Consider the following 55,042-nt stretch of genomic DNA (forward strand, 5'->3'; position numbering starts at 1 on the left):
AACGCCCCGGACTCCTTGAGTCCGGGGCGTTTTTCTTTGGCCGACGATAAATCCCGCTGCGGGCTGCGGGCTTTCGTCGTCCTGGTATCGATCCTGTTGATAGCGACTTTCGAACGCTTCGATTAGCAAGCTAATGTTTCAGACCTCACAATGTCATCAACGGTTGAGCCAAGAGGCCAACCATTCAAATGGATGATCATTGGAGGTACACCATGAAAACTCGCATTCTTGCTGCTATTGCCCTAGCTGTCGCTCTGCCCGCTGCCGCTCAGGCCAACAGCGTTACGGCCGAACAGATTTTCGCCCAGCAGCGTGAAGCGCTCAACACGCAGCCGACTTCCGAGTATCAAGTGCTGCCGACCCCATATCGTTTCAACACGGTCATTGGCGGTCATAGCGACGCGGCCGATCAGTCTCTGGCCTATGTCGCCGCCCACACGCAACGGGCTACCAACATCGCTGCCGGCAATAGCGACCTGATCGGGCAAGGGCAGAGCGTTGCCGCCGCTCGTGCACTGCAGCATGCCGGTGGAGTCAGCGATACCGGCCATGGCAACGTCGAAGTGGACTTCGCCAGCATCGACTGAAGCAGGCGATCGATCTAAAGTCCATTGAAATACGCGCGCCCGGGAAACCGGGTGCTTAAAACTTGGCAGGGACTGCCTCAGTCACCTCCAACTTCCCCGGCCATGCCCCCTTGGCCGGGGTTTTTTATGCCATCGGAACTCGGTTGTCCGCAGTGAGCCCGGGGTCACCACAAGGTGAGGCGTCAGGAACGGGCAGGAAGTCCATCGCGGGACCAAGACATCAGACGATTGCCTGCAGCGCCTGGATCAGGCTTTGCATCTCGTCATCGGTGCCGATCGAGATACGCAGAAAATCGCTGAGTCCATCTTTGTTGAAATGGCGCACCAGAATGCCGCACTCGCGCAGGCCGGTGAACAAAGCGGCGCCACTATGCAGCGGATGACGCACGAACAGGAAGTTGGTCTGCGACGGCAGAACTTCGAAAGCCAGCGCTTGAAGTTCCCGCCGCGTCCATTCCCGGGTCGCGATCACACGTTCGCAGCAGGCACGGAAGTGAACGTCGTCAGTGAGCGCGGCGATCGCCACCGTGCTGGCAAGCATGTCGATCGGATAGGAGTTGAACGAGTTCTTGACTCGCTCGAGCCCATCGATGAGTTCACGCGAGCCGATGGCATAGCCCAGGCGCAGGCCGGCGAGGCTGCGTGATTTCGAGAGCGTGCCGGTGACCAGCAGATTCGGATAGCGTTCGACCAGTGGCACGGCGCTCTCGCCACCGAAGTCGACATAGGCTTCGTCCACCAGCACCACGCTCTCGCTGATCCGCTCCAGCAGCCCGGCTATCGCGGCGCGGGAATGCCCATGACCGGTAGGGGCGTTGGGGTTGGCGAAGACCACGCCACCGTTGTCGCTATCGAAGGCGTTCAGGGCAATCTGCCAGCGATCGTCGAGTGCCACGGTGCGGTAGGCGATGTCATAGAGTTTGCAGTAGACCGGATAGAAGCTGTAGCTGATCGCCGGCATCAGTAGCGGCTTCGGCTGACAGAAAAATGCCTGAAAGGCCAGTGCCAGCACCTCGTCGGAGCCGTTGCCGACGAAGACCTGTTCGGGTTCGACGCCATGGGCTTTTGCCAGCGCTTGGCGCAACGCCAACGATTCGGGATCGGGATAGCGGCGCAGATGTTCGACCTCGAACTGCTGCAGGGCCCGCTCGACCATGGATGAGGGCGGATAGGGGTTCTCGTTGGTGTTGAGCTTGATCAACTTCTCGCGCGGCTGCTCACCTGGGACATAGGGAGTCAGGGCGCGAACGGCGGGGCTCCAGAATTGACTCATGATCTCTCGCGGGCGCGTACAGGGACTAAATAATGAGGTGCAAGGAGTCGCCATAGTGACTCGTGCGCGGCGGTGGTGCAAGCGCTTGACTTGGCCGCCGGCGAGGTCGGCTGGTCTTCTCACGGTCGCCTCTCGATCGCTACAATCCGCTATCGATAAGGGTTCCCATGGCCTACGCCAAGCTATCGTTACCGCTCAACGAGCCTGATCCGGGCACTCGCGACGGTGGTGCGCCGTGCTATCCACAATGATTGCGTGTGGTGAATGGGGTGCCACGCGGGGCACTAACCGCTATCCTGTATTCACGTGGCCGCCCAGGCGGCCTGTATGGCCCAGAAGTGTAAGGAGAAACAATATGCAAATCAGGACGTTGCTGGCCAGCGCCGCCACGGTAGCCGTATTGGCCGGTTGTGCCAGCGGTGGCTCTCAAACGCAGTCCGGCACGACCGACACCGCTGCCGGGGCCGAGAGCACGACGACCTACGAGGGCACCTTGCCATGTCGCAGCTGCGACGGCATCGACCTGACCGTCAACCTCAACGGTACCGAGTCCTCGCCGGCCGCCGAGCGTACTTTCACTCTCGAAGCCGATTATCGCAACCACCCGCAGAACCCCGATCCCGAGCAGTACGAAGGGCAATGGGAAGCGATGACCGGCACCGCCGTCGATCCGCAGGCCACGGTCTACGAATTGACGCCGGATAGCGAAGGCCAGATTTACTACTTCCAGAAGATCGACGATCGCACGCTCGAACTGATCGACCCGCAGCGCCGTCGTTTCGAGAACGGCGAAATGTTGCGCTTGACTCGTCAATAAGCGGCCCGGCGCATGCTGAAGGGCGGCCGCCGGCCGTCCTTCGTCGTTGATGGAACGCCAATGATGGCAACATAAACGACCCACAATCTTCCCGGCATGACGGAGATCCCTACGCGTGGCAAAAGCGAAGAGCGCCTTTGTCTGCACCGAGTGCGGTGCGGAATACAGCAAATGGCAGGGGCAGTGCAGCAATTGTCGGGAGTGGAACACGCTTACCGAGATCCGGCTCGGTAGCTCTCGACCTGGTGCCACCGCTGCGGGCAGTGCCAGCGCGCGCAATGGATACGCGGGGGCCCTGTCGCGGGAAGTGGTGGATCTCTCCGGTGTCGATCTGACCGAGGTCCCTCGCTTCAGCTCCACCTTCGAGGAGTTCGACCGCGTGCTCGGTGGCGGCTTGGTGCCCGGTTCCGCCGTGCTGCTGGGGGGGCATCCCGGCGCCGGCAAGTCGACCCTGCTGCTGCAGACCGCTTGTCGTCTTGCCCAGAGCAAGCGCGTGCTCTACGTTACCGGCGAGGAGTCGCTATCCCAGGTGGCGATGCGCGCTCACCGCCTGCAACTGCCGACGCAAGGACTCAAGATGCTGGCCGAGACCAGCATCGAGACCCTGCTCGCCGTGGCCGAGCGCGAGCGTCCCGAGGTGCTGATCATCGACTCGATTCAGACCATGCATCTCGAAGACATCGGCTCGGCCCCCGGCGGTGTCGCCCAGGTGCGCGAATCGGCGGCGGCGCTGACGCGCTTCGCCAAGCAGTCGAACACCGTGCTGCTGCTGGTGGGGCACGTGACCAAGGATGGCAGCCTGGCCGGCCCCAAGGTGCTCGAGCACATGATCGACGCCTCGCTCTTGCTCGAAGGCGGCAGCGACTCCCGCTTTCGCACCCTGCGTGGGCAGAAGAACCGCTTCGGCGCGGTCAACGAGCTGGGCGTGTTCGCGATGCTCGAACTCGGCCTCAAGGAGGTCAAGAACCCCAGCGCGATATTCCTCTCGCGCAGCGAGGAGCAGGCCGCCGGTAGCCTGGTGATGGTGGTATGGGAGGGCACCCGGCCGATCCTGGTCGAGGTGCAGGCGCTGCTCGACGAGTCGGCGCTGGGCAATCCGCGTCGCGTGGCGGTGGGGCTCGACCATAACCGACTGGCGATGCTGCTGGCCGTGTTGCACAAGCACGGCGGCCTGTTTACCGGCGATCAGGATGTCTTCCTCAACGTGGTCGGCGGGGTCAAGGTACTCGAGACGAGTGCCGATTTGGCGGTGCTGTTGGCGGTGGTGTCCAGCCTGCAGAATCGGCCGCTGCCGCGGGAGCTGGTGGTATTTGGCGAGGTGGGATTGTCCGGCGAGATTCGCCCCGTTCCCAGCGGCCAGGAACGCATCGTCGAGGCGGCCAAGCACGGCTTCACCCGCGCCATTGTCCCACGTGGCAACGCACCGAAGCAGGCGCCGGAAGGGATGCAGGTGGTGGCGGTCGACAAGCTGGCCGAGGCGCTGGAAGCGTTGTGAGCGTCGCACGCTGAGTCTCGGGGTATCGTCGGTTACACTGCCAGTGACAAGCACCATATCGCCAAGCACGCGTGACGAGGAGCCTGACCATGAGCGCCATTCGCCTGACACAGTATAGCCACGGGGCCGGTTGCGGCTGCAAGATCGCCCCCGACGTGCTCGACCGTATCCTCGCCAAGGCCGGACCGGGCGCCAAGAGCAAGCGCCTGATCGTGGGCAATCAGGGGCGCGAGGACGCGGCCGTCTATGACCTGGGAGACGGTCGAGGTTTGATCTCGACCACCGATTTCTTCATGCCGATCGTCGACGATCCGTTCGACTTCGGGCGCATCGCAGCGACCAATGCGATCAGCGACGTCTACGCCATGGGTGGCGAGCCGATCATGGCGCTGGGCATCCTCGGCTGGCCGCTCGACAAGCTTTCCGGCGAGGTTGCCGGCGACGTCGTCTCCGGGGCCCAGACCGTATGCCGGGAACTCGGCCTGGCATTGGCCGGCGGTCACTCCATCGATGCCCCGGAGCCGATCTTCGGCCTCGCGGTCAATGGCCTGGTCGATCTCGAACACCTCAAGCTCAATAGTGGTGCCAAGCCGGGCGATCTGCTCTATCTGACCAAGCCGCTCGGTATCGGCATGCTGACCACGGCGGAAAAGCAGGGGCGGCTGCAGGCCGGCCACCAGGGGCTGGCGCGGGAAACCATGCTGATCGCCAACGACATCGGGCAGGCGCTGGCCCGGATCGAAGGCGTTCACGCCATGACCGATGTCACCGGATTCGGTCTCGCCGGCCATCTGAGCGAAGTCTGCGCGGCCAGTGGCGTCGCAGCGCGGATCGATTTCGCCAAGCTGCCGCGGCTGGCCGAGGCCGAAGCCTACCGCCGTCAGGGCGCGGTGCCCGGCGGTACCGGGCGCAACCGTGAAGCGATCGGCGCGGCCTTGCCGGAGATGGACGCCGCGCACTGGCAGTGGCTGTGCGATCCGCAGACATCCGGTGGTCTGCTGGTCGCGGCCGATCCCGCCTGGGCCGACGACGTCGAGCGCGTCGGGCGTCAGTATCAGCTCGAGCTGGAAGCCTTCGGCGAGTGCGTCACTCCCCGCGGCGGCGATGCGCTGATCGAGGTGCGAGGTTGAAAGCGAGTGAGTTCATCGACGCGGATCTGTCGCTGCTCGAACGCCCGCTGATCGACGTGCGCGCACCGATCGAATTCGCCGCCGGCGCGCTACCCGGGGCGATCAATCTGCCACTGATGGACGACGCCGAGCGCCGCGAGGTGGGGATTCGCTACAAGCAGGCGGGACAGGCCGCGGCCGTCGAGCTGGGCCATCGTCTGGTCTCCGGAGAACGCCGCGAGCAGTGCATCTCCGCCTGGGAGGCGGCGATCGCGGCGGCACCCGAGAGCGTGCTCTATTGCTTCCGAGGCGGCATGCGCTCGCAGATCGCGCAACAGTGGCTGGCCGAACGTGGCCATCCGCTGCCGCGTATCCGTGGTGGCTGGAAGGCGATGCGTAACCTGCTGATCGCCATGCTCGAGGCCCGCCGCGAAGCGCCACTGCTGGTGGTGGCCGGGTTGACCGGGTGCGCCAAGACGGCACTGGTGCAGGCGCTCGACAGCGGGGTCGATCTCGAGGGACATGCCCGCCACAAGGGGTCCGCTTTCGGCCAGCACCCGCTGGCCGGACCTTCGCAGATCGATTTCGAGCATGGCCTGGCGCTGGATCTCGATCGCCTGCCGCTGGCGCGGGTGGTGGAGGACGAATCACAGCGCATCGGTCGCCTGGCGATTCCGGCAGTCTTCTGGCAGACGATGAAAGCCGCTCCCTGCATCCGAGTGGAGATGCCACTCGACTGGCGACTCGAACAGATCCGCAAGGACTATATCGAGGATCTGAGTGGCATCTATCATCGCGACTACGGGCCCGAACTGGGCGAGGTGCTATTTCGCAAGCAACTCTCCGGAGCATTGAAGCGGCTCGGCAAACGCCTGGGCGGCGAGCGCCTGGGGCGGCTTCTTGCCGCTCAGCAGCAGGCTTTCCAGGCTCAGCGTCACGGCAGAATCGAGGCACATGACGACTGGCTGGCACCGCTGCTCCAGGAGTACTACGACCCGATGTACCGCTACCAGATCGACAGCCAGCCGCGTACGACGCTGCACGTCGGTGACTGGGACAGTTGCCTCGCGGTGGCGCAGGAGTGGGAGCGTGAACGGCTGCATTAATCCCTGTCGAGCCATTGGGTCATCACCCGATCCAGCAACGCCGCCTGGCGGTCGAAGCGCTTCGGATCGGCGAAGATCTCGTCGCGGGACTGCGCCTGACGCTCCTGGGCGACGGCCAGATCGTGGTCGTACATCGCCTGGGCGCTCTGGGCAGTCACTTCGAGATGGCACTGCATGGCGAGCACGCGGCCGCGGTCCCAGGCGAAGCCCTGAATCGGGCTGGCCGGCGTATGGCCCAGCGGCAGACAGTCGTCCGGCAAACCGAAGATATCGCGATGCCAGAGCAGGGCCTCGAAGGTTTCCGGCAAATCGAATGGGCTCGCATCGTCCAGGGTGACGGTCTGCCAACCGAGCTCCGGCTGCACCGATGGCGAGACGATGGCACCGAGCGCTTCGGCGATCAGACCCGCGCCGTAGCCGATACCGAGTAGCGGCTTGTTGCTTTTGAGCGCACGATCGATGAGTTTGCGCTCACGCTTGAGCAGAGCAGTCTTGGGCGGCGCGAACGCGTCGAGCAGGACCAGCGCATCGCAGTTGTCCAGCGGTGGCGGCAGTTCGCCCTCATCGAGTCGGCAACGGTTGTAGCTATGGCCCATGCCCGTCAGCCAATCCGCGATGCGGGCCGGCCCCAATAACGGACTGTGCTGGATAAAATAGATATGCATGATAGGTCAACATGGGGGCGCCGGGGCGCCTCCACAAGCTCACGAGCCGTGCCCTCGGCCAAACGTTGTTGAAAAGGCGCTGAGCGCGAGATCGTGAGCGGACTCCAAGACCGGCGGCGGGTGGCGATGCGAACGGAAATCCTAGAGCAGATCTACACCATTGTGGCCCAGGTTCCGACGGGGCGCGTGACCACCTATGGCCGCATCGCCAATATGACCGAAGGCGCGACCGCGCGCATGGTCGGCAGCGCGATGCGCCAATTGCCCGAAGGGCACGATCTGCCGTGGCATCGCGTCATCAATGCCAGCCGACGCGTGGCCGAGCATGGTGGCGCCCGCCGTCAGCACGAGAAACTGCGTGGGGAAGGTGTCGTCTTCGATGCCCACGGCCGCGTGCCCACGCACCTGATATGGCCAGATTGACCGGAGAATCCATGGCTCAACCCACGGGTAGCTTCAACGCAAGACTACGCCGGCTCGATGCGCGCCAGCAGACCGCCTTCATGGCGGCATTGAGCGAGCGCCTGATACCCAACTACGCGCTCTACGCCAGCATGAGCGGCAGCGGCGACCCCAGCGTGCTCCATAACGTGCTCGATCTGGTGTGGGAGCGGCTCAGGGTCAAGTCGGCACGTATCGATTTCGACAAGCAGGCCGACAAGCTGGCGGCGGTCGAGCCACCGGAAGCCGACGATAGTTTCGGCGCGCGCCGCGCGACCGAGGCGGTAATGGCTTTGACGACACTGCTGGATACGCTACGCGGCGAGGCTCCCGAAGCGGTGCTGGATGTCAGTCAGCTATCGCGCAACGGGGTGCGTGCCTACATCGAAATGACCGAGGGTAGCGAGGATGCCGAACGTCTCGATGCGTTGTTCCGCGAGCACGAACTGATGCAGGATGAACGCGCCTTCCAGCAGGCAGTGCTCGAAGCGGTGGAGGATGATCCGAATCTCGAAAGCCTCTCGGATCTGCGACTGCTGGGACGCAACCAGGGAGTGAGCAACCTGGGGCTGAGTCTCGACTGAGAACCCGTTTACGATCTGCTGTGCGTCGGCCAAACGTCGTTGAGCCGGAGCGTAGCGGAGACAACAGCCGAAGGCTGGCCCGTAGGGTGAGCGAAGCGAGTCAAACGCTTTCGGAATGCTCATTTAGCCCCATGTAAACTCGTACGCGAGCCCGGTCCTTTCCTTAAGCGTTTTCGCCTAGTTTTGGTTCTAGCTCGCGAGATCGTAAACAGATTCTGAGACCGGTCCGAACCGGGTGTGGATAAAACGGCTACGCTGAAAGCCTATGGATAAAAAGGCGACAACGTTCAAGGAGGAACATCATGTATCACCGTTTGGCGATCGGCGGCATCGTGCTGGCGACATTGGCGCTTACGGGTTGCCAGAGTTTTCCGGGCTGGGATGGCGACGCGCTGCGTACCGAGCCGGTGGTCAAGACGGTGCACGAGCCCGGCTGCGAGGGTGATGATTGCGCCACTGTCACGGCCGACTATCTGCGCTTCCCCGCATCGCCCGCCCTCTCCGATCTGTTGCAGAAACGCTTGTTCTCGCTGGCCAGCGGTCTCAGCGACGAGCCCGACGGCGGCGAGTTGGGCCGGGCCGAGTCTTTCGATGAATTCGCCGACCAAGTGTTCGCAGCCGCACGGGAGGCGCGCCAGGAAGTGCCCGAGTTGCCCGGCTACCAGGCCGACCTCAAGGCTGAAGTGGTCTCCGATCACGATGATCTGCTGATACTCGAACTGGACGGCTACCTGTTCAGCGGTGGCGCCCATGGTCTGCCGCTGACCCAGTACCTGGTGATCGATCGCGACACCCGGCAGCCCGTCGGTTTGGACGAGATGCTGGTGCCCGGCCAGCGACCGACCTATGAAGCTGCGCTGAAGCGGGCACATCGACGTTGGCTCTCGAGCGATCAGGCCAGCGGTCTCTCGGTATCCCAGTGGCCGTTCGTGGTTTCCGACAATGCCGCGCCGCTCGAAGATGGCCTGTCGGTCAAGTATCAGGTCTACGATCTGGGGCCGTACGCCATCGGTCAGCCGACGCTAACGATTCCCTATGCCGAACTCGACGGGGTGTTGAAGCCGCGCTACCTGCCTTGAACCGGGCGGCTTCACAGCCGCATTTCGATGCCGTGTTCGGCCATGTAGCGCTTGGCATCGGGAATGGTGTATTCGCCGAAGTGGAAGATGCTGGCGGCAAGCACCGCATCGGCGCCGCCGTCCTTGACGCCGGCGACCAGGTGATCGAGATTGCCGACGCCGCCGGAGGCGATCACCGGCACTTCGACTGCGTCGCTGATCGCCCGGGTCACGCCGAGGTCGAAGCCAGCCTTGGTACCGTCGCGGTCCATGCTGGTCAACAGCAGCTCGCCGGCGCCGTAATCGACCATCTTGCGCGCCCACTCCACGGCGTCCAGGCCGGTGGGGCGACGCCCGCCGTGGGTGAAGATCTCCCAGCGCGGCAACTCGCCGTCAGCGCTGACCCGCTTGGCGTCGATCGCCACCACGATGCACTGGCTGCCGAAGCGCTCGGCCGCCTCGCGCACGAAATCCGGGTTGGTGACCGCGGCGGTGTTGATCGAGATCTTGTCCGCGCCGGCGTTGAGCATGGTGCGGATATCGTCGCAGCGGCGAATGCCGCCGCCCACGGTCAGCGGGATGAAGACCTCGCCGGCGATGCGCTCGACCATTTCCACCGTGGTGTCGCGGTCCTCATGACTGGCGGTGATGTCGAGGAAGGTGATCTCGTCGGCACCCTGCTGGTTGTAGCGCTTGGCGATCTCGACCGGGTCGCCGGCATCGCGGATACCGACGAAATTGACACCCTTGACCACGCGGCCGGCGTCGACATCGAGGCAGGGAATGATGCGTTTGGCCAGGCTCATGCGGACTCTCCCTTGGCGGCGTGAATCTTGTCGCTGAGCGCTTGCGCCTCGGCGAGATCGAGCGAGCCTTCGTAGATGGCGCGGCCGGTGATGGCGCCGATGATACCGCTATCGGCGACCCCGGCCAGCGCGCGGATGTCTTCGAGATCGGTTACGCCACCGGAGGCGATCACTGGCAGGCCGCCGTCGCGGGCGAGCGCGGCGGTCGCTTCGACATTGACGCCCTGCATCATGCCGTCGCGGGCGATGTCGGTGTAGACGATCGAGGAGACGCCGTCATCCAGGAAGCGCTTGGCCAGATCCACCGCCTTGAGCGTCGAGACCTCGGCCCAACCGTCGGTGGCGACGAAGCCGTCGCGGGCATCCAGGCCGACGATCACGTGCCCCGGAAACCGACGGCATGCCTCGCCGACGAAATCCGGCTGCTTGACCGCCTTGGTGCCGATGATCACGTAGCCGACCCCGGCTTCGAGATAGTGCTCGATGGTATCGAGGCTGCGGATACCGCCGCCGATCTGGATCGGCAGGTCGGGATAGGCACGGGCGATCGCGGTGACCGCCGTGCCATTGACCGGCTTGCCTTCGAAGGCGCCGTTGAGATCGACCAGGTGCAGCCGCCGCGCACCGGCCTCGACCCAGCGCGCGGCCATTGCCACCGGATCGTCGCCGTAGGCGGTGGCATCGTCCATGCGGCCCTGTTTCAGACGCACGCACTGGCCGTCCTTGAGATCGATGGCGGGAATTACCAGCATGTCGTCGAATCCTTTGCGGTCGTGTTGATACCGGAGCCTGTCAAGGCGCCCAGTTGACGAAGTTTTCCAGCAACTGCAGGCCGTCCCTGGCGCTCTTCTCGGGGTGGAACTGCACCGCGAACACGGTACCGCGCCCGGTGACCACATGGGCGTTGACCCCGGCGTAATCGGTGGTGCCGAAAATATCGGCATCCGCCGCGGCCTCGACATAATAGCTATGGACGAAATAGAAACGCGCGCCGTCCTCGATACCGTTCCACAGCGGGTGTTCGTGGTGCTGCACGACCCGGTTCCAGCCCATGTGCGGTACCTTGAGGCGTTCGCCATCGGGGCCGGTGAGGTGATGGCCGAAATGACGCACGCGGCCGGGCAGAAACCCGAGGCAGTCGATGCCGCCGTTCTCTTCGCTACGCTCGAACAGCATCTGCTGGCCGACGCAGATGCCGAGAAGCGGCTTGCCCTGCTCCTCGAGCAGATCCTTGACCAGGCCTTCGAGCTCGGTGCGCTGCAATTCGCCCATGCAGTCGCGGATCGCGCCCTGGCCGGGCAGGACCAGGCGCGAGGCGCCACGGATCGAGCGCGGATCGCGGGTCACCAACACGTTTTCGTGGGTCACGTGCTCGAGCGCTTTGGCCACGGAGTGCAGATTGCCCATCCCATAATCGATCACGGCGATCGTCATAGCACGTTCCTCGCTGGGTCGGTGGTGGCGGCGGACGGCCTCACAGGCTGCCCTTGGTCGACGGCATCTGGCCCGTCATGCGCGGATCTTCCTCGACGGCGGCGCGCAGGGCACGGCCGAAGGCCTTGAAGATGGTCTCCGCCTGGTGGTGGGCATTGAAACCCTTGAGATTGTCGATATGCAGGGTTACCTGGGCATGGTTGACGAACCCCTGGAAGAACTCCCGGAACAGTTGGGTATCCAGACGGCCGATGGTGGCGCGGGTGAACTCGACATCCATGAACAGCCCGGAACGGCCGGAGAAATCGATCACCACCCGGGACAGCGCTTCGTCCAGCGGAACATAGGCGTGGCCATAGCGGCGGATGCCGCGCTTGTCGCCGATCGCCTTGGCGAACGCCTGGCCGAGAGTGATGCCGAGATCCTCGACGGTGTGGTGCTCGTCGATTTCCAGGTCGCCCTTGGCGTCGATGGCGAGATCGAGCATGCCGTGGCGAGCCACCTGATCGAGCATGTGGTCGAGGAAGGGGACGCCGGTCTGGCACTCGAGACGGCCGCTGCCGTCCAGATTCACCGTCACCGTGATCTGCGTCTCGTTGGTTTGGCGTGACACCGTAGCGATGCGCTCGGACATGCGTTGGGAGTCTCCCGATACGATTGGCGAGGATCGGTCATTATAGAGAATCGCCCCCCGCATCCGCTACAATGCCGATGATTCCAGAGCGGCCTTGGCCGGGCCGCTCCGCCGACAAGGAGAAGCAGGGGGCATGCCGGAAGCCACGCAGACCATCGAACCGTTCGACTCATCCACGCCCGCCGTCCGGCGAGATCGAAAAACGCGCCCGACCGGCTTCGGCGAACGGGGAGACAGCGCATGAAGGGGTTGGTCAGAGCGCTGCTGGCGGCAATCGGTGTCCTGGGTATCCTGGTGGTAATCGCGGTCGTCTATATCACGACCTTTTTCGATCCCAACGATCTCAAGCCTCGCCTGATCGAAGCGGTCCGCGACCAGAGCGGGCTGGAGTTGCGCCTCGATGGGCCGCTGTCGTGGACCTTCTACCCGCGCATCGGCGTCAGCGTCGAGGATGCGGAGGCCTGGCTGGCCAAGCAGTCTCGTGACGATGAGCCTTTCGTCGCCTTCGACCGTGCCGAGGTCAGCGTGGCGTTCGCACCGCTGTTGAGCGGCGACGTGTCGGTCGACGGCCTGATTCTCGATGGCATGCGCCTCAACCTGGCCCGCGACGAGCAGGGTCAGGGTAACTGGCAGGTGCTGCTGGATCGCCTTGCCGAACGCGACGATCAGCGCCAGCAGGATGATGTCCAGGCGCCCGCCCCGGCGACTGCGGGACCAGGCCTCGACCCGGGCGAGAACCAGCCGGTGGCATTCGATATCGCCAATATCCAGGTCTCCAACAGTCAGGTGCGCTACGTCGATCGCCGTCAACCGCTCGATGTCACTCTGACCAATCTCGGATTCCAGAGCAGCAACGTCAGCCCGCAATCGGCGTTCCCGATCCAGCTCACGTTCGATGTCGACGGTGCCGAACCCAGACTCGACGGCAACGTGCAGTTGAAGAGCCAGATGCGCATGGATCTCGGCGCCGGGCGCTACACCTTCGAGAAGATGACGCTCAACGGCAAGGCCCAGGTTCCCGACCTGGCGGAGCAGGCGCAGAGCGCCAACCTCAAGATCGCCACGCTGGTGGCCGACACCCAGGCCAAGCAGTATCGCGCCGATGGTATCCAGCTCGACGCCTCGCTCTATCATCCGATCATGCAGGAGACCCCGCTGTCGCTGGCTCTGGAGCTCAACGCCGTGGCCGATCTGCAGGCGCAGACCGCCACGCTCAGCGATGTGGTATTGACGGGTGACGACGATCTCAACCTGACCGGCAACGCCGACATCACCCAACTCGACCGGACGCCCCGGTATCAGGGGCGCCTGGAACTGGCACCGCTACCGGTACGTGACTGGCTTGCGCGCTTCGGCAGCGAGCCCGATACCGCCGACGAGAGTGCGTTGACGGCGCTGTCGATGAGCGGGCCGTTCCAAGGCAATGCGCAGCGCATCGATTTCGACGACCTGCAACTGACTCTGGATCAGACCCACCTGCACGGATCGCTCGGCGCGGCCTTCGACGGCCAGGCGCTCGATTTCGACCTCGCCGGCGACCAGCTCGATCTGGACGCCTATCTGCCGCCGGCACAGGAGAGCGCCGAGGGTGCGGCCCAGGATGGCGACGATACGGCCTGGTTGCAGACCTTGGGTGTCGCGCCGGCGATGGCGGCCAGCGAGGCAGCCGAACTGCTGCCGGTGGCTTGGTTGAGCGGACTCGAGCAGGAAGGGCATCTGACTCTCGACGCGCTCAAGGCCAAGGGCGCCAACCTGAGCGATGTGGAACTGACCACCAGCGGCGGCAACGGACGTCAGCGCATCGACTCGCTCCGTGCCGCGCTCTACGGCGGTTCGCTGCAGGCCTCGAGCGCACTGGATCTACGTCAGACACCGATCCAGCTCGCATTCACCGAGCGCATGCAGGGTGTCGATATCGCGCCTCTCTACCAGGACGTCGGTGGCAAGCCGTCGCCCCTGCGCGGCACCCTGAATCTGCAGGGCGACTTCGACTCGCGCACCAATACGCTCGATGGGCTCAAGCAGAACCTCAACGGCCAGGCGGCGCTGCGGGTCGACGACGGCGCCATGCTCGACGTCAACGTCTCGCGCCAGCTGTGCACTGCGGTGGCGACGCTTGAAGGGCGTGAGTCGACTCGGGAGTGGAGCGACGACACTCCGTTCGACCGGCTGCAGGCCAGTGTCCTGGTCAACGACGGGGTCGCTCACAACGACGATCTCAACATCGCCATTCCCGGCATCGAAGTGACCGGAAAGGGTGAGGTCAATCTGGTCACCAACCGTCTCGACTACCGCGCCGCGGCGCGCTTCACGGATACCGCCGACAAGGCGGCCTGCGGCGTCAACCCGCGCCTGGCCCAGGTCGATTTCCCGATCCGCTGCCAGGGCAGCCTGAGCGATGCACCGGGGCAGTGGTGCGGCTTCGATCGCGATGCCTTCCAGAGTGCCCTGGGCGAGTTGGCCAAGGACGAAGCCAAACGCAAGGCCGGCGAGCGCGTCGACGAAGCGCTCGATGAACGGCTCGACAACGAAACCCGACAGAAGATCGACGAAAAACTGGGCGAAGGCGCTTCCGAGGAACTTCGCAACAAGATTCGAGGTCTATTTCAGTGAACCAAGCCAATAGCCAGTCTCTGCGCCGACGTTCTGTCGGCGCCTTTTTCGCGCTTTCCGCCGCGTCTTTCTTTATCGCTTCACGTTAAGAGGTGCCGCTTGGCTGAGATTTCCCTGTCGGCCGACGCCTTTCGGCAGCGCGTCTTTGACTGGTTCGACGCTCATGGCCGCAAGGCGCTGCCGTGGCAGTACGACAAGACGCCGTATCGGGTCTGGGTATCGGAAATCATGCTCCAGCAGACCCAAGTCACGACCGTGATCCCCTATTTCGAGCGGTTCATGGCGCGCTTTCCCGACGTCCGCTCGCTGGCGGCCGCGCCACAGGATGACGTTCTGCATCTATGGACGGGGCTGGGCTATTACGCGCGTGCGCGCAACCTGCACAAGGCCGCCAAGGTCATCGTCGATGAGCATGGTGGTGAACTCCCGACTCACGATCTCGAGGCGATGACCGCCTTGCCGGGGATCGGTCGCTCGACCGCCGGCGCGATCGTCAGCATCAGCACCGGACGGCGGGCGGCGGTTCTCGACGGTAACGTCAAACGGGTGCTGGCCCGGTTGCACGCTATCGACGGCTGGCCGGGCAGGAACGAGGTGCTGGCCCAACTGTGGACGCTGGCGGAACGCTACACGCCATCTCGCAGATTGCCGGAATACACCCAGGCGATGATGGATCTCGGCGCCATGATCTGCACCCGCGGCAAGCCGAGCTGCCTGCTGTGTCCGTTCGAGGATGTCTGCGTGGCGCATGCCCGCGGCGAGGAGCGCCGCCACCCTGGTGCCAAGCCCAAGCGCGAATTGCCGACGCGGCAGACACAGATGTTACTGTTGCAGGATGACGCGGGCCGGGTGTTGCTCGAACAGCGTCCACCCAGCGGTCTCTGGGGCGGATTGTGGGGCTTCCCCCAGTTCGAGGACGACGAGGCGCTCCAGGCATGGCTCGAACGCCACTGCCGAGGCGTACACCTTGCGCGGGCATGGCAGCCGTTCACGCACACCTTCACTCACTTCCGGCTGGAGATCACCCCGCGTCCGGCACAGCTGCCGGCCGACATGGCGGCCACCAGCGTCGCCGAAGCCAAGCACCAATGGGTCGATCCCGCCGAACCGCTCGGCGTCGGACTGGCGGCACCGGTCAAGACACTACTCGCCAAACTGGCACAGACGCACACGCTCACCGACTGAAGGAGGTTTTCCATGGCGCAGACGGTTTTCTGCCGCAAGTATCAGCAAGAGCTCGAGGCGCTGCCTTTTCCGCCGCTGCCCGGGGCCAAGGGCCGGGAGATCCAGCAGAGCGTCTCCAAGCGCGCCTGGGAAGAGTGGCAAGCGCTGCAGACCCGGCTGATCAACGAGAAGCATCTCAACATGCTGGACCCCCAGGCACGCGAATACCTGATGGCCCAGATGGAGAAGTTCTTCGACAACCGGGAGACCGACCAGGCCGAGGGATACGTACCACCCAGCCAGTGATCTCCATTGCCATCATGCGGGACTCATCTTTTTGAAATAAAAAGGCTTGACCCCAAAACGGCATGCTGGTTTAATGCGTCCCCGTTGACGAGGGCCAGATAGCTCAGTCGGTAGAGCAGGGGATTGAAAATCCCCGTGTCGGCGGTTCGATTCCGTCTCTGGCCACCATCATCTGCTGGGGTATCGCCAAGTGGTAAGGCACCGGTTTTTGGTATCGGCATTCCCAGGTTCGAATCCTGGTACCCCAGCCATCGTCAACTCTCCTCTAGGTGTCGACTTCGCCGGCATAGCTCAGTTGGTAGAGCAACTGACTTGTAATCAGTCACGACACCAAGACAAGTATCTCGATAGTACGCTGGTATAGCTCAGACGGTAGAGCAGCTGACTTGTAATCAGCAGGTCCCGGGTTCGACTCCTGGTGCCAGCACCACCTAGAAGTTTCTCTTCTAGGTCTGACCGTCCCCGCACTCTCCTTCATCATGTTCTTATGCCTCTTTTGCACTCGCTCCATTCACAGGCTGGACGAGGTGCGGGTAAATGCGTGTTCTTGCTACGGTTTGTTCCAAAGGCGGCGTCGGTAAGACCACCGTCACTGCCAATCTAGGCGGCCTGTTGGCCGATGCCGGGTTCCGGGTACTGCTCATAGACCTGGACTCCCAACCAACCCTCTCTTCCTACTACGACATCACGGATACGGCACCGGGTGGGGCCTACGAGCTGCTTGCCACCGACCTGGTGGATCTCGATCAGATCATCTCGCATACCGCGATTCCCAACCTCGACATCATTGTATCGAACGACCACCAGAGTCAGTTGCAACAATTGCTGCTCAATGCCCCCAATGGTCGCTTCCGTCTCATAGGGCTCCTGGAGCGGTTCGCCGAGCGCTATGACACCATCCTGATCGATACCCAGGGAGCGCGTTCCGTTGTCCTCGAGATGGCTGTCATGGCCGCCCACCAAATCGTTTCTCCCATCGTTCCTGAGCTACTGACGGCCCGTGAATTCGTTCGCGGCACGCAGGGATTGATGGAAGAGCTGCGCGAACTGTCGCAATACACTCGCTTTGATGTCCCGCCCCTGGCGGTTTTGCTCAACAAGATGTCAGACCAGCTTCGCGACGCCAGAGAGATCGCCGGCAGCATCCGCAGTATGTTCGCCGAGGGTAATGACGCCGGGATTCGTGTCCTCGATGCGACGCTGGTCAACCTGTCGGCGTATCGCACCGCTGCCCTGAAAAGTCTCCCTGTTCACCGGGTCGAACCCACCAAGCCCTATCGACGCAAATCCCCCGCTTGCGCAGAGCAGGTCAAGGCTGTTGCCGCCGAGCTCTACCCGGAGTGGGCTGAGGCCATCCAGGCTGTAGGTGCCACATCCAGCAAAAAAGCGGGGGTGGGTCATGTCCATTGACACCCTCACGGCTGCCCAGTCCACCGCATTGATGGGCCTGGTGCCACCTCACAACATAGAAGCCGAGCAGTCGGTGCTGGGCTCCCTGATGCTCGACAACGATCGCTTCGACGAGATTGTCGAGATCCTCTCCGTCGATTCGTTCTATGGCATGGCGCACCGTCGTGTGTTTGCGGCCATGCACTCACTTGCCCAGGAGAATCAACCGCTCGACGTGGTGACGCTCTCCGAACACCTGGAGCAGGATGGCCAGCTTGAGTCCGTGGGTGGCCTGGCCTTTCTGGCCGAGCTGGCTCGCAACACGCCCTCGGCGACCAATATCGTCGCCTATGCCGGTATCGTGCGGGAGCACGAACTGCGACGGCAGCTTGCCAAGATGGGCAGCACCCTCAGCCAGTCAGCGACCGAGGGCAAGCTGCCCAGCAAGCGCTTGATCGAAGACAGCGAGCGCCGTCTATTCGAGCTGGCCGAAGATCGCCAGCAGAAGACCTTTAATTTGCGCTCAGCGATCTCGGGAGCCGTCGATACCATCGATCGCGCCTTCAATGCCAAGGATGGCATTACCGGCACCCCGACCGGCTTCAAGGATCTGGACGAACTGACTGGCGGTCTGCAGAACAGTGACCTGATCGTCATCGCCGGTCGCCCCTCCATGGGCAAGACCACCCTCGGCCTCAATCTGGTCGAGAACGCCCTGGTGCAGACGGAAGGGCGCACGGAGCTGGCCACCGCGCCGGCCTTCGTGTTTTCCCTGGAGATGCCCGAAGACCAGTTGATGCTAAGACTACTGGCCAGCCAGGGGCGGCTGAACCTGCGCGGTCTGCGCACCGGCAAGCTGGAAGACCATGAGTGGGACAAACTGACGCTGGCCACCAACAAGATGCTGTCGTTCGAAAACCGCCTGGTGATCGATGACCAGTCAGGCTTGACCGCGACCGCACTAAAATCCCGTGCTCGCCGGCTGATGCGGCGTCACGGCAAGCCGTTACTGATCCTCGTCGACTATCTCCAGCTCCTGGAAGAACCCGGCAGCGAAAACCGTACCAACGAGATTTCCAAGGTGTCGCGCATCCTCAAGGCGACGGCCAAGGATCTCGATTGCCCGGTCGTCGCGCTTTCGCAACTCAATCGTGGTCTGGAAACGCGTCCCAATAAACGGCCAGTGATGGCCGATCTACGCGACTCCGGTGCCATCGAGCAGGATGCCGATGTCATCGCCTTCGTCTATCGCGATGAGGTCTATCACCCCGACAACCCCGATAACCCCGATAACCATGGCCTCGCCGAGTTGATTATCGGCAAGCAGCGCAATGGCCCCCTGGGCACCGTCCACCTGGCCTTTCTCGGTGAAAGTACGCGCTTCGAATCCCTGGCGTGGAAGCAAGTACAGGAGGGTTTGTCATGAGCAAAGAATCTCGCAAGGAGACCTCATCGCTACTCAGCGAACCTATCCGTGCCCGCCTTGAGAAGCACGCTTCTGAAGAGGCAGCCGTTGAGCAGCGTCTCAGCGCCTTGGATCAGTGCGGCCCTGATGCCCTGAAGCGGCTGGCTGAGGTGGCCGAGGGCTATAGCGGTCAAAGTCACCACTGTCGCCGGATCTTGCTCGCACTCTACAACGGCCCCCAGTGGCCGCTCGAACTAACCCGCCTACGATGCCTGGACCGTGACCTGCAGCGTGCAGCCCTCATCCTCATCGAGTGGTCCGCCTACTCCGGCCGTGAGTTGCACGAGTATCTGGAGAACGGTGACCGCTTGATGAAGCGCTTTTGGGAGACCGAGTCCTGTCAGGGAGGTGAGTCATGAGTTTCATCACCACGCATTCCGGCCTTTCTGTCCACATGGCCAGCCCAACGCCTCAGATGATCGATCCCTCCGACATCGGTCGTTCTCTGAGTCGTATCTGTCGCTTCGGAGGCCATACCCGGCAGCATTACAGCGTGGCGCAGCACTGTGTGCTCGCCAGTCAATTCGTGCCGGTGGAGCATCAACTGACGGCACTCATGCACGATGCGACCGAAGCGTATGTCGGCGATATGGTCTCGCCCCTGAAAGCCATGATCCCAGCCTTCAAAGGTGTCGAGGACCGCTTCTGGACGGCCATTGCGACACGTTTTGGCCTGCCCAGTGCCATGGATCCGTGCATCAAGAATATCGACCTGATATTGCTGGCAACCGAGCGGCGCGACCTGCTTTGTGAAGGGGAGGCATGGGATTGCCTGGAGGGGGTGGTGCCGTTGCCCATCCACATCCAGCCGTGGCCGATGGATCACGCCTACCAGCAGTGGATGGCGCGTTTCAATGAACTCTCCTCGCGTCGCCAGGCCGACATGGCGGCAAGGAGGATGGCGTCATGACACTGGCAACCGACATTCAATCGTTGGATCTCCAACTGATAAGGAAGAAAGCCGAGCTGGCGTCTCTGACGCAAGAGTGCCGCCAGATCCGGCAGGAGCGAGACCGGCTGCTGCGAGCGATCGAGGGGCAATTGGACCTGTTTCGTCAGGAGATCACCGCTAGCGATCGACGGCTCGGGGAGGTGCGCCATGGCTAACTCACTCCCCGTTCGCGGCTCGAACAAGTCCATGAAGCGACTGATGCGCTTCGCCGTGCATCACGGTTGGGACGTCGAGCGGACCCGAGGCGGTCATCTGCGGTTTCTCAAGGAAGGCTGCCCGCCGGTGTTCACCGGCTACTCACCCAGCGATGCCAGAGCCGAGAAGAACATGCTGGCTAGGCTTCGCCGGATCCAGAAACAGCACCCGGAGGAACAAGGACATGAATAACGTCGATACCGCCATAGAGCAGGAAATCCGGACTTTGCTGGACGCCTATGAGCACCAGCCGAAACTGCGCTCGGATATTCGAAAAGTATTGCTGGCCCATGAGAGCGGCCAGGAGATGCAACGACTTCTTGATAACTATGCGAGACGCAAGGCCGCTCATGAATTGCTGGAGTCGTTGTTCGAGGGACCAACCCCGAGAGGGCGCATCCTCCTGGAGAATTGGTTCGTCCGCGTGATGAATCGCCGAGATGTGCCACATACCCGTGCGAACGAGGCGCTCCTGGGGAGCGCCTACGAAAATTTCGAAGATGTTTTGTCTGTTCTGGGCATCACTAGAGACGATTATCAAGCCGCCTTAAATAAACAATCACCGAATGAGAACTCAGACCAGAAGGGGAGAATGTAAGCTCATGATGAACATCCGCTACTTCGAATTCTCCCCATTTCTCATATGGGATATCACTGTACAAGGAAATTTTTTCTCCCTTCCTAGGCACATGTTGCGGCAGTTGAAACTGCCCCTTGCCAAGGTTGCTACTTGCAGGCAGTTCCAAGCGATGTTTGGAGCCATCGTCAGCAAGTTCATACAAGCTAATACTAACTTCCCTACTGGTTGTCATGTCGGGCCTCCTGTGGCCTGTGGGTTGGAGATTGCTCGTGCGGAGCCTTTTCAACCTACCACGGGATGCGCCCGGCACCCTTTCCAGAACGATGCGACGGGAGGTGCTCAATGACTTCCGACCGCATCCTTCGCAAGATCGAGCGCTGCCTGGCGCTGTCACGCTCGGCCAATGAGCATGAGGCCGGTACGGCGCTGCGCCAGGCGCAGCATCTCATGAACGAGCATGGCATCAGCGAGATCGATGTTGCCGCGTCGTCCATCGGGCGTGCCACAGCACAATCCGAATCGGGGCGAAAACCGCCCAAGTGGCTGGATCGGCTGGCGTCCCTTGTCAACGCCGCGTTCGGCACGTTGGCTGTCTACGAGGCCAGGCCGACTTTCACGGGATGGCAGGGGTTTTATGCCTTCCTGGGGGAGGAAAGCCATGCCCGCATTGCGGCTTACGCCTTTGAGGTTCTGCAACGCCAGCTTGTCGCTGATCGGCGTGCCTTCCTGTCGGGCATGAGCAAGCGTGCCAAGCGGATCACCAAGATTCGACGTTCCGATGCCTTCGCCACGGCTTGGGTATTGGGAGCCTACGAGCACATCGTGCCGGTCGAGTTGGCAGCCGATACCGTTGCCGCGATCGATCACTACAAGCAGCGCTACTACACCACGCTCAAGGAACTGAAAGCCATCGATCGGGGCCACCAGGCAGCGGACCGCAAGGCCATGTCGAGGGGCTTCGAAGCCGGGCGTCAGGCTCGACTGCACACGGGTGTTGCACAGGACGAACGGAGGGCTTTGTCCCATGGGTAAGATTCTCAACTTCCCCTATCGAGAGGCGACGATGATGGGTGTCGAGCGCTACCTGGAATCCCGTGAGTGTTTGGTGCTGGGCGCAATGGACCCTTTCGCAGACTGGTCTCGCGCACTCGATGAATGGTTCGAACTGCATCCCCAGGCGTGTTCGGCTCGCCATAGTTCGATCCGATCCTCACTCGCCGATACCTGGCTGATCTTTCACATGGCTTGCGACAAGGTGAGCCGGTTCGAGATGCAACCACAGCACAGCTTGCGATGGATGCAGTTGCAGTATCACCAACTCAGTGATTTCGAGTTGTTGGTGATCGTAAGCGACAACTTATCGGATCTGCGTCGCAGTATCACGGATCTGTACCAACAATACCCACCCGCGACTCGCAAAGATTTGAATCTCTTCAGCTTGATTCAGGGCATTGACCGTCTGAATCAGCAGTTGGATCGCCTGTTTACCCGTGATGCGCTTTCATCACGGCAGCCGGAGCTTTGATCATGAGCAAGACCACAGTGACCCCAGACGAGATCACGGCAAAACTCAAACAGCCGGGACCAAAGCTGAACTCGAAGCCCACTGATCGGTTGCCGGCACCGTCCATGGAAATGTCGATGACCTTAACGCTGGAGCAGTTGCGGCCCTACGACCGCAACCCCCGGACCCAGCGCAATCCGGCCTATGACGACATCAAGGCATCGATCCAGGCCGTGGGTCTCAAGCAGAAACTGACCGTCACCCAGCGCCCCGGTGACGACAAGTTTATGATCTCCGATGGCGGCAATACACGCCTGTCCATCCTCAACGAGCTCTACCGGGAGACGGGTGACGAGCGTTATTTCCGGCAGGACTGCCATTACATCCCGTGGCAGGGCGAGATCAATGTACTCGCCGGTCACCTGGCCGAGAACGACAACCGGGGCCAACTCTCCTGGATCGAGCGAGCGCGGGGTATCTTCGAAGCCAAGCGGATGATCGAAGAAATGGATGGTCGTATCTCCCAGAACAAGCTAGCTGATCGTCTTAGAGAACTTGGGTATGCGGTCGACAAAAGCCACGTGAGTCGAATGCTCTATACCATCGAGCATTTTCTGCCCACGATCCCCATGACGCTGGAGGCGGGAATGGGCCGGCCACAGATCGTCAAACTTATCTCCTACCGCCAATTCTGCGAAGAGTGCTGGGGCCGCTGCCGGGACTTCTGGCAACGCCATCAGGACGACCCCGGCGAGGGTCAACCATGGCTGGACAATGTGCTGCACGGGGACTTTGCCCAGGCATGGCATGACGAGATGTCACAACTCGATCACGAAGGGCAAACCGAGTTTGCCTGGAACCTGGTCGAAGACCGGTTGAAGGGCATGCTCCATGAGCAGACCGGTCTTCATTACAATCCTCTCGACATGTCCTGGAAAAATTGGTTCACCGTGCGCAAGCACGGCCACTCGGCCAGCGAGGAAGACAAGGCCGATATCTGGACCACTGTCGATGCCGAGCTCGAGCGTCTCCGTAATCCCCAAGCTCGCCATCTCTATCCCCCGGTGCCGGAGAAGCCCAAACCGAGCACGGCGCCGCCCCCGCCTGCCGGGAACGCGCCGGTGCTCCCGCCTCTGGATGCTGACGACAGCCATGACGATGACGAGTTCGGGTTTCCGAGCTTCGACGATGGCCAGACCGACTTTTCAACAGTCGACACGACTCCTACACCTGATAGCCGTCCGGCTGTGCCCAGGGCGGGGGGCGTCGATGAACCGCTCGAAATCAAGAAAATGCGGGCGCGTATGGCGGAGCTGGAAACCCGCAATGCCGAATTGGAAGAGCAAGCGACACGAGCCCAGAGTAGTCAGGATGTTGATGGTGAGGGTGGAGGTTTGCTCGATGTCGATGGCTTGATGCGTGAGCACAACCCACAACCGGAGCGATCGCCGGAAGAACAGGCGACGCTGATCGACGATCTAACGCTGGATCCCTACAACGAATCGGAGGGTCATCGCCAACTGCGCCACATGATGGCGAAAGAACATGGCGAGGAGGCAATCGATTTCGAAGCCGCTGCGCTCAAGAGCGTGCCGCTGCAGTCGGGTGGCCCCGTGGCACCGATCACCGACTTGTGGAGTGTGCCGACCTGGCGGCGTAGTCCACGGGATCTGCGCGTCCAGATTGGCGAGATGATCAAGGCGCTAGGCGAATGGGCCGGTATCGAGGTAAGCGGTGCGAATGCCGAGGCCCCCTTGCATCTCAACGCCAGCCAGGGGTTGGGCTTTGAGGTCAATCCATTGTCGGGGGACGCCTCGGTTCGGGCACAGCGGATCTGGCAACTGCTGGCCGGACTGCAAGGGACATTCGATCCCCAAATGACAGCGGAAATTTCATTACTGGGCGAGCTGGTCGGAAGCCATGGCGATGACATGGAAACTCGTCTACCTGACGGGCTCTTGATTCGGGTCTGGTGGCTGATCCGACTGATCCGGGTGTTGCGGGAGACATCCGAGAACGCAGGGGAAAACGCATCATGATGACACCACAATTCAATCATGCACTTTTCAACCAAGCGCTGATTCTGATTCGCGAGCGGGATATGCGTCGTGCGCGGGCGCTAGGGTTCAATGATCAGGAGCTACAGCAACTCAGCCGGTTGCAGGCGAGTCAGATCGAAGCCTTGATTCATGAGTTCCCCGCTGTGGCCCGCTTTGAACTGGATCACCAGGCCCTCGAAGCGGCATTGAGACGTATCGATCGCGATCATGATCGAGATACTCAAGTCGATCAATGCATCATCCTGGGTGCCAGCGTCCAGATGCTATCCACTTTCTTTGGGATGACGCCGAATGATTGCTCAACGCGTCGGGTATTACTTGGCGTACCCAGTCGTCAGGGAAGACTGCCGATGCCCGAGGAAGCCGTGGAACACGATGCCTGGAATCGATGGCAAACAATCAGTCGCGATCCTTCAAGCGTGGATGCCGTTGAAGATCTACGCGGCATGATTGTGTTGGCCGAAGAAACGGATTTGCCGCTGGCCGTGATCTGGGCCTTGATCAAGCAGTGGACCACGCCTGAGCAGGCACGACAGGACAGCCTGCCTGCAGAGGAGCACGATGGTGTGATGCGAGCGGGAGTTGCCTGATGAAGCACTACCAGGCGCTCATCGGACGTGCCGCCTCCTCAATGACCCAGCGCCGTGGTGATGCCACGGCATCTGACGTGGAAGGGCTCGACGGCCTGTTGTTCATGGGCAATCCCCATGAGACCGTGCCGCGAGCACTGCTTCTCGATAGTCGGCTGGGTGCCGTCGATGTTCTCGGATGGCAGATCATCCGGCTACTGTCCAACAGCGATCGCACCACCGCCTTTCCCACCTACGACGAGCTCGAGCCACTACTGCGATCCGGTGCCAACCGGAAGGCATCGCGCAAGACGGTGGCGCGCGTCATTGCGATTCTCCGATTGACTCGTTGGATGACGCTCGGCATGAAGGCCCGGAACACCGACAACGGTCGGATGATCGGCAATGTCTATGTGCTGCATGACGAGCCCCTGGCCGCCGGTGAATCCTTGGCGTTGGATCCTGGCTATCTGGAGTACGTCATCCAGTGCTCACACCATGGCAACCAGGCCGTGGCGGCGGTCGCCGAATGTGTCAAACAGGAGTTGGCCGACAGCGGGGTATTGGATACACCGACTCGGCTGGCCTGGCTCGATCGGCGTGCAAAGCAGCAAATCGATACCGAGTTTCCAGAGGAAACTCTGTCCCCAGAAGCCCAGTTCCCTATGGAAACTCAGTCGAATTCACCCAGTTTCCAGCGGAATCTCAGTGAGTTTCCGAGCGAGACGTGCCCCAGTTCCCAGCGGAAACTCATTCGAAATTCAATGGGTTATGACGCAGTTTCCGATGCTTCGCGCGGTACTACAGTACGGGGTAATACAAATTCTGTTTGTAATACTACGGCGCGCGAGGAACCCCAGGCGTCGCTGGTGTGGTCATGGCCACTCGAACTGTCCGGTGATCAACGCGAAGCCGTGTCGCTCATGTTGACCGGACTGCCAAACGATGTCCGGCAAGCCGTGGTCGACGAGGCCGCCGGTCGCCTCGATGCCGGGAAGGTGAAATCTCCCATGGCGTTTTTGCACACGCTGGCCAAACGGGCGGCGAGCGGAGAGTTCCAACTGACCCAGTTTGGTCAATCCGTCGCGGACAAGCGGCGCGGTAGTGCGCCTCCCAAGCCTCGTCCCATGCAGAACCGCGTGGTGCCGTTGGAAACACCGCAGCCCCTGTCCGACGAAACCGAAGCGAAGCGCCAAGCCATGCTGGCACGGCTAGGGATCCGAAGAAACCCGACGAATTCCGTTTAACGTTTTCCCTATGGTGTAGACCCAGTATTCGTCAAGGATGAAGCCCCATCCAGTGCATTGACCGAGGTAAGGATTCATGGCCAGCACCGAGCCCCGTGTAGGGCAGCTACGGAGCAAGATCGAGATGACCCTGCATACCTATCCATCGGTGCTGCTATGGCATGGTCGGGGTGTCGAAAGCGGTAAGACCCAGATCATCGGGCTTAAGCAGTACCTGCTGTGGTGTGGGCGGATCCATATTGCCGCTGGCAAGGATGATCCGTATGCCGATGACTGGCTGCTACGCCTGGAACAGAAGCTCGGCGAGACCAAGCAGGCGCTGGACCAGGTGCGACAGCGCGTCGATAACATCCTGTGGAAGCCATTCCGGAGGGCTTGGACGTCAGTCGTAACTTGAGCCAACAGCCGTACGTGACCCCGGTTTTCACGGGCGGGCAGTTTGGTTGGAAGGCCGTCATGCTGCTGATGGATTACGACGGAATTGTCAGAGACGTGTTGCTGGCACATCACATCGGACTCCTCGGCAACAACCAACGGCAGCAGATGATCCGCGTGCAGGGCGGCCACGCCATGCGCTCCCTGTGCAACTTCCCGGTGAAGTTTCCAGGGTTCAGTGGTGCGACGAGAGACGACTTCGCGGCGAACAATGCCAAGGCACGGGCGGCGCGAGAGAAATTTGGTGAGTTGCCCCAGGACATTCTAGAAGGTACGCGTCGAAGCGAGTTTGCCCCAGCCATTCATCGGGATGGGGATCAAAGCGAGCCGATGGGACTACTTGGGGATGCCTCGGACGAGGATGTGGAGGTAACACCGGCCCAACCTCAATCGGACGAATCTTCACGCTGAAGTGTTGCCACTGGCAACACGTCAGAACGATGGGCCAGGTGTTGCCACTGGCAACACGTCAGAACGATGTAACTCCCGACAGGAAATGATCATGACCGCCACGCCTGCACTGGAACGATCTCGAAATTTTGCACTGAACCAGTACGCAAAGGGCCTTTTAAAACCCTTTAAGGGTAAGGGGGAGGTTCTTCGTTTTCGGGATGAGCTGTTGGATGAGTGTCAGACGTTGTGGCAAGAGTCAGCGGACATCGCCAATCGGCACAATCAAACCGTGGTCCAGGTCGGGCTGTGGTTAAAACCGCACAACACCCATGGGGGGCGAGTTCGGCCTATTCAGTGGCGAGATAAAGCACAGACCCAGATGGGCCGCAAGTTGCTCGAGGCTGTTTTGGAGTACGGAAGCATCTCCAGCGGCATGCGTCGGAAGCTCATTGAAATAGAAACCGAGCGACTGATTTTCAATGCCAAGGCTGCAGCAGCGACACGACAGGTGACACGCCTGAACCGGTTGATCAAAGAGATTGAAGAACTCGACACGGTTTCATCGAAGCACTGACAGTACCACTCCAGTGCAGAAACTCCTGGAATCCGACTTAACATTCTTGGCTGACCACGTTGGCTGGGTTGGACACAGTGTCTTCTCACACTCTCTATCGAGGACATGTGCATGAGTACCCGATTTTACGGTGAAGGCAACATCGGTAGCCAACCCGAACTGCGCACTTTTCCTGGCAATGGCAACGAAGCGCCAAGGGCATTGCTTCGCGTGAACGTTCGCTTTGACAACCTGGTGCCGACGGATGCCGGCATGGTGGATCGAGGGGGATTCTGGGCCAACGTCGAAATCTGGCATCGAGATGCCGGAGCCTGGGCAAACCTGTACCAGCAGGGTATGCGCGTCATGGTGTCAGGTCGGATGGTGCAGGACACGTGGAAGGACCGCGATACCGGGGAAGATCGGTCGGCATTCAAGGTCCAGGCTGATCGCGTTGGGATCCTGCCTTACCGGGTGTCTCAAGTCGTATTGGAGCCCGCCCAGGGGCAGGCCACTCGTCAACCATCCTCTCCGACCACACAGCAGGGGGCCTATGCCAAGGCGGCCGGGCCGGATGGCGAGTGGGCGAATCCGGCGGATAGCGATCCAGGGCCTGGCGAATGACTTGGGGAGATTACCAGTTTGCCATATGGATGCTAGTGGTCGGCGCCGCGGCGGTTGTGGGAGTGATCGTGTTTCACTCCCGCATCAGATTTCAAGTTTTTCTCTGCGTGTTGATTTGGGGTGGAGTTGGCCTCTTGTTGGGCGGATTGGAGGCATGGAACGTATTTCATGGTCAGCCTTTGTCGCCAAATCATGTGGAAGAAGCCTTGGTTGGCAGCCCTTGTGTAGCTATGGCAATGCGAGCGCAACTCGCGGAGGCCGATGAACCAATGACTCGCCGTGGCCTCTCTGCCATCGAAAACGACTGCGAACACCGGGCTGAGAAGAAAGCGGAGCTCGAGGCTGTGCAAGCGGTGTTGGAACAGCAGCGGCAGGCGGCTCGTCAACCCGAGGCCGAGATCGGCAAGGAGTGAGCGGTGGACCCTAACCTGGTGGACCCTGATGTCGATGTGCCTAAGCCGATGGGGGGAGATTCGGTAACGCAGGAAATCTCGCTCACCACGGTGAAACCATCGGCCAAAGTGTTAATCCCGTCGTTCATCGGCTGGGTCGTGATGGGGGCGTGCCTCACATATCTGACTCTCTACGCACTTGGGGAGTACCAATATCTCAGTGACATGGCTTCCGAGGACGTGGTTGCGGGCTTGGTCGCCGTTATCTGGGCTGGTTGCTTGCTTCCTGTGTTGTTCCAGCTTCTCGTACTGAAAACATCGTCTTATGCGTTTTCCAACCAGCGGCTCGAATATACGCGCGGGATTCTAAGCCGCCGTCGAGACCAAATCGAACTGGTGAGGATTCGGGATATCACCACGAATCGCTCTCTGACGGAGCGACTTCTCGGGCTGGGGACGGTGGTGCTGGATACCGTTGACCGGTCGCATCCCATCTTGAAAATCCCCGCACAATCCAATGCTTATCAATTAGCTGACTGGATACATCAGCTCAACACAGCAGAGAAGCAACGACTCAATTATCGCGAATTCGAAGGCACGCAAACCCTCTGACTGGACGGGAGACACTGACATGGATATCAAGATGGTGGGCATGGCGCTTGTTGTTGGTCTGGCACTGTCGGGTTGTGCCGCCAAGGATCACTATTACTCCAACGGCGTCTGCGTGACCTGCATCAACAATCCGATCACGGGTGAGCCGCTCAACTATGATCCTGACGAGACGCCGCAGCAGGTGGCGACGAACGCCCAGGGTGAGTCCGTGGACGTGAACGCGTTGGGGGCACAGCGCGGTTCGGTCGATGTCGACAGCCCGTTGGATGTGGATACGGCCTACGCGCGGATCAAGCCAGCCTTTGGTTTCCGAGCGCCTGGCGACTTCGAACAGGGCAACACGATGTCGAAGTGGCAGATGGGGGATGCAGCGTGGCGGCATACCGTGACGCCGGGCTCGTTTTATGACTTGGGCGATTACGGCACCCAGACCATCGGGGGCACGCAGTATTCGATCCTGCAGCGGGTGCAGATCCAGAAAAATGGTTCGGGGTCCAGTATCCACTATAGCTGGGCACCGGCCGATCAACGTATACCCTATGATGGCAATGCCATGAAGTCGGCGCTGGAGCAGCGTCTCAAGGCCGCGTTAGACTGATCGCTAATGCCCAACTTCTTTACCATCAAGGATGGTTGGAGCCTGGATGAACAGCTGGGCAACATGCTCAGGGAACTCGACGACACGCAGGCGACTGGTCGTGTCGTCGATTTTTGTGTTCGGCTCAAGGCGTTGATGCAGGAGTATGGCATCAGTGACGAGACGCTCGTCGAATGGATCGACCTGGGAGTCGTGGCGGATGGACAAGAGTGACATCACAGCTTATCAGCGGTTTTTCATTCGACCGCTGCAGGGACAGCGCGCGCGGGTCGAAGCGGACATCTATGTTGTCATCGACGGAGCGGTTTCACTTCGTGGCGCGCCTGATGGCACGCTGCTCAAGCCGACCATCCTCGAGCCCGGGCAGGGACGTTTCCTGATTCCCATGCGCTGGCTCAGCGGTGAGGTCATCACCGTCGATAACGCCTCCACGGCGCAGTGGTTCTGGCTCGATGCCGACATTCCGTTTAACGGATCACTGGCTCAGCGACTGGCCCTGGCCCTGACACAACATGCCGGTGTCCAGTGTGTGGCCGAGGACAACACACGCGTTGCGGCCCACGGCAATGCGGAAGCCAGGATCATCGACGAGGGGCATTATCTGCTGAATTGCGAGCGTGGTTGCTGATTGGACTGTGTATCGGTTTTTTTATTGTGGCCGACTTCAATGATGAGTCCTGATAGCCAGAGAACAATACCGACCGCGAATACCAGTAGTGATTGCCATTGGTGAGTGTTGGTGAGAAACATCGCGGCCAACCCCACTCCGGTTATTGTTGTGCCCAGTTTTCTTATATCTTCCGAGACAGCTCTAGACGCATACTTGATTAGGACGTCCAGCTTAGTAGTTTTAGCAGGAATGATACGGCGTTACTCCTTCAACGTGTCGGTCAAGAAATTGGTCACCAGTCCAGTAAACCAGATCGCAAACCCGGTAGCCCAGATCCACTTGATCGATCCCCAGTCGATCGGCAGGAACACACAGACGAAGCCGATGCCTATCATGCCAATACCTCCGCTTCTCATCAGGTTTCCCAGCTTGCTCCAGAGCGTCTCCTTGATCCTTGGCATATCGTTGTCGCCTCATGGTCGATGTGTTGCTCCAACCATGAGGCGTTGGCAGTGATCCGGCATCCAAAAACGCTAACTGGACACAAGTGCATCTTTTGCCGACCCGGTGGGAGTTAACGTTTCCTGCTGAACCGAAAAGTCCAGCCCGCCACGCTTAGGCCATACACATTCTGTGAGGCCCAGTGTCATGTCTCGATTATTCCTCTGCGAAAAACCCTCTCAGGCGCGTGATATTGGCGCGGTTCTGGGGGCGACCCGTAAAGGCAATGGCTGTTTGCAGGGCAACGGCGTGGTGGTTACCTGGGCCTTCGGTCATCTCCTCGAGCAGGCCCCTCCCGAAGCCTATGATCCGGCGCTGAAGCGCTGGTCATTAGACTCGCTGCCGATCCAACCCACGCAGTGGAAGAACACCGTGCGCAAGGACGCCAGCAAACAGTTCAAGGTGATCCAGGGGCTGCTAAAACAGTCTAGCGAGGTGGTCGTCTCCACTGACGCCGATCGCGAGGGCGAGACCATCGGCCGCGAGATCCTCGACGCCTGTCGCTATCAGGGGCGCGTCTCTCGGCTCTGGATCTCCGCGCTAGATGAAGCGTCGATTCGTAAAGCATTGGCCAGCATCCGGCCGGGGGAGGCGACCTATTCGTTGTATCAAGCGGGACTGGGGCGCTCCCGTGCCGATTGGCTGGTCGGGATGAATCTGACCCGTGCGTTTTCGGTGTTGGCCAAACAGCAGGGTCACGATGGCGTGCTGTCGGTGGGCCGGGTACAGACCCCGACGCTAGCTCTGGTCGTAAGACGCGATCAGGAGATCGCGAAGTTCGTGCCCAAGCCGTTCTGGGAGGTGGTTGCGAGCCTGCAGGCGCAGGGCGGTACGTTCCAGGCGAAGTGGCTGCCGGTCAACGCGGACTGGCTCGACGAGGAAGGGCGCTGCATCAACCAGGACGCGCCGCGGACGGTGGTGGCCCGCTGCCAGAATGGCCAGGCAACGGTGGCGTCGGTCGAGACGTCACGCAAGCGTGAGGCGCAGCCGTTAGTGATGGACCTGGGCACCCTGCAGCAGGAATGCTCGAAGCGCTTTGGCTTCGGTGCCCAGCAGGTGCTCAATATTGCCCAGTCGCTCTACGAGACCCATAAGGCGACCACCTATCCGCGAACCGACTGCCGCTATCTGCCGACATCAATGATCACCGAGGTTGGGGGGGTCGTGAAGGCGCTCCTGCATTCGGATCAGAAGCTCTCCCGGGTGATCGAACGTCTGGATCAGACGCTCAAGAGCCGCGTCTGGAACGACAGCAAGATCACCGCTCACCACGGGATCATTCCCACCACGGCATCCTGCCGTATTGATCGCATGAGCGAGGAGGAATTTCGGGTCTACGATCTTGTTCGTCGGCACTACCTGGCGCAATTCCTGCCCGCCCATGAGTACGACCAGACCGATGTGCGTCTTGATCTGTCCGGAGAGACGTTCGTGGCATCGGGACGCCAGGTGCGGGTCGATGGCTGGAAAGCGCTATTCCCCCGAGGGAAGGACAAAGGGCAAGAGGTTGATGACGATGGGCAGGATGTCTCAGGGGCGCAGGCGCTCCCGCCTCTCCGTCATGGGGAGCGCTGTTCTGTCACGGATCTCTTGGTCAAGGATCGTCAGACTCAACCACCAAAACCTTTTACCGAGGGCACGCTGATTTCAGCGATGAAGAACGCCGCTCGGTTCGTCACGGAGGAGCGGTTGCGAGCCAGGCTTCGCGAGAGTGCCGGCATCGGTACCGAGGCGACCCGTGCTGGCATCATCGAGACGTTGCTCAAGCGAGGGTTCATTCGCAAGAAGGGCCGCACGATCATCTCTACCCCGGTGGGACAGGGGTTGATCGCGGCGTTGCCGTCGCAGATCAGCAATCCGGGCATGACGGCGCTCTGGGAACAAGCGCTGGACCAGGTTGCCGAGGGCCAGATGTCATTGGATGACTTCATGTCACGTCAGACGGTGATGGTGAAGAAACTCGTCGACCTGGCGCTCCAGCGCCCCCGGTTGAATCTCCCGGAGGCACCTAGCGAAACCTGTCCGAAGTGCCAGGCGAAGATGCACAAGCGCAAGAGCAGCATTGGCCCCTTCTGGTCGTGCTCCCGCTATCCCGACTGTGACGGCACCAAGCCGATCGGCAAGAAGGGGAAGTCGAAGACCCGTAGTCGATCGAAGTCTCAGGGAGGTCGTGGATGATGCGCGATGATGAGTGGGAGTCCAACTGCACCGAATATCTGACTGGCACCGGCGAGGAGCCAGGGGCATTCGACAAGGAGATGACCGAGACAGAGATCGCGTGGGTGGTCGATCAGAGATTGCGCGCTCAGTCGTGGGAGACCTATCCCGAGGTGGTACTGGCGACATTCCCCGGGCGTCCCGATCTCATCGCGACACGTAGAGGAATCTGCCAGGTTTTCGAGTGTAAACGCTCGTTGACACTGGGGGTCGTCGAGCAGGCGAGCCGGTGGCGAACGCATTCCCGGCCAGAGCAGGCCGGTATGCCTCATCTGATCTGGGTCGCCTGCAAACGCCCTCAGTATCGATCCAACAATCTACTGTGGTGGCTGATGCGGGAATTCGGCATCGGGCTCATGTCGATCGAGAAGCAACCCGCCGTGGAGATTTGCTACGGCGGAGAAGCCGAGATCCATCCGCAGAGCTACAGCATTACCCGTCAACTCGCGCCGCGCATCCAGCCTGGCGCACGGCGGTCAGCGCAGCGCCTGATCGACCAGCTCAATCCCGACATGCGCATCGCTCGTCCGGGGTCGAAAGGCGGGGAGACCGAGTACATGACGCCCTTCAAGCGCACCATGGCCATGGTGGACGAATTTCTGGCCTCGGAGCCGGACAAGGAAAGACATATCGAGCAGATCATCGGCTATCTGAACGAACATGGTGGCCATCACTACGGCACCGACCGCAGCGCTCGAGGGGCGATCCCTCCGCACCTGGATCGTCTGGGATACCCGCGTACCCGCGAATGGGGATGCTGGTTCAAAGCCAGGGATCAAAACCCAGTTGAAACTTGCCAGTTAGGCAACACTGCTTGATAATCAGGGCCGTACCCCGTTGCCGACTGACGGTTATCAGCCGGTCCCTTTGGATCCTCAGTGGTCCAATCCCAAAGCGCGACGCCTGGTGAGACCGCGTGCCCCCGCAATTGACTTTGCACTGTATTGGCGTACATAGGGCTCCAGGTTCATTGTTAGACAGGCCGACCGGTTGTCGGCCACCTCTTGTCTTTCCCGTCTTGACCGGCCAGCAAGGCATCTCTTGTCAGGGATGGCTCGCTGGCCGGTTAGACTTCGTTTTTCATCGGCGAGACCCATCGCCTGACCCCTGGGCTCCTTTTGTGCGGGGATCCGCGCACAACCCTACCGGTCCAACGCCATGAATCGGGACTGGATGCAGAGGCATTTGCAGCGCATGACTACGAGGGCATGCCAAGCGTGCTGGCATAATGGCTATCTGATCTCGCCGCCCGATACCGGTTCTGGTGGCATCCTTACGCGCAGTTCTGGTCCCCAATCCCAAGGCGAGGTGGGCGATCCTGATCGCTTGCCCCACCTTGCGATTGACGATCCAGGGTTGACGCCATCGGTCGATGGCGTAATCTGATGGTGTACCACGTTGGCTGCTGACGGTAACAGCAGCGCCCTTAGCCCTCATGGGCAATCCCAACGCCGCAACGCATCCTGAAACGCGGCGCTCGCAAGAGTTGGATGCAGCCTCCAAATTCACGGCACTTGCCGTACCTCCCACCGGGGATTCACTTCCCCGATGGGGATGGTGTGTCTCCCGGATTTCGTCGACTCAATCCGAAAGGAGCAACACCATGTCTAACGATACTCAATTCTTCGACCTGCACATCACTGGCGTAGGTTACGTTAACCGGATCCGCGAAGTGACCCCGAAACGTGGCGATGCCTTCTGGGCTTGCGACATATCGGCGCTCACCGGACCTGCCGATGATGTGGACTATCGTCGCTTCGACTGCCGCGTCAGCGGTCAGGAAGCCCAGAAGCTGGTCAAGAAGTTCAACGCCACCGTGGCCGATCGTCAGGAGAAGGGGCTTGCTGAGCCTAAGATTCTGATCGGTTTCAAACTCGGTGACCTCTACACCGACACGTTCACGCGGACCAAGGGCGATCGCGCTGGTGAAACAGCCGTGAGCCTCAAGGCGCGTCTACTGTTCGTCAATTGGGCCAAGGTGGATGGCGACAAGGTTTATGAAGCGCCACGGCGTGATGAAACCGCGTCGACCCACACCCGTGCCCAGGCTGACGAAACAGCGTCGCAGGGAACCGAGGCGCCTGCCCAACCCGCCGTCAGCGGATCGGTCGGTGCCGCCGAAGCGGTCATCTGATTCCACCTCAACCACCACACCAACCGGGNNCCCGGTTGGTGTGGTTCAACCCACCCGCTCGCAGGGAGATCTCTCCCTGATGGGCGACATCTCCCTTGCAGCATCGACTGGAGATGTCATGTCCTATCTTTCTCGACTGCGCGTCGCTCGCGCGATTTTCGACGCGGCCGATCGCATCAGCAGCAGCGTGACCGCTGCGTGTGTCGTTGCCGTGCTTCTGGGGCCAGCGCTCAAGGCCCAGCCTGATGGCTATTTCAGTGCCTTCTGGGCAGGGGCGATATTCCTTCTGCTGACCCTGATCGCTGGCATTGCCAAAGGCATGCTAGACTCACTCATAATCAAGGCCGAAGCCGATGGAGGTGATGCCTGATGGATTCTGCGACTCTGCTGCTCGGCACGATTTTCGTTGTCCTTACTGTTTCGATGACGGTTGCCGGCGGTTATGCCTATGCCATCCATCGCAAGATGGAAGCGCGACGAAAACGCTGATTCAGACAGATCTTTACACGCCATGACAGCCTCCTTCGGGAGGCTGCAGACCGCTGACGAACCCACCAAAATCGGTGGTTTCGTCAGCGGTCTGGCGTTTTCGTTGGCGGTCGGTTTCAGGAGAAATCAGATAGACGCGGCTCGCTGGTCAAGCTCCGCGATGGCTGATGCTGAGTGATCGTCTCCAGCAACTCTTGGCCGAAGCGCGGAAGGACGTGATCCTCACGGATCAGCACGCTGCGCTCACGATAGGCCCAGGGGCGTACGCTCAGCCGCATGTGGTCACGGTAGCGCAGGACGCCGGAAGCACGCCCACGCCGACCCCCGCCTCGATCATGCGACATGCCGATTCGAACCCGAAGACCTGGATCCGGACCGGCAATGGCTTGCCGTACTCCAGTGCCTTCCTCTTCAGGTAGTGGCAGAGGGTGCTGCCCTCGTGCAACGTGACGTGAGGGTAGTCGAGCGCGTCTTCAAATAGATCGCCGGAATTACGAATGCCGCTATTGCTTGGCGAGCCAGGCTCGCCAACCGCCGAAGGCCGAAATCTCCTCTGCCTGGCCACCCTGATCCAGCGCATTGGCGGCGCAGATGAATCCGGTCTCGACGCTATCGTCATCTAGCGTGATTTTGCCAAGCCCCAATGGCGCGGGTATATCGCTCAGAAAGCTCCCCACGCTGTGGATGGGCAGGCGCCAGACTTCCACATCGATCTGGCGACCATCGCGTTCGTCATATACCAGCGCCGGTCTTGCAGGCGGTCCACCCGCCAATCGATAGAGCCGGTAGTGAGGGCTGGTTTTGGCCAGCCGGGCCAGCTTCCCGCCGCGGGAAGTCAGCTGATGGTTCAGCGCCAGCCCGCTGAGATGCGCCCCGCAAACGACGACGTTCATTTCGCCAAGCCGAGCGGGAGGCGCGTTTGTCGGCGTGAGCCGAGTGCGTCCGGTTGCGCTCATGGGGGCAGGCAGCATCGTTTCCAGCGAGCGGCTGACGCAGAGCAGCAGCAGGTCATCGAACGCCTGCCCCACGAGCGTCACGCCATCTGGCAGGCCTTGGGACGTCATGCCGGTCGGCACGGCCAGCGCGCTGAAATCGAGCAGGTTGACGAAATTGGTCCAGCGCCCGAGACGCGAATTGACGCTGATGGGCGCCTCGGCAACCTCGGCTTTGCGCGGATGATGGGTCGTCGTGGGCATGACGAGGAAATCGAATTTGGCCATGAGCGCATCGGCCTGGCGCTTGTACTCGGCGAGACGGTAGCGTGCGTCGAAATAGTCCACGGCCGAAGCGGCATTGCCGTTGCCGAGGATCTCGCGGGTCACCGGGTGCAGCGCCTCCGGGTTTGTCTCGATCAACCCACGAGTGGCGTGGTAGCGCTCGGCGATCCACGGGCCGTCATAGAGTAGCTTGGCGGCTTCCAGCATCGGCGTGGCATCGATGTCGACACGCTCGGCGCCCAGCGATTCCAGCGCGCCGATAGCCTTCTCCATCGCGGCGCTGTAGGCGTCGTCCGTGCCCCACTGGGAAGGCAGCGCCACGCCAAAACGTAGCGGCGCGGTGAGTTGCCCGTAGCGCTGCCCGTGCGCTTCGAAATCATGCTGGCGTGACCAGGGGCTCTGGGCATCGTAGTGGCTGACCACACCAAGCAGCGTCGCGGCATCGTCGCTCGTCAGCGCCATCAGGCTGATGGTATCCAGCGTCGCACACGCCGGTACCACGCCGTGCGTGCTGAGCAGCCCAAGCGTTGGCTTGACTCCCACGAGCCCGTTGAAGCAGGCCGGTATTCGCCCGGAACCCGCCGTGTCGGTACCCAGCGCAAAGGAGACCTCGCCGCGCGCGGTGACCACGGCCGAGCCGCTACTCGAGCCGCCGGCGATATACTCCGGGGCAAAGGCACAGGCTGGGGTGCCGTAGAGGTCCGGCGCCCGCTCTCCCACCAGCCCAGTGGCGAATTGATCGAGATTGGTCTTGCCCAGCGGGATTGCGCCTGCGTCGATCAGCCGCTGGACCACGAAAGCGCTCTCTGCGGGGGTATAGGCAAACGCCGGGCAGGCAGCCGTGGTGGGCACGCCCGCGAGATCGATATTGTCCTTGATGGCGAAGGGGATGCCATAGAGCGGCAGCTCCTCTGGCGACGAAGACTCCAGGCGCGCGAGCCAGGGTTCTATTTGTGCCATCGTCAGGCGGGTGATCCATGCCGGGTCCTGCTGGGCGTGCATGTCGTCGAGCAGGGATTGCATCAGTTGCCTGGGAGTCAGGGTAGCGCTGCGGTAGGCCCGCGAGAGTGCCGTGAGGCTAAGATCGTGTTTCATGAGGTCCTGGTGTCGTGATCAGGAATGGGAGAACGCCTAAGAGGGATCAGCTCGGTCGGTGTCTATGGCGCTGACTTTCCACCACGGTCTGGGAAGAGTCGCGGACTTTCATCAGGTGCTTTCTCGCAGCCGTGGTGGCGGCATCGACATCACTGGCGAGGATGGCCGCGACGATCCGCTCGTGCTCCTCGTGGGAGCGGGCAGGACGGCTCTCCAGAAAGAACTGGGCGCGGCGAAACGGTCTTAGGCGTGCCCGTGTGGCAATGGCCAGTTCCTGCAGGTAGGGGTTGTGACTACCGGCGTAGAGCAGGTTGTGAAACTCGAGATTGAAGGCTTCGTAATCCTCTGTCGAACCTTCACTGGCGAGCTTTGCCGAGCGCTCGTGGGCCAAGACCAGTTGCTGCTTCTGTGCGTCGCTCATGCGCTGGGTACACAGGCCGACGCAGGCTGCCTCGAGTTCTGCCATGGCCTCGAAAAGATGATCGAGACCCTCCTCGGAAATGGTGGCAACGATAACGCCGCGGTTGGGGCGCCGCTCGGTGAGCCCCATGGCGGTGAGGTGACCGAACATCTCACGCACCGGGGTTCGCGATACCGCAAAACGCTCGGCGAGCCCCTGCGCATCGAGTTTGGTGCCGGGGGGCCAATGGCCCGCGACGATTTCATCGGAGACCACGCGCAGCATATCGTCGACGGTAGTGCCTTCGCGTACCAGTTGGGGGCGAGTCATGTCGCGGCTTCTCTGGGTTGGCGGCTTGACGCTGGCGGATGGGGAATGGCATCGAGCAGCGTGCGGGTGTAGTCATGGCTCGGGTGGGTCAGCAGGCTGGCCGTTGGCCCCTGTTCGACGATCTGACCAGCGCGCATCACCATGACACGGTCGCAAACGAGGCGCACGACGTTGAGATCATGGCTGATGAACAGATAACTCATGCCCAGCTGTTCGCGCAACGACACCAGCAGGTTGAGCACCACCGCCTGAACGGAGACGTCGAGCGCCGCCGTGGGTTCGTCCAGGATTAGTAGCGAGGGCGAGAGAGCCACCGCGCGGGCAATACCCACGCGCGCTTTCTGGCCGCCGGATAGCTGATGCGGGAAGCGCTCGAGCAGATGGTTGGACAAGCCGACACGCTCGGCGAGTTCGTTTACCTGGCGCTCCGCTGCCCGGCGCGATGAAGCGGCGAGGCGATAAAGTGGGTCGGCGATCGAGCGCCGTGCACTCCAGCGAGGGTTGAGGCTATCGGTGGGATCCTGGAAGACCATCTGCAGACTGCGGCGAGCGGGGTGACTTGCAAATCGCCTAGCCGTAACCGTGCCGATGTCGTCGCTGCGAAAGAGGATCTGGCCGCTGTCCGGGTCCAGCAGGCGCATGATCATCGCCGATGTCGTCGACTTGCCGCAGCCACTTTCCCCCACCAGGCCCAGGCTTTCGCCCTCGCCAATCTGAAAGGACAGCGCATCGACGGCTGGGCGCGACGATGCCCCACCGAAGCGCTTGGTGACTGCCTTGACCTCCAATAGTGGCTTTCCCGGTGCAGCGGTAGATGGCACGGCTCGGCGCGGGTCATCCACCGGCAGCAGATCACAGACGCGAGAATCGCGATGGGGCGTCGCCTGCAGCAGGCGCCGCGTGTAGGGGTGCGATGGCGCGGCGAACAACTCGCGGGTTGGCTTGGCCTCGACGACCTCGCCGTTCTCCATGACCAGTATGCGATCGCACCAGGTGGCGGCGAGCCCCAGATCGTGGGTGATGAACAGGGTCGCCATGTCGCGCTCGCGGGCCAGCTCCACGATCAGTTCCATCACCGTCTTCTGGGTGGTGACATCGAGCCCGGTTGTGGGTTCGTCGGCGATCAGTAGCTGTGGGCGGCAGGCCAGGGCGATAGCGATCACGATACGCTGGCACATGCCGCCGGAAAGCTCGAACGGATAGGCTGAATAGCGCTTTTCCGGGTCGGCGATACGCACGGCCGCAAGCATCTTGATGGCCTTGTCACGCGCGTTGCCATGCTTGGCCATGCCGTGCTCGAGCAGCACATCCTCGATCTGCTGGCCCACGCGACGGATTGGGTTCAACGCGGCGCGCGGGTTCTGAAAGATCATCGACATCTCACGGCCACGCAGCTCGCTCAGCGTGCGTTTGTCGGCGTTGGCAACATCGACCCCGCCGAAAACCACGCTGCCCCCCGCGATACGCCCCGCCCGGTCGAGGATTCTCATCAGCGCGTAGGATGTCACCGACTTGCCGGAACCGGACTCGCCGACAATCCCCACCGTCTCGCCCTTGGCGATCTGCAGCGAGACCCGCTTGACGGCGCTCACCGTACCGCGTCGTGTGTTGAATTCGACCGAGAGATCGCGAATGTCGACCAATGGCACTGTCATGATGCGCTCCTCAGGTACGCCGCAGGGGATCGACGAGATCGCGCAGTCCGTCGCCCAGCAAGTTGAAGGTAAAGACTGCCAGCATCAACGCTAGCCCCGGAAACAGCGCCAGCCACCATTCACCGGAGACGATGAAGTTGGCACCTTCGGCGACCATGATTCCCCACTCCGGCGTTGGCGGGCGCACGCCCAGGCCGATGAACGAAAGCCCAGCCGCGTTGAGAATCGCCCAGCCCAGATTCAGGGAGATCTGTACCATCATGGGGGGGAGCACGTTGGGGAAGAGCTGGAAGGCGAGGATGCGCCAGTCGCCGTTGCCGGAGAGGCGAGCCGCCTGCACGAAGCCACTGTTGCGGCGGATATTCACCTCGGCTCTGGCCATGCGCGCGTAGAAAGGTAGGTTGATGATTGCCGTGGCGTAGACGATGTTGTCGATCGTGTTGCCGGCAGCGGCCACGATGCCCATGGCCAGCACGAACAGGGGAAACGCCATGATGGTATCGACCAGCCGCCCCGTGATGCGATCCCACCACCCACCGAAATAGCCGGCGATGGCACCCAGCGCCGAGCCGACCACGAAAGCCATGGCAACGGCGGTGACCGCGATCATCAAATCCAGCCGCGTGGCGACGATCACTCGCGAAAAGACGTCGCGTCCCAACTGGTCCGTTCCGAACCAGTGATCCCAGGAGGGCGGCTGCAGTGCGCGCGCCGATAGGGTGGCGAGCGGGTCATGAGGACTTAACCAGGGGCCGAAAATCGCCGCGATCACGAATATCAGAAAGAGGCCGAAAGCGAGCGCCGTGACCGGGTTTTCCGTCATGACGTAGCCCAGGTGTCGGACGAAGCGGCCGAAGGCGGTGGTTTTCGCGGCGGTATTGGGCACCTGCGTTGCGGTAGTGGCACGCATGTCAGCTCTCCATGCCAAGACGCGGATCGATCAGCGTATAGAGGATATCGATGACCAGGTTGATGGTGACGAACAGTAGCGCCATCGCCAGCACGAAACCCTGGACGGCGGCATAGTCGGAAACGACCAGCGCCTCCACGGCCCACGAGCCGATGCCTGGCCAGGCAAATACCTTTTCGACCAGCACATTGGCGCCCAGGGTGAACGAGAACACCATGCCCAGTGTGGTGATGACCGGCAGAATGGCGTTACGCAGCGCGTAGGTGTAGAGCATGCTGCGTCGGCTTAGCCCGGCGGCTCGAGCGGTGCGCACGAATTCGCCCTCGAGGATTTGAATCATCGCCGCCCGGGTCATGCGTGCAATTGGCGCAAGCGTAAATAGCCCTAGCGTGATCGCCGGCAGGATCAACTGCGCCAGCGCCGCGCGAGCCGTTTCCAGATCGCCGGCGAGCAGTGAGTCGATTACGTAGAAGCCGGTGATCTTCGGCGGCGAGAGATAGAGGATGTCGATGCGTCCCATCGGGGAAGGTGCCCAGCCAAGCAGGTAATAGAACAGGTAGACCAGCGCCAGCCCGGTAAAGAATACCGGCAACGAAACGCCCGCGGTGACCACGAAGCGACACAGATGATCGACCCAGGAGTTGGGTCGGCTGGCGGCCAGGATCCCCAGTGGCAGGGCCACGGCCATCGAGAAGAGCAGCGCGAAACCGGTCAGTTCCAGCGACGCCGGCAGGCGCGCGCCCAGCTCGGTGAGGACCGGTTGGCCCGTGGAGATGGAGTGCCCCAGATCCCCGGTGACGAGATCCTTGACATAGGCCAGAAACTGCACCGGCAACGGCTGATCCAGCCCCATGGTGCGGCGAATCTGTTCGATGGATTCGCTGCTCGCGGCGGGGCCGGCAAAGTAGGCCGCCGGATCCCCGGGCAGCGCCCGGGTGAGAATGAACGAGACGATGACGATACCGATGATTGCAGGAATAGCCTGCAACAGCCGGTAGGCGATCATGCGGGTACGTCCGGAAGTGTTCATCATTCGTTCTCAGCTCTGCCCAGCGTCAGCGGGCGCAGGTCGAGCTGACGGTGATACCAGTAGACGTAGTTGTCTATCGAGGGCTGCATGGCAACGTTGAGAGAGGGCTGATAGAGCGGGATGCGCGGGATATCCTCGATCGCCAACTCGATCATTCGCTGCACGTTGGGCACATAGGCGGGGTCGGACTGCGCTATGTACAGCGTGTCCTCCACCAGTTGGGCCATTTCCGGGTTGTCGTAGTTCGATGAGTTGAACAGGTTGCCGTGGACGTAGGCCCAGTAGAAGTAGTAATCGGGCGTGTTGAGCCAGCCACCGAAGTTCTCCAGGTGCAGCGGCAGCGATTTTTCCACCAGCGCCACGGTGCGCCAGTTGGCTCCCGGAATGCGCTCGATCTGGGTGCGGATACCGATTTGCGCCAGGCTTTCCTGGATCAACAGCGCCGTGGGCTCGGCCCAGGCCGCCTGACCGAGATCGAAGGAGAGCGAGACTTCGAAGCCATCCGGGTAGGCGGATTGCGCCATCAGCTCGCGAGCGCGCTCCAGATTTTCCTGGTAGGGGAACGGCTGAGGCCAGACCGGCTCGATCGCCTCGTCCTCCGCACCGCCCCACATGGGAACGCCTTGTCCGTAGGCGGCGTTATCGAAGATGGCCTGGTAAGGCACCGCCCAGGCGATTGCCTGACGCACCTGGCGATCCTGAAACGGCTCGAAGTCCAGGTTGGTACAGAGCACGTGCAGACAGTTCTCGATCGGCGTGCTGACGATTTCAACCTGATCGCCCTGGGTCAGCTCGCTGGCATCCTTGGGTGGGATATCCTGAGATAGCTGGGCATCGCCGCGCTCGACCAGGGCGCGGCGCGTGGAGGTCGAGGGCACCTCACGCAGGATGACCTGCTGAGCCTCGGGTAGCGGGCCGCAGGCCCAGTCGTCATTGCGTGCATAGACCAACTGCTGGCCGGAATCCCAGCGCTCGACGCTGAACGCGCCCGAGCCGATCGTATTGCGATGCAGATACTCGGTGGCCCACGGGTCGTCCTCGGTGGCGTGGGATTTCGCCAGTTCGGAGTTGATGACGATGGCAATCGGCGTTGTGAGATCCGGCAGCGTGAGCTTCGAGGCGTGAGGCAGATGGATGCGGAACGTGCGCGCATCGACGGCTTCGAATTGCTCGGGCTGCTCAAGTGAGCCAGCGGCCATCTGGGCGGTGGGGAATCCGCCCAGCGTTACCGCGCGATCGAAGGACCACTTGACGTCGGCGGCAGTGACCGGTGCGCCGTCCTGGAAGGTGGCGTTTTCGCGCAGCGTGAATGTCAGCGTGCGGCCATCGTCGGAGACTTCCCACTCGGTGGCCAGCTCCGGCTGAAGCTCATCGTAGTCATAGCTGAGAGAACCGTCCTCGAGCGTCTTGGTGCCAAAGGTGACCAAGCGATCGTAGCAGTTGACGGCGACCTGGTAACTGGGGCGATTGGTGCCGCTGCGATGAATGTCGAGGCTATTGATGGTGCTTCCCATAACGGTGACTAGCGTGCCACCCGGTGCGCCCATGGCTGGCAGGCTCTTCAGGAACGGCAGGGCGCTCGCGCCAATGGTCATGGCAGAAACACCCTTGAGAAAATCGCGACGCTTCATGGCTAGTCTCCTGGCGTTTGAGGATCTGAAAAAGTGAATGCATTTTTGATGCCAAATCACGACAGGGTGAAAAGGTTGCGGCTATTTTCGTTTGCAAGCAGCGATAAAATATGGAAAAAATCTTGATTCAAGGGACGGGAATAGCCCAATTCAGATACGCAGACGTCGATGCCGGAGAGTCATTGGAGAGGTTTCTCATCCGTTCTGAAATTGCATGCACTTTTGCAGTGCGTCCAGATGGCTCGCGCACTGGATGGGCACAAGGTGGGTGTCGTGAGAATTCATGATGGGTTCGCGGCGACACGACGGGTATAAAATAAGGGGCGCGAGATATCGATACGAGGGCAGGCGCAGTGAGTGAATTCGTGGCGGTTATGAGTCTAGCCAAGCTGGCGGATGCGTCGGTAGTAACGGTGGAGATCGGCCCTCACAAGGTGTGCGTGGCGCTGTGGCAGGGGCAGCCATGGGCATTCCAGAGCCTCTGCCCGCATGACAAGGCGCCGTTGCAGGAAGGCTTGATTCAGCATTGCCGCATCACCTGCCCTCGACATCTGGCCAGCTTCGATTTGCAGTCCGGAGAGGTTTCTGCCGGGTGGCGCGTGGACGATCTGCGCTGTTATCCCGCGCGTATACGCAACGGGGAGATTGAAGTCGACAGTCAGTCAGTGATCGATAACCCCCCGGAGGGTGATAAAATCGTCTGGGATTTTACCTGACACATTTCCCAATATTCCTCGTGCGATTGTCTTTGGAATGGAAGTTCTTCGGAATATAAGTCCTTCGAAATGAAAACGATGCCGACTCTGCATCGGCATATGAATACCGATACAGGGCGTCATTTTCACGATTGGGTGTCGTCAGGCGAGTACGGGGTCGGGAATGAGGGGGGAGTCTGCTTTGAAAGCGACGCCATCTTTCAGCGCCATGACCGGGCGGATCAACTTGTCAGTCACCACTTCCACGCCGGAATTGTCGAACAGTTTGAAGCGCCCATGCTGGATATCCAGCATGGAGATATCCGCGCTGCGGCCAACCGCGAGGGATCCAAGCTCGGCAGACTTTCCGAGTACCGTGGCAGGATTCTGCGTCACGGTGGCGATCACTTCGTGCAATGACATGCCAAGCGTTAGGAGTTCGCTCATGGCCACCGTCAGGTTGAAAGGGGCAATGCCGAAGAAAGGGTTGGACTCACGCACGCCTTGATCCATTCCCGCCGGCGGCGCGGTCACGTTGTAGCCATGCATATCGGCGCCCAGCGTGAAGGGCTTGATGCCGGCGTCCAGGACCTTCTTGGCGACTTCGAAGCTGAAATGGGAGCCGTGGCCCACATCGACCTTGACGCCACGGTCGATGGCTTCGAATACGATCGGATGGACTTCTCCGGTTTCCGAAACGAAGCCACCGGGATGCCGGGTGAACGGGTGGGCGAGCATGTCGCCCTCACTCATGATGGGTACTAGCTCACGAATCAGTTCATCCGGATCGGGGACTGGGCCTTCTTCCAGGCTGGGCCAGAGCTGGCCAAGATGAATGTAGAGTGGTAAGTCCAACTCGCTGGCGATGCGTTTACCGACCTTGATGACTTCCAGACCCCAGCGGGATTGGCCACCGATTTCGGCGTGCGCCTTGATGCCGCGCACCAGATCCAGGTTATCTCTGGCCACGCGGATCGTGTGTTCGGGATTGACGCCGGTGGGGCCGTAAAGGTCGGGGTACATATGGCCCTCGAGGCCGCCCACGAGATAAGCCGAGATAAAACAGTAGAGTCGAGTGTGCGAGCGCTCGGCGAGATAGTGGCGAAAGCCACCCAGCGTCATGCAGCTTGGCCCGCCTTGGTCGATGATCGTCGTCACGCCGGAGCGCACGCCCACCATGTCAGGGTCAAGGCCGAATTTACCCGTCACGTGCTGATAGATATGGCCGTGCGTATCGATCATGCCGGCGGTGACGATCTTGTTGTCGGCGTCGATCACCTCAGTTGCAGACTGCTTGTCGAGACTTGGCTCGATGGCGGCTATGCGCCCGTCGAGAATGCCAATATCGGCGACGTTGTCGACGCCAGTCGCCGGATCGATAAGGCGGCCGCCACTGATGATTGTGTTGTATTGAGTGGGTCCCATTGGGCTCTCCCTGAGGTTGCGCCAAGTGTGGCGCCGAATTGGACCGTCGATAGAGGGGCGACAGCGCTGGCCAATGCCCGCCTCGACGCGGTATAAAGATAAATAGGAAGTACACTGATGAATATACGCCCGATCGGCATAGCCCATCAAGCTGGCTGCTCAGGTGAGGCGTACCTGGCTACCCAATCGGGGTAGTCCGAGCTGGGCTATCTGGGCCGGGCTATGGGATTGGGCCTATCCGGCTGGCGCGCGCGCCGCGCTAAGCTAAGGGTTGACGATAGCCGTGTTCGAGGAGATGACAATAATGACTTCCCCGCTATTGAGCGCCGCAGTGCCGCCGATGCACGGCGTCGGAGCGCATGCCACACGCAAGGAGGATGACCGCTATATGCGCGGTCGCGGCGAGTTCATCGCCGATATCAAAATGGCGAACATGCAGGAGGTGGCGTTCCTGCGCAGCCCGGTGGCTCACGGCCGGGTGAATTCGATCACGCCGCCGGAGGCGAGCAAGGCGAACGTTTTCGTCGCCGCGGACCTGGTTGGCGTCAAGCCGATCCGCGCCGTTTCCGCGCTGCCGGGATTCAAGGCCTCCGATCAACCCATCCTCGCCGCCGACAAGGTGCGTATCGTGGGTGAACTGCTGGCAGCGTGCGTGGCGCCCGATCGCGCTCGGGCCGAGGACATCGCCGCCGACATCGCAACGGATATCGAACCGTTGCCCGCGGTGCACGACATGCTCCAGGCGCTGCAAGCCGATGCCCCCCTGGTTCACGATGAGTGGGGCGACAACGTGTTCCAGCAGACCTTCGTCGATGGCGATATCGAATCGATCGCGGCGGGTGCTGCCGTTTGCGTGGAGCGGGAGTATCGCACCTCGCGCCAGTGTATGTCGCCGATGGAAGGGCGCGGCGTGGTGGCCGTGTGGGACCGGCGTCTGGAGCAGTTGCAGGTTTACACCTCAACCCAGATGCCGCATATCGTGCGCACCGGTCTTTGCGAATCGCTCGGCCTGACACATGAGCAGATTCGCGTTGTCGCGCCGGATGTCGGCGGTGGCTTCGGCTACAAGGGAATCCTGCTGCCCGAAGAGGTCTGCGTCTGCTGGCTGGCGATGCATCTCGACCGGCCGATGCGCTGGATCGAGGATCGTCGTGAGCAGCTCGCCGCCAATGCCAACTGCCGCGAGCATCACTACCGGGTCAAGGCATGGGCGGATGCCCGGGGAAAATTGCTGGCCTTCGAGGCGGATGCCACCGTCGATGCGGGTGCCTACTCGGCTTACCCGTTCTCCGCGTGCCTGGAGGCGGCGCAGGTCGCCAGTATCCTACCGGGGCCGTACGACTTTCTGGCTTATCGCTGCCGGGCGATCTCGGCGGCCACCAACAAGGCGCCGATTCTGCCCTATCGCGGCGTGGCGCGTACCGGTGTCTGCTTTGCCATGGAGCTGACCCTGGACGCCATCGCCCGGGCGGTGGGGCGCGAACCCAGCGACGTGCGCCTCGAAGCATTGATCCCGCCCGAGGCGATGCCGTTCGACAACATCACCCACAAGCATTTCGACAGCGGCGACTACCCCCAGGCGATGCGCCGAGCCATGGCCGCCATCGATCTGCCGGCGGTACGTCGCCGACAGGCCGAGGGGGAAGCCGACGGTCGTCTGATCGGCCTGGGCTGCGCCATCTTCTGCGAGCAGTCGGCCCACGGGACTTCGGTCTACGCCGGTTGGGGCATTCCCATGGTGCCGGGACACGAGCAGGCCGTGGTGCGCATGACGCCGGATGGCGCCCTGGAGATTCGCGTCGGGATTCAGTCTCACGGTCAGGGCCTGGAAACCACGCTGGCCCAGGTCGGCGAGCAGGTGCTGGGCATTGATATCTCGCGCATTCGGGTCGTGCACGGCGACACGGCGCTGACGCCGTACTCCACCGGTACCTGGGGCTCGCGCTGCATGGTCATGTCTGGCGGCGCGGTTGCTCAGGCCTGCCGTGAGCTGCAGGATCGCTTGATCGATATCGGCGCGCATCTTCTTGAGGTGCCGATCGAGGCGGTAACGGCAGGGCGTGGCCAGATCGCGACCGAGGACGGGCGCAGCGTCAGCTACGACGAGATTGGCCGGGTATGGTACTTGCGCCCGCAGGCGTTGCCGGCTGGCGTCAACGCGGCCGGGCTAGAAGTGACGGCCGGCTACAAGGCCGGGCGCGACAGCGGCACGTTCAGCTACGCCGCTCACGCGGTCGTGGTGGCGGTCGACCCCGAGTTCGGTAGCACCGAAATACTCGACTACGCGGTGGTCGAGGATGGTGGCGTGCTTATCAATCCGATGATTGTCGATGGTCAGGTCTACGGCGGTGTGGCACAGGGTATCGGTACCGCGCTCTACGAGGAGATGGCGTTCGATCGCAATGCCCAGCCGCAGGCTTCGACGCTGGCGGACTATCTGCTTCCGGGGGCGACCGAAGTGCCCGGCGTGCGTATCGACCACATGGAGACGCCCTCGCCGTACACCGCCTTTGGCCAGAAGGGCGTCGGGGAGAGCGGCGCGATCGGGCCGCCGGCGGCGATCGTCAATGCCATCAATGACGCGCTATCGCCGCTGGGCGCCGAGGTGTGTCAGGTACCCGCAACGCCCCGTCGGGTGCTGGAGGCCATCGCGGCCGCCAGAGCGGCGGATGCTCCTCAGCCGGTTGATGTCGGCATCGCAACGGGGGCCAGCGCATGAAAGCCTGTGCTTTCGACTACCGGCGCCCGACGCAGCTCGGCGAGGTGCGTGAATGGTCTGCCAGTGACGATGTAAGACTTATCGCGGGCGGGCAGTCGTTGGGGCCGATGCTCAATCTGCGCCTGGCGCAGCCCGAGACACTGGTGGACATCAGTGCACTGTCGCCACTGCGCGGTTTCGATGAGCAGGCCGATGGTCTGATGATCGGCAGTGCCATCACTCACGCCGAAATCGAGGATGGCCTGCTGCCGGATGTGACCCGGGGCATCTTGCCGCGCATCGCGCGCGGTATCGCTTACCGCGCCGTGCGCAGCCGCGGCACGATAGGCGGCAGTATTGCCCACGGCGACCCCGCTGCGGACTGGATCGCGAGCCTGGCCGCGTTGGGGGGAGAAGTAGTGCTCTACGATGGTCGCCGCTATCGGCGTCTGCGGATCGCCGACTTCGTGCTCGGCGCCTTTCAGACGGCCATCACGCCCGGCGAACTGATCACCGCGGTGTGGGTGCCGAGAGTGCCTGCCGCTAGCCGTTTTGGCTACTTCAAGCTGTGCAGGAAGGCCGGTGAACTCGCCCATGCCATCGGGGTGACCTGGCGCCATGGCGAAAGCGGCGAGGCGCGCTATGTCATCGCGGCGACCCAGGGCCGCCCGATCGTGCTTGAACATGATGTGGCCGACGACCGTGACCACTGGATGGCGAGCCTAGAGCGCCAGGCACCGGGCCTGGATGCCCTCGAGCGACAGCTACACATCGACGCGCTCGAGCGCGCCCTGACCAAGAGTGAGACGTTATGACCGCCACCACGCTGACGATCAATGGCGAGGCCGTCTCGCGCACCATCGAACCGCGCCAGCACCTTGGCGATTTTCTACGCGAGCAGTGCCATCTGACCGGAACCCACCTGGGTTGCGAGCATGGCGTCTGCGGCGCCTGCACGATCATCCGCGACGGACGCCCGGTACGCTCGTGCCTCACCTGGGCGGTGAGTTGCGAGGGCGCACAGGTTGTGACCATCGAGGGCCTCGATCAGGACCCGGTGACGGCTCGTCTGCGCGCCGCCTTCTCCGCCCAGCACGCCCTGCAGTGCGGCTTCTGCACGCCCGGCATGCTGGTGTCGTGTCGCGATATCGTGCTGCGTCACGCAGGGCGCACGCCCGAGGATCGCGACATTCGCCACGAGCTCAGCGGCAACCTATGCCGTTGCACCGGCTACGACGGGATCGTCCGCGCCGTTAAGGAGGTGCTGGCCGACGAAGTCTTCCTGGCCGGTATCGCGCCTGCCCGACCTGCCGCTCTCCAGGCGGTGTCCATGCCGTCGCGCGACGATATGAAAGTAACCGATAATCGCCAAAATTCAAGTGAGGCAACCACCGCGAGCCGGGAGACCGAAAAAGGCCGCGAGATCACCTCACGCTTCACCCTCGACCATCACGCCGACGGCGTGTGGCAGGCCTTGAAGGATATTCGCCTGGTCGTCGGATGCCTGCCGGGCGCGGAATTGACCGAGGTTGATGACGAGGGCCACGTTGAAGGGTTTTTCCACGTTCGCCTTGGCCCCATTTCCGCCAAGATTGCCGGCGAGGGGGAGGTGCGCTGGGATGATGCGCAGCGCCGCGGTGAACTCGAGGGGCGCGGTCGCGACAGCCGTTCGGATTCCCGCGCCAACGGTGCACTGAGTTTCAGCGTCGAGCCGTCAGGCGCCAACCGCACCACGCTCGATCTCGCCCTTGGCTTCGAGCTGACCGGCACGCTGGCCCAGTTCGGCCGTGGTGGGTTGATCGACGACATCGTGGGCTCGCTGATCGATCAGTTTCGCGCTCGGCTGGAGGCGCATCTGGATGGCAGAACGATGAAACGCGCGAGTGGTCTGAATCCGTTCACGCTTTTCATGATGGCCATGAAACGGCGGCTGCGGCGCTGGACTCAGCGGAACTGAGTCGGCCAACGTTACTATGAGAGTGCCTCCGGCCCGCTCGGCGCCGGAGAGTGCCCAGTCAACCGTAGGAGCCAAGCATGCCCACCGCGCCATCGCCCGACGTGAACTCAGCAGACGTCGCACGGATCTATGATCTGCTCGCGCATCGCCCGGGATTTCTCATTCGACGCTTGCATCAGATCCACATCGCGCTGTTTTACGAGGAGTGCGCCGAGTTCGGTCTCACGCCCGTGCAGTACAGCGTGCTGACCGCGCTGCGGGAGGGCGAACTCGACCAGATCACGCTCGCCGGCAGTATCGGTATCGATCGCACCACGACCGCCGAGGTCTTGCGGCGTCTGGAGGGTGCCGGATGGGTGGCGCGTCGGCGCAATCCCCAGGATCGCCGACGCCGCATCGCCTCGCTTACCGCCGACGGGGGCGCGCTTCTCGAACGCATGGGACCGGCGGCCCAGCGTGCCCATGACCGCACGATTGCTCCCCTGAATGAAGACGACCGACAGCATTTCCTGACCACGCTGCTGGACCTGGTCGATAGCAATAATGGCTACGGCCGAGCACCGCTCGATTTTCCATGAATGTCGCCACGGATCTTTGCCCATGACGGAGAACCGGGCTCTCGATCCTGACCCGGCGACGCGGCGCACGACAACGACAATACCTCAACAGCACAGGAGAGAATCACGATGCCCAATGAACATCGGGTTGCCACCGACACCCGGCGGGCGGCCGAGGCGATGGCCTATGCCGACCCCGTGTGGCGCGGCGTCGTCCGCGCTGGCGAGCTAACGAAGGAGAGGTGTCTGCTTCACGCCGGCCCGCCGTTACCGGGCGTCGAGGCGCATTGCCCGCCAGTGCTCAATGCCGCCTGCGCCGCGCTGATTTTCGAGGGTATGGCGGCCGATGAGAGCGAGGCCAGGCGTCTGCTGGCCTCGGGCGAAGTGACGCTCTCCCCGGCGCAGGATCATGGCATCGTGACGCCACTGGCTGCGGTGGTATCACCCTCTATGTATCTGCATCGGGTGGTGGATCGTCACGATGCCGACAGCGTGGCCTACGCGCCTCTGAGTGAGGGCGTTGGCCCGGCGCAACGTTTCGGGCAGTTGACACCGGCTGTTGTGGCGCGTCTGGCTTGGATGCATCGCCACTTCGGTCCCGCACTGGCGGCCGCGGGCGCGCTCGACGTGGACGTGCTGGCGCTTGCCGAGGCGGGATTGGCAGCGGGGGATGAGCTGCATGGACGCGTGGGCGTTGGTTCGTCAGCGCTTGCCAAAGCATTGGCGTCGGCAGGGCTGGACGCTGACAGCCGAGCGTTTCTCGACGGCAATCCGCAGAGCTTTCTCAATTTATGGATGGCCGCCTGCAAGATGATGATGGTGGCGGCAGCCCGAGTTGGCCAGGGCAATCTCCTGGTCGCCGCCGGTGGTAACGGTGTCGACTTTGGCGTGCAGTTTTCTCACGCCCCGGGCGTGTGGCATCACCATCCGACGTCAGCCCCGGAGGGCGTGGCGCTCTCCCCGGCGCTTGCCGATATCGCCGTGCTGCCGGCGATTGGCGATAGCGCGGTGATCGATGCGGTCGGCTTTGGCGCCCTGGCGCTCGACGCCGCGCCAGAGCAGGCAGCCCTGCTGGGGGATCGCTTCGTCAACAGCATGCTTTCCTCGCGCCCAGCGCTGGCAGTGACTCACCCAAGACTAGGACGCGCAGTGGGGCTGGATGCCTTGGCAATCGACGCCGAGTGCCCGCCTGGCGTGTGCCTGGCCATGCTCGACGCCGCCGGTGAAGTCGGGATTGTCGGGCGTGGCGGTGCTCGCCATCCAGGCGCGCTCTACAAGATAGACGAGTAGCGTTTGTTCAGTCGGTCGATATGAGCACGTTTGGTGCATTGATCAGTGTGCTGACTACTTTTGGCGCGATATTTCTGCCGGTTATTGCGGCAACCCTTTGATCTGTCGTTTATTTCTGCTTGGCACGTTATCTGCATGCACTTTTCGTGGTCGTTGCTGTAATAGTCAGTGTACTGACTATTATTGAGTTCGGTTCTATCCGATCTGACGGCTGCGGAAGTGATCGTGATGTCTCCGCCGCTGGCGTGAGGCGACTCAATGGATCTCATGACAGGAATCCCAACAATGAAAAAAACGTCACTATGGATCTCCAGCCTGACGCTGGGTATCGCACTGCAAGCACCGGCGGCAATGGCCGATCCCGTGCGTATCGCGTTGAATCCCTGGATCGGTCATGGCGGATGGCACATCGCCGAGTCTCAGGGCTATTTCGAAGAGAACGGCCTGGACGATGTCGAGCTGATCAGCTTCGACACCGGCAAGGATCGACTGGCGGCTTTGGCGAGCGGTCAGGCGGATTTTGGTAGCGTACCGGCGCAGGCGCCGCTCGTTCTCGAGGAGATTGGCACGCCGGTCAAGATCATCGGGCTTCTCGATCAGGCGTTTGACGCCGATGCCATTCTGTCGCGAGACATCAATTCGATCAGTGATTTACAAGGGCAGCGAGTCGCCTACTCCGAGGGCTCGACCAGCGATATTCTGCTCAACTATGCGCTCGATCAGAATGGCATGAGCATCGACGATATCGAGAAGGTGCCAATGCCAGCCTCTCAGGCGGCGACCGCGCTGCTGGCAGGGCAGGTGCCCGTGGCGGTCAGCTACGAACCTTACCAGGCGTCAATCATGGCGCAGGATTCGGATATCAAGATCATCTACTCCGCTGGCGAGAATCCGGGCATTGTCAGTGACGTTTTAGTCATGACCGAAAGCGCGGGCGAGAATCTCCGCGAGGAAGCGGTGGCGCTAATGAAGTCTTGGGGTCAGGCCATGGACTATTACAACGAGCACACCGAGGACGCGCGCCGCATCATCGCCGAGGCCTCGGGCGCCAATCCGGATGACATGGAGGCTGCCTTCGAGGGACTCGAGTTCTACACCCTCGAGGACAATTTCAGCGACATTGAGGGTGCTTTCCCTGAGGTGCTGGCGGATGTCGAGCGAGCCTCTCGCCTGGCGGGCATCACCACCGAGGAAATCGATACCGCAAGTCTAATCGATCCCAGCATCATAGAGGCGCTGCGCGATGAGTAAAACCGCGACGAATGATATCGGCGAGCCCATGCCTGCCGACGTTCACGAGCGCGAATCGTCCAACCGGACAAAGGCGACGCCCAGGAGGCGTCGTCGCCCCCTGCTCAGCATCACCACACGCATCGATTCGCGACGGTATCTGGCCATCTCGACCGTCGCCTTCGTGCTGTTCGTGATGTTGTGGTGGGGTATTACTGCTGCCGAGATCGTCAAGCCGATGTTCCTACCCAGCCCCGAACGAGTTTGGCAGCGACTGAGCGCATTGGCCGCGGGCGGGCAGCTCTGGGATGACCTGGGAATCAGTCTGTTCCGGATCAGCTTCAGCTTCTTCCTGGCCTGCGCGATGGCGATTCCACTGGGTATGCTGATCGGCTCCTTCCGCGTGCTCGATGCGGCCTTCGAACCGATGATCGACTTCATCCGCTACATGCCGGTGGTCGCGTTCGTGCCGCTCACGATTCTGTGGGTGGGGACCAACGAGCCGCAGAAGTATCTGATCATCTGGCTGGGCACCTTCTTCCAGCTCACGCTGATGGTTCAGGACTGTGTCAAGCGTGTACCGCGGGACTTCATCGATGTCGGGCGCACGCTGGAGATGCGTGAGTGGACGATTCTGCAGCGAATCGTGCTGCCGAGTTCGGCGCCGGCGATCTGGGATGCGATGCGCATTTGCTTGGGCTGGGCCTGGTCCTGGCTGGTGCTGGCCGAACTGGTGGCCGCTTCGGCGGGTATGGGCTACCGCATCACGGTGGCACAGCGCTACTTCCAGACCGACACCATCATCGGCTATGTCCTGGTGCTGGGATTGCTTGGGCTGGCCTCGGATCAGCTTATGAAACTACTGGGTAAAACCATGTTTCGATACCAGGAGCGCACCTGATGACTTCTTCAGAACTGACGCTGCGCGGCGTGGGTAAATCCTTCGGGCGTGGCAATCGGCGCAACCGTGTCCTTGATGGAATCGATTTGACGCTGGCGGATAATGAATTCGTTTCGTTGGTAGGGGCTTCGGGGTGTGGCAAGAGTACCTTGCTGTCACTGGTATCGGGCCTCCAGGACTATGACGAGGGCACGATCGAAGTCGGAGGTTCGCTGGTCGAGGGGCCCGGGCGTGATCGCGGCGTGGTGTTTCAGCACTACACCTTGATGCCTTGGCTCAACGCCCGGCAGAACATTGAATTTGCGCTCAAGGCGGCTGGCTACTCCCGCGCCGACAGCACGCGAATCGCCAACGAACATCTGGCTTTGGTTGGGCTGTCGGAGAGTGCCGAGGCCTACCCGTCTCAACTA

At 61.7% G+C, this 55,042-nt stretch carries 60 protein-coding genes, 3 tRNA genes and 1 pseudogene (1 of these 64 cut by a window edge); 48 read left to right on the forward strand and 16 right to left on the reverse strand.

From position 1 onward, the window contains the following. Nucleotides 1–212: 212 nt before the first annotated feature. The gene (locus tag DOM57_RS08030) at nt 213–587 is read left to right on the forward strand and encodes a hypothetical protein (protein WP_110648710.1); all 375 of its coding nucleotides are present in this window, start codon (nt 213–215) and stop codon (nt 585–587) included. Between the two features lie 220 nt (nt 588–807). On the opposite strand, the gene hisC is transcribed toward DOM57_RS08030, so the two are convergent. Then, nucleotides 808–1,860: a histidinol-phosphate transaminase gene (gene hisC, locus DOM57_RS08035; RefSeq protein WP_110648711.1), complete on the reverse strand. Its 1,053-nt coding sequence runs from the start codon at nt 1,858–1,860 to the stop codon at nt 808–810. A gap of 355 nt (nt 1,861–2,215) precedes the next feature. On the opposite strand from hisC, the gene DOM57_RS08040 reads away from it, so the two are divergent. The 4 genes from DOM57_RS08040 to mnmH all read left to right on the forward strand — a co-directional run bounded on the left by DOM57_RS08040 (nt 2,216) and on the right by mnmH (nt 6,387). Next, nucleotides 2,216–2,677 (forward strand): copper resistance protein NlpE N-terminal domain-containing protein, encoded by a 462-nt coding sequence (locus DOM57_RS08040; protein ID WP_110648712.1) that lies wholly within the window; start codon nt 2,216–2,218, stop codon nt 2,675–2,677. Nucleotides 2,678–2,792: 115 nt separating this feature from the next. Then, nucleotides 2,793–4,172, forward strand: a complete 1,380-nt coding sequence (gene radA / locus DOM57_RS08045) for a DNA repair protein RadA (RefSeq protein WP_110648713.1) — start codon at nt 2,793–2,795, stop codon at nt 4,170–4,172. Between the two features lie 89 nt (nt 4,173–4,261). After that, nucleotides 4,262–5,302 carry a selenide, water dikinase SelD gene (gene selD / locus DOM57_RS08050; protein WP_110648714.1) on the forward strand — a complete coding sequence of 347 codons (1,041 nt, stop codon included), beginning with the start codon at nt 4,262–4,264 and terminating at the stop codon, nt 5,300–5,302. Next, nucleotides 5,299–6,387: a tRNA 2-selenouridine(34) synthase MnmH gene (gene mnmH, locus DOM57_RS08055; RefSeq protein ID WP_110648715.1), complete on the forward strand. Its 1,089-nt coding sequence runs from the start codon at nt 5,299–5,301 to the stop codon at nt 6,385–6,387. Before selD ends, mnmH begins: the two co-directional genes overlap by 4 nt. On the opposite strand, the gene DOM57_RS08060 is transcribed toward mnmH, so the two are convergent. Next, the gene (locus tag DOM57_RS08060) at nt 6,384–7,052 is read right to left on the reverse strand and encodes a type 1 glutamine amidotransferase (RefSeq protein ID WP_110648716.1); all 669 of its coding nucleotides are present in this window, start codon (nt 7,050–7,052) and stop codon (nt 6,384–6,386) included. The two genes, mnmH and DOM57_RS08060, sit on opposite strands and share 4 nt — an antisense overlap. Nucleotides 7,053–7,178: 126 nt before the next feature. Between DOM57_RS08060 and DOM57_RS08065 the strand changes: the two genes are divergently transcribed. The 3 genes from DOM57_RS08065 (at nt 7,179) to DOM57_RS08075 (ending at nt 9,156) form a co-directional block, all read left to right on the forward strand. Continuing rightward, a complete protein-coding gene (locus DOM57_RS08065; RefSeq protein WP_110648717.1) occupies nt 7,179–7,475 on the forward strand; it encodes an MGMT family protein in 297 nt (98 codons plus the stop codon). 11 nt (nt 7,476–7,486) lie between these two features. Next, a complete protein-coding gene (locus tag DOM57_RS08070) occupies nt 7,487–8,077 on the forward strand; it encodes a YjaG family protein (RefSeq protein ID WP_110648718.1) in 591 nt (196 codons plus the stop codon). A 302-nt stretch (nt 8,078–8,379) separates the two neighbouring features. After that, the gene (locus DOM57_RS08075; RefSeq protein ID WP_110648719.1) at nt 8,380–9,156 is read left to right on the forward strand and encodes an RsiV family protein; all 777 of its coding nucleotides are present in this window, start codon (nt 8,380–8,382) and stop codon (nt 9,154–9,156) included. An 11-nt stretch (nt 9,157–9,167) separates the two neighbouring features. On the opposite strand, the gene hisF is transcribed toward DOM57_RS08075, so the two are convergent. Genes hisF through hisB form a run of 4 tightly spaced genes read right to left on the reverse strand, consistent with a single transcriptional unit; the run spans nt 9,168 to nt 12,009 of the window. Next, entirely contained in the window at nt 9,168–9,941 is a 774-nt protein-coding gene (hisF, locus tag DOM57_RS08080) for an imidazole glycerol phosphate synthase subunit HisF (RefSeq protein ID WP_110648720.1), read from the reverse strand. Next, complete coding sequence (gene hisA, locus DOM57_RS08085; RefSeq protein ID WP_110648721.1) at nt 9,938–10,693, reverse strand: 1-(5-phosphoribosyl)-5-[(5-phosphoribosylamino)methylideneamino]imidazole-4-carboxamide isomerase; 756 nt, start codon at nt 10,691–10,693, stop codon at nt 9,938–9,940. The genes hisF and hisA overlap by 4 nt, the downstream gene beginning before the upstream one ends. Before the next feature lie 40 nt (nt 10,694–10,733). Beyond that, a complete protein-coding gene (gene hisH, locus DOM57_RS08090) occupies nt 10,734–11,375 on the reverse strand; it encodes an imidazole glycerol phosphate synthase subunit HisH (RefSeq protein ID WP_110648722.1) in 642 nt (213 codons plus the stop codon). 40 nt (nt 11,376–11,415) lie between these two features. Next, nucleotides 11,416–12,009, reverse strand: a complete 594-nt coding sequence (gene hisB, locus DOM57_RS08095; protein WP_110648723.1) for an imidazoleglycerol-phosphate dehydratase HisB — start codon at nt 12,007–12,009, stop codon at nt 11,416–11,418. Nucleotides 12,010–12,249: 240 nt separating this feature from the next. On the opposite strand from hisB, the gene DOM57_RS08100 reads away from it, so the two are divergent. The 27 genes and pseudogenes from DOM57_RS08100 to DOM57_RS08230 all read left to right on the forward strand — a co-directional run bounded on the left by DOM57_RS08100 (nt 12,250) and on the right by DOM57_RS08230 (nt 30,288). Then, complete coding sequence (locus tag DOM57_RS08100) at nt 12,250–14,622, forward strand: AsmA family protein (RefSeq protein ID WP_110648724.1); 2,373 nt, start codon at nt 12,250–12,252, stop codon at nt 14,620–14,622. 99 nt (nt 14,623–14,721) lie between these two features. After that, nucleotides 14,722–15,807, forward strand: coding sequence for an A/G-specific adenine glycosylase (mutY, locus tag DOM57_RS08105; RefSeq protein ID WP_110648725.1), 1,086 nt, complete (start codon nt 14,722–14,724; stop codon nt 15,805–15,807). Nucleotides 15,808–15,819: 12 nt separating this feature from the next. Further along, on the forward strand, nt 15,820–16,092 hold the full coding sequence (locus DOM57_RS08110; RefSeq protein WP_110648726.1) for an oxidative damage protection protein: 273 nt from the start codon (nt 15,820–15,822) through the stop codon (nt 16,090–16,092). A gap of 92 nt (nt 16,093–16,184) precedes the next feature. Next, nucleotides 16,185–16,260: transfer RNA gene (locus DOM57_RS08115), tRNA-Phe, on the forward strand. An 8-nt stretch (nt 16,261–16,268) separates the two neighbouring features. After that, nucleotides 16,269–16,343 (forward strand) — tRNA-Gln (locus tag DOM57_RS08120). A 103-nt stretch (nt 16,344–16,446) separates the two neighbouring features. After that, a tRNA-Thr gene (locus tag DOM57_RS08125) sits at nt 16,447–16,522 on the forward strand. Nucleotides 16,523–16,629: 107 nt separating this feature from the next. Then, nucleotides 16,630–17,502 carry a ParA family protein gene (locus tag DOM57_RS08130; RefSeq protein WP_110648727.1) on the forward strand — a complete coding sequence of 291 codons (873 nt, stop codon included), beginning with the start codon at nt 16,630–16,632 and terminating at the stop codon, nt 17,500–17,502. Further along, entirely contained in the window at nt 17,492–18,907 is a 1,416-nt protein-coding gene (gene dnaB, locus DOM57_RS08135) for a replicative DNA helicase (RefSeq protein ID WP_110648728.1), read from the forward strand. Before DOM57_RS08130 ends, dnaB begins: the two co-directional genes overlap by 11 nt. After that, the gene (locus DOM57_RS08140) at nt 18,904–19,305 is read left to right on the forward strand and encodes a DUF7673 family protein (RefSeq protein WP_110648729.1); all 402 of its coding nucleotides are present in this window, start codon (nt 18,904–18,906) and stop codon (nt 19,303–19,305) included. The genes dnaB and DOM57_RS08140 overlap by 4 nt, the downstream gene beginning before the upstream one ends. Further along, nucleotides 19,302–19,856 carry a phosphohydrolase gene (locus tag DOM57_RS08145; protein ID WP_110648730.1) on the forward strand — a complete coding sequence of 185 codons (555 nt, stop codon included), beginning with the start codon at nt 19,302–19,304 and terminating at the stop codon, nt 19,854–19,856. Before DOM57_RS08140 ends, DOM57_RS08145 begins: the two co-directional genes overlap by 4 nt. Then, nucleotides 19,853–20,053 (forward strand): hypothetical protein, encoded by a 201-nt coding sequence (locus DOM57_RS08150; RefSeq protein ID WP_110648731.1) that lies wholly within the window; start codon nt 19,853–19,855, stop codon nt 20,051–20,053. The genes DOM57_RS08145 and DOM57_RS08150 overlap by 4 nt, the downstream gene beginning before the upstream one ends. Then, the gene (locus DOM57_RS08155) at nt 20,046–20,285 is read left to right on the forward strand and encodes a hypothetical protein (protein ID WP_110648732.1); all 240 of its coding nucleotides are present in this window, start codon (nt 20,046–20,048) and stop codon (nt 20,283–20,285) included. Before DOM57_RS08150 ends, DOM57_RS08155 begins: the two co-directional genes overlap by 8 nt. Continuing rightward, nucleotides 20,278–20,691: a hypothetical protein gene (locus DOM57_RS08160; RefSeq protein WP_110648733.1), complete on the forward strand. Its 414-nt coding sequence runs from the start codon at nt 20,278–20,280 to the stop codon at nt 20,689–20,691. The genes DOM57_RS08155 and DOM57_RS08160 overlap by 8 nt, the downstream gene beginning before the upstream one ends. A 324-nt stretch (nt 20,692–21,015) precedes the next feature. Beyond that, nucleotides 21,016–21,573, forward strand: a pseudogene (locus DOM57_RS08165) (DUF2786 domain-containing protein); the annotation flags it as partial. Between the two features lie 124 nt (nt 21,574–21,697). Then, a complete protein-coding gene (locus tag DOM57_RS08170; protein WP_110648735.1) occupies nt 21,698–22,198 on the forward strand; it encodes a hypothetical protein in 501 nt (166 codons plus the stop codon). Between the two features lie 2 nt (nt 22,199–22,200). Further along, nucleotides 22,201–24,216 carry a ParB family protein gene (locus DOM57_RS08175; protein ID WP_110648736.1) on the forward strand — a complete coding sequence of 672 codons (2,016 nt, stop codon included), beginning with the start codon at nt 22,201–22,203 and terminating at the stop codon, nt 24,214–24,216. Continuing rightward, the gene (locus DOM57_RS08180) at nt 24,213–24,827 is read left to right on the forward strand and encodes a DUF2857 domain-containing protein (RefSeq protein WP_110648737.1); all 615 of its coding nucleotides are present in this window, start codon (nt 24,213–24,215) and stop codon (nt 24,825–24,827) included. Before DOM57_RS08175 ends, DOM57_RS08180 begins: the two co-directional genes overlap by 4 nt. Next, nucleotides 24,827–26,053 carry an STY4528 family pathogenicity island replication protein gene (locus tag DOM57_RS08185; protein ID WP_110648738.1) on the forward strand — a complete coding sequence of 409 codons (1,227 nt, stop codon included), beginning with the start codon at nt 24,827–24,829 and terminating at the stop codon, nt 26,051–26,053. The genes DOM57_RS08180 and DOM57_RS08185 overlap by 1 nt, the downstream gene beginning before the upstream one ends. 76 nt (nt 26,054–26,129) lie before the next feature. Beyond that, the gene (locus DOM57_RS22530) at nt 26,130–26,450 is read left to right on the forward strand and encodes an AcaB family transcriptional regulator (RefSeq protein WP_110648837.1); all 321 of its coding nucleotides are present in this window, start codon (nt 26,130–26,132) and stop codon (nt 26,448–26,450) included. Nucleotides 26,451–26,464: 14 nt separating this feature from the next. After that, on the forward strand, nt 26,465–26,899 hold the full coding sequence (locus tag DOM57_RS22535; protein ID WP_275425965.1) for an AcaB family transcriptional regulator: 435 nt from the start codon (nt 26,465–26,467) through the stop codon (nt 26,897–26,899). A gap of 91 nt (nt 26,900–26,990) precedes the next feature. Next, nucleotides 26,991–27,455, forward strand: a complete 465-nt coding sequence (locus tag DOM57_RS08200; RefSeq protein WP_162619488.1) for a DUF3158 family protein — start codon at nt 26,991–26,993, stop codon at nt 27,453–27,455. 111 nt (nt 27,456–27,566) lie between these two features. Next, entirely contained in the window at nt 27,567–28,058 is a 492-nt protein-coding gene (locus tag DOM57_RS08205) for a single-stranded DNA-binding protein (RefSeq protein ID WP_110648741.1), read from the forward strand. Next, complete coding sequence (locus tag DOM57_RS08210; protein WP_110648742.1) at nt 28,055–28,471, forward strand: hypothetical protein; 417 nt, start codon at nt 28,055–28,057, stop codon at nt 28,469–28,471. Before DOM57_RS08205 ends, DOM57_RS08210 begins: the two co-directional genes overlap by 4 nt. Before the next feature lie 3 nt (nt 28,472–28,474). Further along, nucleotides 28,475–29,062 (forward strand): PH domain-containing protein, encoded by a 588-nt coding sequence (locus DOM57_RS08215; RefSeq protein ID WP_110648743.1) that lies wholly within the window; start codon nt 28,475–28,477, stop codon nt 29,060–29,062. Nucleotides 29,063–29,081: 19 nt separating this feature from the next. Then, a complete protein-coding gene (locus tag DOM57_RS08220; RefSeq protein WP_110648744.1) occupies nt 29,082–29,660 on the forward strand; it encodes a hypothetical protein in 579 nt (192 codons plus the stop codon). A gap of 6 nt (nt 29,661–29,666) precedes the next feature. Then, nucleotides 29,667–29,873, forward strand: a complete 207-nt coding sequence (locus DOM57_RS08225; RefSeq protein ID WP_110648745.1) for a hypothetical protein — start codon at nt 29,667–29,669, stop codon at nt 29,871–29,873. Then, complete coding sequence (locus DOM57_RS08230) at nt 29,860–30,288, forward strand: hypothetical protein (protein ID WP_110648746.1); 429 nt, start codon at nt 29,860–29,862, stop codon at nt 30,286–30,288. The genes DOM57_RS08225 and DOM57_RS08230 overlap by 14 nt, the downstream gene beginning before the upstream one ends. A gap of 242 nt (nt 30,289–30,530) precedes the next feature. On the opposite strand, the gene DOM57_RS08235 is transcribed toward DOM57_RS08230, so the two are convergent. After that, nucleotides 30,531–30,731 (reverse strand): hypothetical protein, encoded by a 201-nt coding sequence (locus tag DOM57_RS08235; protein WP_110648747.1) that lies wholly within the window; start codon nt 30,729–30,731, stop codon nt 30,531–30,533. Nucleotides 30,732–30,918: 187 nt separating this feature from the next. Between DOM57_RS08235 and DOM57_RS08240 the strand changes: the two genes are divergently transcribed. From DOM57_RS08240 to DOM57_RS08255, 4 genes are all read left to right on the forward strand, one after another. Then, the gene (locus DOM57_RS08240) at nt 30,919–32,949 is read left to right on the forward strand and encodes a DNA topoisomerase III (protein ID WP_110648748.1); all 2,031 of its coding nucleotides are present in this window, start codon (nt 30,919–30,921) and stop codon (nt 32,947–32,949) included. Further along, nucleotides 32,946–33,806 carry a hypothetical protein gene (locus tag DOM57_RS08245; RefSeq protein WP_110648749.1) on the forward strand — a complete coding sequence of 287 codons (861 nt, stop codon included), beginning with the start codon at nt 32,946–32,948 and terminating at the stop codon, nt 33,804–33,806. The genes DOM57_RS08240 and DOM57_RS08245 overlap by 4 nt, the downstream gene beginning before the upstream one ends. A 785-nt stretch (nt 33,807–34,591) precedes the next feature. Next, nucleotides 34,592–35,122 (forward strand): STY4534 family ICE replication protein, encoded by a 531-nt coding sequence (locus DOM57_RS08250; protein WP_110648750.1) that lies wholly within the window; start codon nt 34,592–34,594, stop codon nt 35,120–35,122. A 79-nt stretch (nt 35,123–35,201) separates the two neighbouring features. Then, nucleotides 35,202–35,492 carry a hypothetical protein gene (locus tag DOM57_RS08255; RefSeq protein ID WP_162619489.1) on the forward strand — a complete coding sequence of 97 codons (291 nt, stop codon included), beginning with the start codon at nt 35,202–35,204 and terminating at the stop codon, nt 35,490–35,492. Nucleotides 35,493–35,727: 235 nt separating this feature from the next. Here the strand turns inward: DOM57_RS08255 and DOM57_RS21760 are convergent, their stop codons facing one another. The 8 genes from DOM57_RS21760 to DOM57_RS08290 are packed head-to-tail and all read right to left on the reverse strand — an operon-like array spanning nt 35,728 to nt 43,879. Then, nucleotides 35,728–35,955 carry a hypothetical protein gene (locus DOM57_RS21760; protein ID WP_162619485.1) on the reverse strand — a complete coding sequence of 76 codons (228 nt, stop codon included), beginning with the start codon at nt 35,953–35,955 and terminating at the stop codon, nt 35,728–35,730. Further along, nucleotides 35,880–36,230 (reverse strand): LysR substrate-binding domain-containing protein, encoded by a 351-nt coding sequence (locus DOM57_RS22705; RefSeq protein ID WP_110648752.1) that lies wholly within the window; start codon nt 36,228–36,230, stop codon nt 35,880–35,882. Before DOM57_RS22705 ends, DOM57_RS21760 begins: the two co-directional genes overlap by 76 nt. Further along, nucleotides 36,115–37,923, reverse strand: a complete 1,809-nt coding sequence (gene atzF, locus DOM57_RS08265; protein ID WP_110648753.1) for an allophanate hydrolase — start codon at nt 37,921–37,923, stop codon at nt 36,115–36,117. The genes DOM57_RS22705 and atzF overlap by 116 nt, the downstream gene beginning before the upstream one ends. 46 nt (nt 37,924–37,969) lie before the next feature. Beyond that, on the reverse strand, nt 37,970–38,653 hold the full coding sequence (locus DOM57_RS08270) for a GntR family transcriptional regulator (protein ID WP_110648754.1): 684 nt from the start codon (nt 38,651–38,653) through the stop codon (nt 37,970–37,972). After that, entirely contained in the window at nt 38,650–40,308 is a 1,659-nt protein-coding gene (locus DOM57_RS08275) for a dipeptide ABC transporter ATP-binding protein (protein WP_110648755.1), read from the reverse strand. Before DOM57_RS08275 ends, DOM57_RS08270 begins: the two co-directional genes overlap by 4 nt. Nucleotides 40,309–40,318: 10 nt before the next feature. Then, on the reverse strand, nt 40,319–41,218 hold the full coding sequence (locus tag DOM57_RS08280) for an ABC transporter permease (protein WP_110648756.1): 900 nt from the start codon (nt 41,216–41,218) through the stop codon (nt 40,319–40,321). A 1-nt stretch (nt 41,219) separates the two neighbouring features. Then, entirely contained in the window at nt 41,220–42,251 is a 1,032-nt protein-coding gene (locus DOM57_RS08285) for an ABC transporter permease (RefSeq protein ID WP_110648757.1), read from the reverse strand. After that, nucleotides 42,248–43,879 carry an ABC transporter substrate-binding protein gene (locus DOM57_RS08290; RefSeq protein ID WP_110648758.1) on the reverse strand — a complete coding sequence of 544 codons (1,632 nt, stop codon included), beginning with the start codon at nt 43,877–43,879 and terminating at the stop codon, nt 42,248–42,250. Before DOM57_RS08290 ends, DOM57_RS08285 begins: the two co-directional genes overlap by 4 nt. 353 nt (nt 43,880–44,232) lie before the next feature. On the opposite strand from DOM57_RS08290, the gene DOM57_RS08295 reads away from it, so the two are divergent. Continuing rightward, entirely contained in the window at nt 44,233–44,595 is a 363-nt protein-coding gene (locus tag DOM57_RS08295; protein WP_110648759.1) for a Rieske (2Fe-2S) protein, read from the forward strand. A gap of 141 nt (nt 44,596–44,736) precedes the next feature. On the opposite strand, the gene DOM57_RS08300 is transcribed toward DOM57_RS08295, so the two are convergent. Continuing rightward, nucleotides 44,737–46,146 (reverse strand): amidohydrolase/deacetylase family metallohydrolase, encoded by a 1,410-nt coding sequence (locus tag DOM57_RS08300; protein WP_239496153.1) that lies wholly within the window; start codon nt 46,144–46,146, stop codon nt 44,737–44,739. A gap of 157 nt (nt 46,147–46,303) precedes the next feature. Here DOM57_RS08300 and DOM57_RS08305 point away from each other — a divergent pair, with 157 nt between their 5' ends. From DOM57_RS08305 to DOM57_RS08340, 8 genes are all read left to right on the forward strand, one after another. Further along, a complete protein-coding gene (locus tag DOM57_RS08305; protein ID WP_110648761.1) occupies nt 46,304–48,718 on the forward strand; it encodes a xanthine dehydrogenase family protein molybdopterin-binding subunit in 2,415 nt (804 codons plus the stop codon). Beyond that, entirely contained in the window at nt 48,715–49,512 is a 798-nt protein-coding gene (locus tag DOM57_RS08310; RefSeq protein ID WP_110648762.1) for an FAD binding domain-containing protein, read from the forward strand. Before DOM57_RS08305 ends, DOM57_RS08310 begins: the two co-directional genes overlap by 4 nt. Next, nucleotides 49,509–50,654: a xanthine dehydrogenase family Fe-S subunit gene (locus tag DOM57_RS08315; RefSeq protein ID WP_110648763.1), complete on the forward strand. Its 1,146-nt coding sequence runs from the start codon at nt 49,509–49,511 to the stop codon at nt 50,652–50,654. The genes DOM57_RS08310 and DOM57_RS08315 overlap by 4 nt, the downstream gene beginning before the upstream one ends. Before the next feature lie 77 nt (nt 50,655–50,731). Next, nucleotides 50,732–51,232, forward strand: a complete 501-nt coding sequence (locus tag DOM57_RS08320) for a MarR family winged helix-turn-helix transcriptional regulator (RefSeq protein WP_110648764.1) — start codon at nt 50,732–50,734, stop codon at nt 51,230–51,232. 108 nt (nt 51,233–51,340) lie between these two features. After that, on the forward strand, nt 51,341–52,501 hold the full coding sequence (locus tag DOM57_RS08325) for an oxamate carbamoyltransferase subunit AllG family protein (protein WP_110648765.1): 1,161 nt from the start codon (nt 51,341–51,343) through the stop codon (nt 52,499–52,501). A 285-nt stretch (nt 52,502–52,786) separates the two neighbouring features. After that, complete coding sequence (locus DOM57_RS08330) at nt 52,787–53,752, forward strand: ABC transporter substrate-binding protein (protein WP_162619491.1); 966 nt, start codon at nt 52,787–52,789, stop codon at nt 53,750–53,752. Nucleotides 53,753–53,780: 28 nt separating this feature from the next. After that, complete coding sequence (locus DOM57_RS08335; protein ID WP_110648838.1) at nt 53,781–54,632, forward strand: ABC transporter permease; 852 nt, start codon at nt 53,781–53,783, stop codon at nt 54,630–54,632. Further along, nucleotides 54,632–55,042, forward strand: the 5' portion of a protein-coding gene (locus tag DOM57_RS08340) for an ABC transporter ATP-binding protein (protein WP_110648767.1). Its footprint extends 366 nt past the window's final position; 411 of the gene's 777 nt are visible here — the first part of the coding sequence; the start codon lies at nt 54,632–54,634; the stop codon falls past the right edge of the window. The genes DOM57_RS08335 and DOM57_RS08340 overlap by 1 nt, the downstream gene beginning before the upstream one ends.

The sequence above is a fragment of the Salinicola peritrichatus genome, from assembly GCF_003206715.1.
GTDB classification, from domain to species: domain Bacteria; phylum Pseudomonadota; class Gammaproteobacteria; order Pseudomonadales; family Halomonadaceae; genus Salinicola; species Salinicola peritrichatus.

Excerpts from the sequence above, each read along its gene's own strand:
- DOM57_RS08030 (WP_110648710.1), top strand. The coding sequence starts at position 213 with ATGAAAACTCGCATTCTTGCTGCTATTGCCCTAGCTGTCGCTCTGCCC.
- hisC (WP_110648711.1), bottom strand. The coding sequence starts at position 1,860 with ATGAGTCAATTCTGGAGCCCCGCCGTTCGCGCCCTGACTCCCTATGTC.
- DOM57_RS08040 (WP_110648712.1), top strand. The coding sequence starts at position 2,216 with ATGCAAATCAGGACGTTGCTGGCCAGCGCCGCCACGGTAGCCGTATTG.
- selD (WP_110648714.1), top strand. The coding sequence starts at position 4,262 with ATGAGCGCCATTCGCCTGACACAGTATAGCCACGGGGCCGGTTGCGGC.
- DOM57_RS08060 (WP_110648716.1), bottom strand. The coding sequence starts at position 7,052 with ATGCATATCTATTTTATCCAGCACAGTCCGTTATTGGGGCCGGCCCGC.
- DOM57_RS08065 (WP_110648717.1), top strand. The coding sequence starts at position 7,179 with ATGCGAACGGAAATCCTAGAGCAGATCTACACCATTGTGGCCCAGGTT.
- DOM57_RS08070 (WP_110648718.1), top strand. The coding sequence starts at position 7,487 with ATGGCTCAACCCACGGGTAGCTTCAACGCAAGACTACGCCGGCTCGAT.
- DOM57_RS08075 (WP_110648719.1), top strand. The coding sequence starts at position 8,380 with ATGTATCACCGTTTGGCGATCGGCGGCATCGTGCTGGCGACATTGGCG.
- hisF (WP_110648720.1), bottom strand. The coding sequence starts at position 9,941 with ATGAGCCTGGCCAAACGCATCATTCCCTGCCTCGATGTCGACGCCGGC.
- hisA (WP_110648721.1), bottom strand. The coding sequence starts at position 10,693 with ATGCTGGTAATTCCCGCCATCGATCTCAAGGACGGCCAGTGCGTGCGT.
- hisH (WP_110648722.1), bottom strand. The coding sequence starts at position 11,375 with ATGACGATCGCCGTGATCGATTATGGGATGGGCAATCTGCACTCCGTG.
- hisB (WP_110648723.1), bottom strand. The coding sequence starts at position 12,009 with ATGTCCGAGCGCATCGCTACGGTGTCACGCCAAACCAACGAGACGCAG.
- DOM57_RS08100 (WP_110648724.1), top strand. The coding sequence starts at position 12,250 with ATGAAGGGGTTGGTCAGAGCGCTGCTGGCGGCAATCGGTGTCCTGGGT.
- DOM57_RS08110 (WP_110648726.1), top strand. The coding sequence starts at position 15,820 with ATGGCGCAGACGGTTTTCTGCCGCAAGTATCAGCAAGAGCTCGAGGCG.
- DOM57_RS08130 (WP_110648727.1), top strand. The coding sequence starts at position 16,630 with ATGCGTGTTCTTGCTACGGTTTGTTCCAAAGGCGGCGTCGGTAAGACC.
- dnaB (WP_110648728.1), top strand. The coding sequence starts at position 17,492 with ATGTCCATTGACACCCTCACGGCTGCCCAGTCCACCGCATTGATGGGC.
- DOM57_RS08140 (WP_110648729.1), top strand. The coding sequence starts at position 18,904 with ATGAGCAAAGAATCTCGCAAGGAGACCTCATCGCTACTCAGCGAACCT.
- DOM57_RS08145 (WP_110648730.1), top strand. The coding sequence starts at position 19,302 with ATGAGTTTCATCACCACGCATTCCGGCCTTTCTGTCCACATGGCCAGC.
- DOM57_RS08150 (WP_110648731.1), top strand. The coding sequence starts at position 19,853 with ATGACACTGGCAACCGACATTCAATCGTTGGATCTCCAACTGATAAGG.
- DOM57_RS08155 (WP_110648732.1), top strand. The coding sequence starts at position 20,046 with ATGGCTAACTCACTCCCCGTTCGCGGCTCGAACAAGTCCATGAAGCGA.
- DOM57_RS08160 (WP_110648733.1), top strand. The coding sequence starts at position 20,278 with ATGAATAACGTCGATACCGCCATAGAGCAGGAAATCCGGACTTTGCTG.
- DOM57_RS08170 (WP_110648735.1), top strand. The coding sequence starts at position 21,698 with ATGGGTAAGATTCTCAACTTCCCCTATCGAGAGGCGACGATGATGGGT.
- DOM57_RS08175 (WP_110648736.1), top strand. The coding sequence starts at position 22,201 with ATGAGCAAGACCACAGTGACCCCAGACGAGATCACGGCAAAACTCAAA.
- DOM57_RS08180 (WP_110648737.1), top strand. The coding sequence starts at position 24,213 with ATGATGACACCACAATTCAATCATGCACTTTTCAACCAAGCGCTGATT.
- DOM57_RS08185 (WP_110648738.1), top strand. The coding sequence starts at position 24,827 with ATGAAGCACTACCAGGCGCTCATCGGACGTGCCGCCTCCTCAATGACC.
- DOM57_RS22530 (WP_110648837.1), top strand. The coding sequence starts at position 26,130 with ATGGCCAGCACCGAGCCCCGTGTAGGGCAGCTACGGAGCAAGATCGAG.
- DOM57_RS08200 (WP_162619488.1), top strand. The coding sequence starts at position 26,991 with ATGACCGCCACGCCTGCACTGGAACGATCTCGAAATTTTGCACTGAAC.
- DOM57_RS08205 (WP_110648741.1), top strand. The coding sequence starts at position 27,567 with ATGAGTACCCGATTTTACGGTGAAGGCAACATCGGTAGCCAACCCGAA.
- DOM57_RS08210 (WP_110648742.1), top strand. The coding sequence starts at position 28,055 with ATGACTTGGGGAGATTACCAGTTTGCCATATGGATGCTAGTGGTCGGC.
- DOM57_RS08220 (WP_110648744.1), top strand. The coding sequence starts at position 29,082 with ATGGATATCAAGATGGTGGGCATGGCGCTTGTTGTTGGTCTGGCACTG.
- DOM57_RS08225 (WP_110648745.1), top strand. The coding sequence starts at position 29,667 with ATGCCCAACTTCTTTACCATCAAGGATGGTTGGAGCCTGGATGAACAG.
- DOM57_RS08230 (WP_110648746.1), top strand. The coding sequence starts at position 29,860 with ATGGACAAGAGTGACATCACAGCTTATCAGCGGTTTTTCATTCGACCG.
- DOM57_RS08235 (WP_110648747.1), bottom strand. The coding sequence starts at position 30,731 with ATGCCAAGGATCAAGGAGACGCTCTGGAGCAAGCTGGGAAACCTGATG.
- DOM57_RS08240 (WP_110648748.1), top strand. The coding sequence starts at position 30,919 with ATGTCTCGATTATTCCTCTGCGAAAAACCCTCTCAGGCGCGTGATATT.
- DOM57_RS08245 (WP_110648749.1), top strand. The coding sequence starts at position 32,946 with ATGATGCGCGATGATGAGTGGGAGTCCAACTGCACCGAATATCTGACT.
- DOM57_RS08250 (WP_110648750.1), top strand. The coding sequence starts at position 34,592 with ATGTCTAACGATACTCAATTCTTCGACCTGCACATCACTGGCGTAGGT.
- DOM57_RS08255 (WP_162619489.1), top strand. The coding sequence starts at position 35,202 with ATGGGCGACATCTCCCTTGCAGCATCGACTGGAGATGTCATGTCCTAT.
- DOM57_RS21760 (WP_162619485.1), bottom strand. The coding sequence starts at position 35,955 with ATGTCGCATGATCGAGGCGGGGGTCGGCGTGGGCGTGCTTCCGGCGTC.
- DOM57_RS22705 (WP_110648752.1), bottom strand. The coding sequence starts at position 36,230 with ATGACGATAGCGTCGAGACCGGATTCATCTGCGCCGCCAATGCGCTGG.
- atzF (WP_110648753.1), bottom strand. The coding sequence starts at position 37,923 with ATGAAACACGATCTTAGCCTCACGGCACTCTCGCGGGCCTACCGCAGC.
- DOM57_RS08270 (WP_110648754.1), bottom strand. The coding sequence starts at position 38,653 with ATGACTCGCCCCCAACTGGTACGCGAAGGCACTACCGTCGACGATATG.
- DOM57_RS08275 (WP_110648755.1), bottom strand. The coding sequence starts at position 40,308 with ATGACAGTGCCATTGGTCGACATTCGCGATCTCTCGGTCGAATTCAAC.
- DOM57_RS08280 (WP_110648756.1), bottom strand. The coding sequence starts at position 41,218 with ATGCGTGCCACTACCGCAACGCAGGTGCCCAATACCGCCGCGAAAACC.
- DOM57_RS08285 (WP_110648757.1), bottom strand. The coding sequence starts at position 42,251 with ATGATGAACACTTCCGGACGTACCCGCATGATCGCCTACCGGCTGTTG.
- DOM57_RS08290 (WP_110648758.1), bottom strand. The coding sequence starts at position 43,879 with ATGAAGCGTCGCGATTTTCTCAAGGGTGTTTCTGCCATGACCATTGGC.
- DOM57_RS08300 (WP_239496153.1), bottom strand. The coding sequence starts at position 46,146 with ATGGGCTATGCCGATCGGGCGTATATTCATCAGTGTACTTCCTATTTA.
- DOM57_RS08305 (WP_110648761.1), top strand. The coding sequence starts at position 46,304 with ATGACTTCCCCGCTATTGAGCGCCGCAGTGCCGCCGATGCACGGCGTC.
- DOM57_RS08310 (WP_110648762.1), top strand. The coding sequence starts at position 48,715 with ATGAAAGCCTGTGCTTTCGACTACCGGCGCCCGACGCAGCTCGGCGAG.
- DOM57_RS08315 (WP_110648763.1), top strand. The coding sequence starts at position 49,509 with ATGACCGCCACCACGCTGACGATCAATGGCGAGGCCGTCTCGCGCACC.
- DOM57_RS08320 (WP_110648764.1), top strand. The coding sequence starts at position 50,732 with ATGCCCACCGCGCCATCGCCCGACGTGAACTCAGCAGACGTCGCACGG.
- DOM57_RS08325 (WP_110648765.1), top strand. The coding sequence starts at position 51,341 with ATGCCCAATGAACATCGGGTTGCCACCGACACCCGGCGGGCGGCCGAG.
- DOM57_RS08330 (WP_162619491.1), top strand. The coding sequence starts at position 52,787 with ATGAAAAAAACGTCACTATGGATCTCCAGCCTGACGCTGGGTATCGCA.
- DOM57_RS08335 (WP_110648838.1), top strand. The coding sequence starts at position 53,781 with ATGCCTGCCGACGTTCACGAGCGCGAATCGTCCAACCGGACAAAGGCG.